At 66.8% G+C, this 56,069-nt stretch carries 44 protein-coding genes and 1 pseudogene; 23 read left to right on the top strand and 22 right to left on the bottom strand.

Annotation, left to right across the window (positions count from 1 at the left end; all coding sequences use genetic code 11):
- The 8 genes and pseudogenes from ALA01S_RS33990 to ALA01S_RS14765 form a co-directional block, all read left to right on the top strand.
- Positions 1 to 2,155, top strand: a 2,155-nt coding sequence (locus ALA01S_RS33990) for a hypothetical protein (RefSeq protein WP_169805933.1), incomplete at its 5' end; no start/stop codon positions are given.
- Positions 2,156 to 2,162: 7 nt separating this feature from the next.
- A complete protein-coding gene (locus ALA01S_RS14790; RefSeq protein ID WP_084267581.1) occupies positions 2,163 to 3,536 on the top strand; it encodes an Lcl C-terminal domain-containing protein in 1,374 nt (457 codons plus the stop codon).
- 134 nt (positions 3,537 to 3,670) lie between these two features.
- Positions 3,671 to 5,140: a TolC family protein gene (locus ALA01S_RS14785; RefSeq protein WP_169805932.1), complete on the top strand. Its 1,470-nt coding sequence runs from the start codon at positions 3,671 to 3,673 to the stop codon at positions 5,138 to 5,140.
- 34 nt (positions 5,141 to 5,174) lie between these two features.
- The gene (locus tag ALA01S_RS14780; RefSeq protein WP_066337649.1) at positions 5,175 to 7,310 is read left to right on the top strand and encodes a biotin/lipoyl-binding protein; all 2,136 of its coding nucleotides are present in this window, start codon (positions 5,175 to 5,177) and stop codon (positions 7,308 to 7,310) included.
- Positions 7,311 to 7,492: 182 nt separating this feature from the next.
- Positions 7,493 to 8,539: pseudogene (locus tag ALA01S_RS35550) on the top strand (preprotein translocase subunit SecA); the annotation flags it as partial.
- A complete protein-coding gene (locus ALA01S_RS35545) occupies positions 8,516 to 9,295 on the top strand; it encodes a preprotein translocase subunit SecA (RefSeq protein WP_444979083.1) in 780 nt (259 codons plus the stop codon). The pseudogene ALA01S_RS35550 and the gene ALA01S_RS35545, both read left to right, overlap by 24 nt.
- Positions 9,296 to 9,393: 98 nt before the next feature.
- On the top strand, positions 9,394 to 10,188 hold the full coding sequence (locus tag ALA01S_RS14770; RefSeq protein WP_169805931.1) for an efflux RND transporter periplasmic adaptor subunit: 795 nt from the start codon (positions 9,394 to 9,396) through the stop codon (positions 10,186 to 10,188).
- 176 nt (positions 10,189 to 10,364) lie between these two features.
- Positions 10,365 to 12,101 (top strand): efflux RND transporter periplasmic adaptor subunit, encoded by a 1,737-nt coding sequence (locus ALA01S_RS14765; RefSeq protein ID WP_157119024.1) that lies wholly within the window; start codon positions 10,365 to 10,367, stop codon positions 12,099 to 12,101.
- 347 nt (positions 12,102 to 12,448) lie between these two features.
- Here the strand turns inward: ALA01S_RS14765 and ALA01S_RS14760 are convergent, their stop codons facing one another.
- Positions 12,449 to 13,192, bottom strand: coding sequence for a FadR/GntR family transcriptional regulator (locus ALA01S_RS14760; protein ID WP_066337642.1), 744 nt, complete (start codon positions 13,190 to 13,192; stop codon positions 12,449 to 12,451).
- Between the two features lie 98 nt (positions 13,193 to 13,290).
- Here ALA01S_RS14760 and ALA01S_RS14755 point away from each other — a divergent pair, with 98 nt between their 5' ends.
- From ALA01S_RS14755 to ALA01S_RS14735, 5 genes are all read left to right on the top strand, one after another.
- The gene (locus ALA01S_RS14755) at positions 13,291 to 14,061 is read left to right on the top strand and encodes an SDR family oxidoreductase (RefSeq protein WP_066337640.1); all 771 of its coding nucleotides are present in this window, start codon (positions 13,291 to 13,293) and stop codon (positions 14,059 to 14,061) included.
- Positions 14,062 to 14,105: 44 nt separating this feature from the next.
- Positions 14,106 to 15,353, top strand: coding sequence for an enolase C-terminal domain-like protein (locus ALA01S_RS14750; protein ID WP_066337639.1), 1,248 nt, complete (start codon positions 14,106 to 14,108; stop codon positions 15,351 to 15,353).
- 195 nt (positions 15,354 to 15,548) lie between these two features.
- Positions 15,549 to 16,568, top strand: a complete 1,020-nt coding sequence (locus tag ALA01S_RS14745; RefSeq protein WP_066337657.1) for a TRAP transporter substrate-binding protein — start codon at positions 15,549 to 15,551, stop codon at positions 16,566 to 16,568.
- 64 nt (positions 16,569 to 16,632) lie between these two features.
- Positions 16,633 to 17,598 carry a Bug family tripartite tricarboxylate transporter substrate binding protein gene (locus ALA01S_RS14740; RefSeq protein ID WP_066337637.1) on the top strand — a complete coding sequence of 322 codons (966 nt, stop codon included), beginning with the start codon at positions 16,633 to 16,635 and terminating at the stop codon, positions 17,596 to 17,598.
- 27 nt (positions 17,599 to 17,625) lie between these two features.
- Positions 17,626 to 18,687: an L-idonate 5-dehydrogenase gene (locus ALA01S_RS14735; RefSeq protein ID WP_066337636.1), complete on the top strand. Its 1,062-nt coding sequence runs from the start codon at positions 17,626 to 17,628 to the stop codon at positions 18,685 to 18,687.
- A 106-nt stretch (positions 18,688 to 18,793) separates the two neighbouring features.
- Here the strand turns inward: ALA01S_RS14735 and ALA01S_RS14730 are convergent, their stop codons facing one another.
- The 5 genes from ALA01S_RS14730 to ALA01S_RS14710 all read right to left on the bottom strand — a co-directional run bounded on the left by ALA01S_RS14730 (position 18,794) and on the right by ALA01S_RS14710 (position 24,281).
- The gene (locus ALA01S_RS14730; protein WP_066337635.1) at positions 18,794 to 19,504 is read right to left on the bottom strand and encodes a transcriptional regulator NanR; all 711 of its coding nucleotides are present in this window, start codon (positions 19,502 to 19,504) and stop codon (positions 18,794 to 18,796) included.
- Positions 19,505 to 19,641: 137 nt separating this feature from the next.
- The gene (locus ALA01S_RS14725) at positions 19,642 to 20,664 is read right to left on the bottom strand and encodes a TRAP transporter substrate-binding protein (RefSeq protein WP_066337634.1); all 1,023 of its coding nucleotides are present in this window, start codon (positions 20,662 to 20,664) and stop codon (positions 19,642 to 19,644) included.
- 82 nt (positions 20,665 to 20,746) lie between these two features.
- Positions 20,747 to 22,129: a 3-oxo-isoapionate kinase OiaK gene (oiaK, locus tag ALA01S_RS14720; protein WP_066337630.1), complete on the bottom strand. Its 1,383-nt coding sequence runs from the start codon at positions 22,127 to 22,129 to the stop codon at positions 20,747 to 20,749.
- Complete coding sequence (locus ALA01S_RS14715) at positions 22,126 to 23,370, bottom strand: ribulose-bisphosphate carboxylase large subunit family protein (RefSeq protein WP_066337629.1); 1,245 nt, start codon at positions 23,368 to 23,370, stop codon at positions 22,126 to 22,128. Before ALA01S_RS14715 ends, oiaK begins: the two co-directional genes overlap by 4 nt.
- Positions 23,371 to 23,450: 80 nt before the next feature.
- Positions 23,451 to 24,281 carry a phosphogluconate dehydrogenase C-terminal domain-containing protein gene (locus tag ALA01S_RS14710; RefSeq protein ID WP_066337628.1) on the bottom strand — a complete coding sequence of 277 codons (831 nt, stop codon included), beginning with the start codon at positions 24,279 to 24,281 and terminating at the stop codon, positions 23,451 to 23,453.
- 225 nt (positions 24,282 to 24,506) lie between these two features.
- Here ALA01S_RS14710 and ALA01S_RS14705 point away from each other — a divergent pair, with 225 nt between their 5' ends.
- From ALA01S_RS14705 to ALA01S_RS14700, 3 genes are all read left to right on the top strand, one after another.
- Complete coding sequence (locus ALA01S_RS14705) at positions 24,507 to 25,217, top strand: HAD family hydrolase (protein WP_238455808.1); 711 nt, start codon at positions 24,507 to 24,509, stop codon at positions 25,215 to 25,217.
- Positions 25,214 to 25,546 carry a hypothetical protein gene (locus ALA01S_RS33035; RefSeq protein ID WP_157119023.1) on the top strand — a complete coding sequence of 111 codons (333 nt, stop codon included), beginning with the start codon at positions 25,214 to 25,216 and terminating at the stop codon, positions 25,544 to 25,546. The genes ALA01S_RS14705 and ALA01S_RS33035 overlap by 4 nt, the downstream gene beginning before the upstream one ends.
- A 180-nt stretch (positions 25,547 to 25,726) precedes the next feature.
- Positions 25,727 to 27,040, top strand: coding sequence for a hypothetical protein (locus ALA01S_RS14700; protein WP_157119022.1), 1,314 nt, complete (start codon positions 25,727 to 25,729; stop codon positions 27,038 to 27,040).
- 547 nt (positions 27,041 to 27,587) lie between these two features.
- Here ALA01S_RS14700 and ALA01S_RS14695 read toward each other — a convergent pair.
- The gene (locus tag ALA01S_RS14695; protein WP_066337623.1) at positions 27,588 to 27,851 is read right to left on the bottom strand and encodes an SWIB/MDM2 domain-containing protein; all 264 of its coding nucleotides are present in this window, start codon (positions 27,849 to 27,851) and stop codon (positions 27,588 to 27,590) included.
- Here ALA01S_RS14695 and ALA01S_RS35210 point away from each other — a divergent pair.
- The 3 genes from ALA01S_RS35210 to ALA01S_RS14685 all read left to right on the top strand — a co-directional run bounded on the left by ALA01S_RS35210 (position 27,814) and on the right by ALA01S_RS14685 (position 30,288).
- Positions 27,814 to 27,939, top strand: a complete 126-nt coding sequence (locus ALA01S_RS35210) for a hypothetical protein (protein WP_259375521.1) — start codon at positions 27,814 to 27,816, stop codon at positions 27,937 to 27,939. The genes ALA01S_RS14695 and ALA01S_RS35210 overlap by 38 nt on opposite strands.
- Positions 27,940 to 28,143: 204 nt before the next feature.
- A complete protein-coding gene (locus tag ALA01S_RS33985; protein ID WP_084267578.1) occupies positions 28,144 to 28,461 on the top strand; it encodes a helix-turn-helix domain-containing protein in 318 nt (105 codons plus the stop codon).
- 237 nt (positions 28,462 to 28,698) lie between these two features.
- Entirely contained in the window at positions 28,699 to 30,288 is a 1,590-nt protein-coding gene (locus tag ALA01S_RS14685) for a helix-turn-helix domain-containing protein (protein WP_157119020.1), read from the top strand.
- 19 nt (positions 30,289 to 30,307) lie between these two features.
- On the opposite strand, the gene ALA01S_RS14680 is transcribed toward ALA01S_RS14685, so the two are convergent.
- From ALA01S_RS14680 to ALA01S_RS14655, 7 genes are all read right to left on the bottom strand, one after another.
- Positions 30,308 to 31,588, bottom strand: a complete 1,281-nt coding sequence (locus ALA01S_RS14680) for a dihydrolipoamide acetyltransferase family protein (RefSeq protein WP_066337618.1) — start codon at positions 31,586 to 31,588, stop codon at positions 30,308 to 30,310.
- Positions 31,589 to 31,590: 2 nt separating this feature from the next.
- Entirely contained in the window at positions 31,591 to 32,604 is a 1,014-nt protein-coding gene (locus ALA01S_RS14675; RefSeq protein ID WP_066337617.1) for an alpha-ketoacid dehydrogenase subunit beta, read from the bottom strand.
- Between the two features lies 1 nt (position 32,605).
- A complete protein-coding gene (locus tag ALA01S_RS14670) occupies positions 32,606 to 33,880 on the bottom strand; it encodes a 3-methyl-2-oxobutanoate dehydrogenase (2-methylpropanoyl-transferring) subunit alpha (RefSeq protein WP_066337615.1) in 1,275 nt (424 codons plus the stop codon).
- A 114-nt stretch (positions 33,881 to 33,994) separates the two neighbouring features.
- The gene (locus ALA01S_RS33030; protein WP_157119019.1) at positions 33,995 to 34,159 is read right to left on the bottom strand and encodes a hypothetical protein; all 165 of its coding nucleotides are present in this window, start codon (positions 34,157 to 34,159) and stop codon (positions 33,995 to 33,997) included.
- A gap of 269 nt (positions 34,160 to 34,428) precedes the next feature.
- Complete coding sequence (locus tag ALA01S_RS14665; RefSeq protein WP_066337614.1) at positions 34,429 to 34,887, bottom strand: DMT family transporter; 459 nt, start codon at positions 34,885 to 34,887, stop codon at positions 34,429 to 34,431.
- Positions 34,888 to 35,006: 119 nt separating this feature from the next.
- Entirely contained in the window at positions 35,007 to 35,744 is a 738-nt protein-coding gene (locus ALA01S_RS14660) for a helix-turn-helix domain-containing protein (protein ID WP_373862996.1), read from the bottom strand.
- 115 nt (positions 35,745 to 35,859) lie between these two features.
- Complete coding sequence (locus ALA01S_RS14655; RefSeq protein WP_066337612.1) at positions 35,860 to 36,756, bottom strand: transglutaminase-like domain-containing protein; 897 nt, start codon at positions 36,754 to 36,756, stop codon at positions 35,860 to 35,862.
- A gap of 659 nt (positions 36,757 to 37,415) precedes the next feature.
- On the opposite strand from ALA01S_RS14655, the gene ALA01S_RS14650 reads away from it, so the two are divergent.
- On the top strand, positions 37,416 to 37,883 hold the full coding sequence (locus ALA01S_RS14650; protein WP_157119017.1) for a hypothetical protein: 468 nt from the start codon (positions 37,416 to 37,418) through the stop codon (positions 37,881 to 37,883).
- 112 nt (positions 37,884 to 37,995) lie between these two features.
- Here ALA01S_RS14650 and ALA01S_RS31870 read toward each other — a convergent pair whose 3' ends face one another.
- From ALA01S_RS31870 to ALA01S_RS14615, 8 genes are all read right to left on the bottom strand, one after another.
- Positions 37,996 to 38,133 (bottom strand): cold-shock protein, encoded by a 138-nt coding sequence (locus ALA01S_RS31870; protein ID WP_084267577.1) that lies wholly within the window; start codon positions 38,131 to 38,133, stop codon positions 37,996 to 37,998.
- Positions 38,134 to 38,175: 42 nt separating this feature from the next.
- Positions 38,176 to 38,385: a transcription antiterminator/RNA stability regulator CspE gene (gene cspE, locus ALA01S_RS14645; protein ID WP_066337608.1), complete on the bottom strand. Its 210-nt coding sequence runs from the start codon at positions 38,383 to 38,385 to the stop codon at positions 38,176 to 38,178.
- Between the two features lie 121 nt (positions 38,386 to 38,506).
- The gene (infA, locus tag ALA01S_RS14640; protein WP_066337606.1) at positions 38,507 to 38,767 is read right to left on the bottom strand and encodes a translation initiation factor IF-1; all 261 of its coding nucleotides are present in this window, start codon (positions 38,765 to 38,767) and stop codon (positions 38,507 to 38,509) included.
- 873 nt (positions 38,768 to 39,640) lie between these two features.
- Positions 39,641 to 43,486 (bottom strand): PAS domain S-box protein, encoded by a 3,846-nt coding sequence (locus ALA01S_RS14635; RefSeq protein WP_066337604.1) that lies wholly within the window; start codon positions 43,484 to 43,486, stop codon positions 39,641 to 39,643.
- A gap of 134 nt (positions 43,487 to 43,620) precedes the next feature.
- Positions 43,621 to 47,397 (bottom strand): response regulator, encoded by a 3,777-nt coding sequence (locus ALA01S_RS14630; protein WP_238455809.1) that lies wholly within the window; start codon positions 47,395 to 47,397, stop codon positions 43,621 to 43,623.
- Between the two features lie 264 nt (positions 47,398 to 47,661).
- Positions 47,662 to 47,991 (bottom strand): toxin-antitoxin system HicB family antitoxin, encoded by a 330-nt coding sequence (locus tag ALA01S_RS14625; RefSeq protein WP_066337601.1) that lies wholly within the window; start codon positions 47,989 to 47,991, stop codon positions 47,662 to 47,664.
- Positions 47,992 to 48,125: 134 nt separating this feature from the next.
- Positions 48,126 to 49,250, bottom strand: coding sequence for an ATP-binding protein (locus ALA01S_RS14620; RefSeq protein ID WP_218011476.1), 1,125 nt, complete (start codon positions 49,248 to 49,250; stop codon positions 48,126 to 48,128).
- Complete coding sequence (locus tag ALA01S_RS14615; protein ID WP_066337600.1) at positions 49,247 to 50,380, bottom strand: FIST signal transduction protein; 1,134 nt, start codon at positions 50,378 to 50,380, stop codon at positions 49,247 to 49,249. The genes ALA01S_RS14620 and ALA01S_RS14615 overlap by 4 nt, the downstream gene beginning before the upstream one ends.
- 394 nt (positions 50,381 to 50,774) lie before the next feature.
- Between ALA01S_RS14615 and ALA01S_RS14610 the strand changes: the two genes are divergently transcribed.
- From ALA01S_RS14610 to nosR, 3 genes are all read left to right on the top strand, one after another.
- Complete coding sequence (locus tag ALA01S_RS14610) at positions 50,775 to 53,657, top strand: EAL domain-containing protein (protein ID WP_169805928.1); 2,883 nt, start codon at positions 50,775 to 50,777, stop codon at positions 53,655 to 53,657.
- A gap of 63 nt (positions 53,658 to 53,720) precedes the next feature.
- A complete protein-coding gene (locus ALA01S_RS14605) occupies positions 53,721 to 54,746 on the top strand; it encodes an HDOD domain-containing protein (RefSeq protein ID WP_169805927.1) in 1,026 nt (341 codons plus the stop codon).
- Positions 54,743 to 56,068, top strand: a complete 1,326-nt coding sequence (gene nosR, locus ALA01S_RS14600) for a response regulator c-di-GMP phosphodiesterase, NosR family (protein ID WP_084267574.1) — start codon at positions 54,743 to 54,745, stop codon at positions 56,066 to 56,068. The genes ALA01S_RS14605 and nosR overlap by 4 nt, the downstream gene beginning before the upstream one ends.
- Position 56,069 lies beyond the last annotated feature (1 nt).

The following is a 56,069-nucleotide window of genomic DNA, read 5'->3' as shown; positions in this document are numbered from 1 at the left end:
CGCCGGCGTGGCCGGCACGGCGGTGAGCGCCGCCGGCAGCGGCAACGTGCTGCTGAAGACGCTGGGCAAGGACGCGGACGTCATCGTTGGGGCCGGGATCGTGAGCGGCACGGGCCATGTGACGGTGCTGGGCTCACGCTCGGTGAGCTTCACCGGCACGGGCGGGCTGCGCACGGGTGGTGCAGGAACGGTGGACCTGGAAGCGGGCAGCGGCTCCATCACCATGGTGGACCAGACCGCGGTGGCCACGGCCAGCGGTGCAATCCGCTTGCTGGCGGCGCAGAACGTGACGCTGGGCAAGCTCAGCACCGCCGGCAATGTCGGCGTGACGGCCACGGCGGGCAGCATCCTCGACGCGGGCGACAGCGCCGTGGACGTGCGCGCCCAGGGTCTGAGCCTGGTGGCGGGGCAGCGAATCGGCCAAGGCCGACCGCTGGCCACCACCGTGGCCACGCTGGCGGCCCAGGCCGGCAGCGGCGGCATCGACGTGGTCGAGACGGATGGCGTGACGGTCAGCACCGTGGCGGTCGGGTACCAGCAGGTGCAGGCCGATGGCGGCGTGCTGGCACGTTCGCTGGGCGCCCTTGCGGGCCTGAAGACCAGTGCCAATGGGGGTGTCAAGCTCACCGCCCTGGCGGGCGACATCCGGCTCGAACCCGGCACCGGCGGCGCCGATGCCGTGAGCACCAAGGGGTCCGGCGGCATCACGCTGGTGGCGCAGCAGGGCACGATCAACATCAACGCCACGCTGCGCTCCGAGCAGGGCGCACTGACCCTCCAGAGCCGTCGCAGCGTCGAGTGGGGAGCCCAGGGCCAGGTGCTCAACGGCACGCAGGCTGCGGGCAGCACCTTGACCCTGCGACCGGTGGATCCGGCGCAAGCCATCGTCATCGGCCGCTCCGCGCCCACCCAGCCGGTGCCGGATGACAACACGTGGTACGTCGACAACGCCGCGCTCACGCGCATGCGCGCCGGCTACGACCGCATCGTCATCGGCGGCGCGGAGCACACGGGCTCCGTGACGGTGGACGGACGCTCCAGCACGGTCAGCTTCCTCAACGCCGTGGAGATCCGCGCCGCCGCCGGCGCGACCGTGACGCTGCAGGGCAGCATCCAGGGCAAGTCGCTGCTCGTGAACGGCGCGGCGCCGGTGGTGCTCAGCGACGTGCAGATCGGCATGAGCGAGGCCCAGGGCATCGTGCTTGGAGGTCAGGCACGGCTGAGCGGCCAGGTCGTGTTGAGCGCGTCGTCGGTGGCTTTCCGGGGCGGCAACGGCTCCGTCCAGGCTGCGAAGCCGGGCACGACGCTGACCTTGCGGCCCACCAGCGACCAGACGGCCGTGCTCGTCGGCACGGGCAGCGGGGCACTGGTCGACGCGGCATCGCTGCAGGCGCTGGCCAGTGGCTTCGCAGGCGTGGAGATCGGCTACGCCAGCCGGCAGGCCGACTTGCGCGTCGAAGGCCTGCTCAGCATCGCCGACGCCCTCACGCTGCAGGGCCGCAAGGTCGTGATGAGCGCCACCAGCGTGTTGACCAGCACGGCCGACGTGAAGCTCAGCAGCACCGATGGCGTGAGCGTCGGCCGTATCCTGGCCGCCAACCACACCGTGACCGTGTTGGCGGACAAGAGCACGGCGCGCATCCTCTCGGCCACCGCCGCGAACACCGTCAACGTCACGGCGCAGACCGTGGTGGTCTCGGGCTTCGGCCCGGTGCAGGGCGAAGCCGGCAACCCGTTGCGGGTCAACAGCAGCCAGGTCAGCGTGCTCGCGCCCAGCGGCGTGGTGCTGCGCCAGACCCAGTCCGACGGCACCGTGCAGGTCGTGGTGCTCGATGACGGCACGGTCCACGTCCAGCTCATCAACGTCAACACGAGCGTCATCGTGTCCGGCCAGTCCGCCGCCCGGGCTGCGCCGATGGCAGCCAAGTCCGCCGCCGTGCTGGCTGCGCCGGGCTGGGGCATCGCTTCACGGCTGTCCTCGCCGACGTCGACCGACGTCACGTGGCAGGCCGCCCCGGCAGGCACCGCGGCGCTGGGCAGCGAGCTCGGCCAAGCCTTCCTGCTGGGTGGCGTGGCCACGCAGCCGGTTTCCGCCGGTGTGCTCAGCACCGGCGCCGGCCGCTTTGACTACTGGGTGGAAGACATCTCCTTCTGATTGAGTCATGAACACTGAACAACGTCCAATTTCCTGGGGCTGCACCCTGATCCCCGGTGTGCTCGTTTCATCGCTGGTGGCCGCCTGTGGCGGCGGTGGCGGGGCGAGCCCTTCGCCGGTGGGAGGTGTCATCAACGGGCTGAGTCCGGGCACCACGCTGACCCTGGGTGTCGCCGGCAGCACAGAGACTTTCAGCACGGCGTCGTACGCGGCGCTGAGCTTCAAGTTCCAGCAGCTCTTCGCAAGTGGTTCCAGCTACTCGGTGAGCGTCGAGAAGCATCCGCAGGGCCAGATGTGTGCCGTCACGGCCGGGGCGGCCGGCACGGTCGAGGGACCGGTGAGCAGCGTGAAGGTGGACTGCCACGACACGCTGCTCAACGACACCGGCATTCTTGCCGCGGCCAATGGCACGGTGCTGGCGCCCGATGGCGCCACCGGCCGCGATGCCCAGGCCGCGCGGCTGACCAAGATAGGCGCCGGGGAGCTGGGGTTCGACTTCACCCGGATCTGCAGCTCCGGCCATCCTCTGGACGCCTCCAACGCCTGCCCGGCCAGCCCCGCTTACCCCACCAACGTCTGGACCTGCACCCGCGACAACGTCACGGGCCTGATGTGGTTGAAGGACAGCCGCGGGATGGCCGACAGCGCGCCCACGGCCGGGCTGTGCGGCCACATCGGCTGGCGCCAGCCGACGGTGCATGAGCTGATGTCCATCGTTCACGCAGGCAAGAGCAGCGGTGCCGCCGTGGACCTGGCCTACTTTCCGGCCACGCCCGCGACCGTGTTCCAGTCCAGCGACGCCTACCTGGACGTAGACGGCAAGTCCTGGAGCGTGGACTTCGGCAACCAGGGCTCGGCCGGCAAGGATGTGAGCGCGCCGGGCAGCGCGCGGGTGCGCTGGGTGGCGGGCGCATCGCTGATCAACGACGCCGACCCGTCGCTGCAGCCCTACACCCGAAGCGCCGCGGGCAGCGACTTCGTCATCGTTGACACGCGGCGTGAATTAATGTGGCTTATCCCGAATCAACCAACGCTCAGCTCGTGGACGGAGGCCGTGTCCGGCGTACAGTCGGTGAATGCCAGCCTGCCGGGCGGCTACGGTGACTGGCGGCTGCCCAACCGCAACGAGATGGATTCGCTTGCGGTACGCAGCCTCACGAAGCCGGCCATGGATGCCGGCTTCTACGGCGGCGACGCCAACCGTTCCACGTTCTCGCAGATGTTCTGGACCGGTTCGCCTTATGTGTCGCAAGCCCAAGGCACCGGCCCGGCCATGGCCTGGGGCGCGGACTTCTCGTATGGCGATGTGAGTCCGATGCTTCAGTCCTTCAAGGCCCGTGTGATTTATGTCCGCAACCGCGTCTTCAACACAACACCATAGCTCTGGAGTAGATGGGCAATGAGTTTGTTACGCCGGCACCTTTGCATGCGCAACGGCGTCGACATTGCCGCAAGCTGCTGGCCGTGGCCGGCTTGTGGCTTGCGTGCGTCTGTGCAACGGCTGCCGATGCAGGCGTGGACACCGGGGTGCCCTGGGCACAGCCAGCCGGTTCGGAGCTTTCGCTCGACCTGACGCAGTTCGTGCAGTGGACGGTCCTGCGCAACGCCAGCGCCAACGCGGCGCGGCTGCAGGCCGAGGCATCGGAGAAGCTGACGCAGGCCGAGCGTGCCCTCTACGACCCGACGGCCTTCAGCCGCCTGCGCCGCGACGTCTACGACCATCCTCGCACCTACGAGGAGCGCACGCAAAGCCTCACCAACGTCGACAAGGAAAGCGCGCTGGAGCAGATCAACGCGACGGACGTGGGCGTGCGCGGCAAGCTGCCCAGCGGGGCGACCTTTGAGCTCTCCCACGACCTGCACCGGCGTGCCAGCAACCTGCTCGCCACCCGCGACGACCGGGAGTACCGCGGCACGCTCACGCTGGCCGTCAAGCAGCCGCTGCTGCGCGGCGCGGGGCGCCAGATGACGGAGGTCGCGATCCGCGTGGCGGAGAAGGAACAGCAGATCGAGCAGCAGCGCTTCGTCAAGCAGCTGCTCGACACCGTGGGCGAAGCGGCAAGCACTTACTGGCAGCTCTACCGCGCGCAGCAGATGCTGGCCATGCGCCAGCGGGCGGTGCGCTCGGCCATGGAGCTGCGCGACATCGCCCAGCGCCTGGTGGACCGCGGGTTTGCGCCCCGCGTGGATCTGCTCGAAGCCGATGTGGCCATTGGCAGCCGCGAAACGGAAGTCGCGCGCGCGCAGCAGCAACTGGTCGAGTCCAACGCCCGCGTGCGCAATCTCTTGAACATGAGCGCCGTGGAACGGCCGCAACTGCGCTTCACGCCCGTGCAGCCGTCGCGGCCGCAAGCCCCGGCCGCGACGGCCGACCTCGACCTGCCGCCGCAGCTTGCCGACACCTGGCCGGCCTACCGCATTGCGATGCTGCGCCTGGAACAGGAGCAGATCCGGCTGGATTACACCAAGGACCTGCAGCGCCCGGACCTGAGCCTGGAGCTCGGCTACAGCCGCAACAGCCTGAGCGGCGGTTTCCGCCCGGGGCTGGAAACGTCGCTGCACAACCGGCATCCGGGCTGGTATGTGGGTGCCGCGCTGGAGATGCCCGTCGGCAACGACGGCGCTCGTGAGAAGAGCGGTGCGCAGATGCTCAAGCGCGATGCGGCGCGGCTGCAAGCCGAAGCCGAGGCCACCACGCTGGGCAACGAATGGATGTCGCGCGCGGCACAGCTCAAGGCCATCTCGCAGGAACGCCAGCAACTGCAGCAGGAGGTGCAGGGCCGGGAAAAGCTCCTGGACGCCGAGCGCATGCACTACGAGCGCGGTCGGGCCCGGCTGCGCGTGCTGGTCGAAACCGGAGACCGGCTTGAAGACAGCCGGCTTCGGCTGCTGGATGCGGACGTGAGGTTGCAACTGGCCGAGCTGTCGGTGCGTGCCTTGACCGGCCGGCTGCTGGATTCCTTCGGCGTGCGGGTTCCTGAATGAAGCCCCACGCCATTTCGCCGCAAGGGCACCGGCCATGAGCCGCACGTTCAGCGAATCCTGGCATCGCGTGGCCGATGCCAGGCTGAGCCTTTTGCCCACGGTGGCCGTGCACAAGCAGCGCTTTCGCGGCCAGCACTGGTACGTGCTGCGCGACACTTACACGCAGCGCTTCTTCCGCATCACGCCGCAGGCCTACGCCTTCGTGTCGCGCCTCACGCCGCAGCGCACGGTGGAAGAGGTGTGGCAGTCATGCCTGCGCGACATGCCCACCGAGGCACCGGGCCAGGAGGAAGTGATGCAGTTGCTGTCGCAGCTGCACCAGTCCAATTTGCTGTTCCACGACACGCTGTCGGACAGCCAGGTCATCTTCGAGCGCTACAGGGGCCAGCGCCGCCGCGAGCTGCAGGGCAAGGTGCTGGGCTTCCTGTCCATCCGCATCCCGTTGTGGGACCCCAACCGGTGGCTGGACCGACAGACCGCGTTCACGCACTGGCTGGTGAGCTGGCAGATGGGCGCGCTGTTGCTGCTGGTGTGCGGCGCGGGCACTGCCGTGGCGCTGTCGGAGTCGCACCGGCTGTGGAACCAGGCCGAGGGCATGTTCGCGGCCAGCAACCTGGGATGGCTGTACCTGTGCATCGCGCTGATGAAGGTGCTGCACGAGCTGGGCCACGCGCATGTGGTCAAGCGCTTCGGCGGCGAAGTGCATGCCTTCGGCATCATGTTGCTCATGGGCGTGCCGCTGCCGTATGTGGACGCCACGGGAAGCTGGTCGTTTCGCGACCGGCGCGCGCGCGCGCTGGTGAGCGCCGCCGGCGTGATCGTGGAGCTGGTGCTGGCGGCGCTGGGCGTGATGGTCTGGGCCTGGTCCGGCCCCGGGCTGGTCAACAGCCTGGCCTTCAACGTGATGGTCATCGGCTCGATTTCGAGCCTGGTCTTCAACGGCAACCCGCTGCTGCGCTTCGATGCGTACTACGTGCTGTCGGACCTGCTCGACATTCCCAACCTTTACCAGCGCTCAGGCCAGATGTGGAGCCATCTGGCCAACCGCTGGCTGCTGGGCACGCAAGGGCTGGAGCCGCCGGCGCGGGACCGGCGCGAGTGGTGGTGGCTGGTGCTCTACGGGGCGGTGAGCTTCTGCTACCGGGTGCTGGTGTTCATCTCCATGCTGCTGGTGCTGGCGGACAACTGGCCGGCGGTGGCCGTGGTGTTTGCGCTGATCACGCTCGTGCTGGCCTTCATCCTGCCGGGGTGGCGCTGGGTCTGCCATCTGCGCAGCCCGGCGCTGATGCGCAACCGGCGCCGCGCGGTGTCGCTGGCGCTGGTGCTGGTGCCGGTAGCCGTCATCGGCGCGTTTCCCTGGGCCGATGCGTTGCGGGCGCCGGGCATGGTCGAAACGGTGGAGTACACGCGCGTGTCCGCCAACGCGCCGGGGCGGCTGGACACGATAGAGGTGTCCCACGGTGCGCCGGTGAAGGCCGGCCAGGTGCTGCTGCGCATGAGCAATCCCGAGCTGGAGCTGGAAATCGTCGAGGCCCAGGCACGTGCCAGTGAATCCGAAGTGCTGCGCAACCAGGCCCTGGAGAAGGCGCCGGCCGAGGTCGGCGCGTTGGACAAGCGGCTGGCCGTGGCCCAGGAGCGGCTGGCCCAACTGCAGGCGCGCCAGGCCGAGTTGACGGTGCGGGCACGGCACGACGGCACTTGGGCGGCCGAGACCCTGCACGAGCGGCTGCACAACTGGCTGGGCCGTGGCCATGGGCTGGGCGAGCTCAGCAACCCGGGCAGCATGCGCTTCTCGGCCGTGGTGTCGCAGGAGCAGGCCAAGGAACTGTTCGAGCGTGACCTGCGCGGCGCAGAGCTGCGGCTCAACGGCCAGGCTGAACTGGTGATTCACCCTAGCCATCTGGTGCTGGTGCCTTACCAGCGTGACAAGCTGCCGTCGCCGGCATTGGGCTGGCACGGCGGCGGCAGCGTGGCGGTCAAGCCCGACGATCCGGAGGGGCTGCAGGCGCTGGATCCCTACTACGAGCTGCAGGCCTATTTCGAGCCGGCACAGGCCCAGGTGATGCAGGGGATGACGGGCTGGCTGCGTGTGCCGCTGCCCTCGCGTCCGTTGTTCGAGCAGGCGCGCCGGGCCTTGCTCCAAATGATGCAGAAGCGCTACAGGCTGTGAGCACGACGACCTCTGCCGCACAGGCCGACTTCCGTTGGTCGCCACCGCGCAGCGACAAGCAGCCGACGGGGGCCCGCTGGCGCGACTGGCTGCGCTGGGGTGAGCAGCGGATTGGCGGCTTCCAGCGCCGTCTGCAGCGCGACGCGGCCGAGGTGCTGGCGCTGCAGCAGGCCTGGGCCGACATGGACGACGCGGCGCTCGACGCCCGGCTGGCGCAGCAGCGCAGTGCGTTCCGGCTTGACCAGTTGCGTGGCGACGCGGCCAGGCGACTGCGCATCGAAGCGCTGGCCGCCATCTCTCTCGCCGCGCAGCGCACGCTCCAGCGCCTGCCCTACCGGGTGCAGTTGCTGGCCGCGCTGGCCATGCACGAAGGCCTGCTCGTGCAGATGAACGCGGGCGAGGGCAAGACGCTGACCGTGGCGCTGGTGGGCGTGCTGCGCGGCTGGCGCGGCCTGCCTTGCCACGTGATCACGTCCAACGACTATCTGGCCAAGCGGGACGTGGAGCTGATGGATCCGCTGTACCGGCGCTGCGGCGTCAGCGCGGCCGCGGCGGTGCATGGGCTGTCGCCGCAGCAGTTGCGTGACGTTTACGCCGCGGACCTGGTGTATGCCACCAGCAAGCAACTGCTGGCGGACCACCTGTTCGACCAGATCGCCTTGGACGGCGCATCGGACGCCATGCGCCGGCGCCTGCGCGAGTTGCGGCCGCAGCAGGGTTGCGTGCGCCAGCGTGGCCTGTACTCGGCCATTGTGGACGAGGCCGACAGCGTGCTCATCGATGAGGCCAACACGCCGCTGATCATCTCGGCGCCGCAGCCCAACGAGTTGCTGATGGAGGCGGTTCTGGCTGCGCGTGACGTGGCCGAGGAGCTGGAGGCCGAGCGCGACTACCGGCTCGATGCGCAGTTGCGGGAGATCGATTTCACCTCGCAAGGGCGTGAGCGGCTGGAAGCCGCCACGCGGCGGCTGCCCGCGGTGTGGCATGCGCCGCAACGGCGTGACGACCTGATCCGCCAGGCCCTGTCGGCGCGCGACCTGTTCCTGCGTGACCGGCATTACATCGTGCAGGACGGGAAAGTGCAGATCCTGGACGAGAACACCGGGCGTGTCATGCCGGGCCGCACGTGGAGCTTCGGCTTGCACCAGGCGATAGAGGCGCGCGAGGGCGTGCAGATTTCGCAGCCGTCCAAGACGCTGGCGCGCATGAGCTTCCAGGAATTCTTTAGCCTCTACCATCATTTGGCCGGTGCCAGCGGCACGCTGCAGGGCGTGCGCTCCGAAATGTGGTGGACCTATGGACTGTTGACCTTCGTGGTGCCCACGCGGCTGCCCAGCCGCCTGCGTGTGCCGCCGCTGCGGCATTTCGCCGATGCGCAAGCCAAATGGACGGCGGTGCTCGAGTGCGTGGAGCAGTTGCACCGGCGCGGCATGCCGGTGCTGGTGGGCACGCGCCGTCTGGGCGACAGCGAAATGCTGCAGCAAAGGCTGGCCGAGCGTGGGTTGGCGTGCGAGGTGCTCAACGCCAAGCAGCACGAGCGCGAGGCCGACATCATTGCCTTGGCTGGAGAGCCGGGGCGCATCACGGTGGCGACGAACATGGCCGGTCGCGGCACCGACATCCTGCTGGGTGCGGGCGTGGCCGAGCAGGGCGGCCTGCAGGTGCTCATGGTGGAGCCGCACGAGTCCGAGCGGGTGGATTGGCAGCTTTTCGGCCGGGCAGGGCGCCAGGGTCAGCCCGGTTTCGCACAAGCCTTCGTCGGCTTGGAGGACGACCTGTTGCAGCGCCACCTGCCGTTCTGGCTGGTGCCGCTGCGCGATCTGCTGGCACGCAGCCCGCGCTGGCGTGGTGCGCTGGCGCACGTGCTGGTCCGGTGGGCGCAGCGGCGCGCGCAGCGGCAGGCCTTCCAGCAGCGGCGCTATTTGCGCTTGCGCGAGCAACAGCTTCGCAAGCAGCTCGCCTTTGCCAGTGACGGCGCCGGGTGAGCGTTGGAATTCAGGGCCGGCGGCACGGGCCGAACCGGCTTCAGGAGAGACGGGCAGTGAAAACGGTTGTTCGAGATGGTTGCAGGCGCATGGCCGCCATGGCGTTGCTCAGCGCGGCTGCGACCGGCGTGTGGGCTCAGGATGCGGATTTCGTGGGCATCGTCTACCCCTTGCGCGATCTGACGCTGAGCGTGCACGTGGGTGGCGTGGTCGACCAGGTGCTGGTGACGGTGGGCCAGCGGGTCAAGCCCGGCCAGGCGCTGTTGCGCCAGGACGCACGGCTGCAGCAGGTGGAGCAGGAGCGGCGGCGCATCATCGTCAAGGACACGTCGGAGCAGGCGGCTGTCGAGCAGCGGCGCTCCATCCTGGACGGCCTGGTCAAGGACGCCTCGGATTTGTACGAGGCTGCCGGCACCGTCAGCCGCGAAGAGGTGATGAAGCTGCGCATGGAGCTGGAGGCCACCGGCGGACGGGCCGAGCAATTGCGCGAGTCCAAGAAGCGCGAGGGTGCGGAGTTGGAGCTGGCGCGGCGCGAGCAGGCGCTGCGCGTGCTCAACGCGCCTATCGCGGGCGTGATCACCATGATCAAGGTCCATCCCGGCGAATGGGCTGCACCAGGAGACGGTGTGGTGCGCCTGGTGGACGAGAGCGTGTGCGAGTTGCGTGTGAACGTCAGCCAGGCCGCCGCGCGCAAGCTCAGCGAGGGCGCACGCTTGTCGGTGCGGCTGGACGATCCCGCGGTCAAGGAACCGCAGGCCGGCCGGGTGAGCTTCGTGTCGCCGGTGGTTGATGCGGCCAGCTCGCTGGTCGAGGTGCGGGTGCACATACCCAATCCCGAGCGGCGCATCCGCCCTGGCGTGAAGGCCAGGCTCCGGGTGGAGAGCGTGTCGTGAGCGCGGATCTCAAGGAGCCTGAGGCGCCGGTGGCGGCACCCCCGCCGCCGCGCATCGACCCTGCGCAACTGATAGACACCCTGCGCACATTGCGCCATGCGAAGCACGATGACGCCTACTGGCAGCGCCTGTGCGCCTGTTTGAGCCTGCTTTGCCGGGCACGCGCGGCGGTGGTGTTGCGCGCGGCGCAGGAGGGTGGTGCCTGGCGGCTGCTGGGCACCAATGCCGCGCCTGACAGCGCGCTGGTCGCAGGTGCGAGCGCGCGCCTGGCCGAGCTCGCGCCGCGGGCGCTGGCGCAGGGCCATGCCTATGCGCCGCAGGCGGACGGCCAGATCACGGTTGCCGTGCGCCTGCTGGGTCCGAGCGGGCCGACGCTGGCGCTGCTGGAGGTGCCGGGACGCGAGCGCACGGCCATCAACGAAATACTGGTTCGTGCGCAACTGGTGGCGGATTTGCCGGCGTCGATGCCGGCGCCATCGCCCACGCCGCATGCACCTGGCACCGCCGCTGGCGCGCAGGCGGGCGCGGGCCGTGACGCACCGGCGCAGCCTGGCCTGCTTGAGCTGCTGGATCTGGTGGCGCGCGTGATGCAGGAGAGCGATTTCGGTGCTGCAACGCTCAGCCTGGTCAACTCGGTGGCGGCCGTACTGGGCTGCGAGCAGGTGGTGCTGGGCTGGTACGAAGACGGCGAGGCGCACGTGCAGGCGATCAGCCACATCGACCGCTTTGAGCGCAAGGCCGACAACGTGCAGCTGATCGAATCCGCACTCGAAGAGGCCGTGGACCAGCACGTGGACATCCTGTACCCCGTGCCGGCCGGCAGTTCCACCGTGACGCTGGCGCACGAGCGCCTGAGCCGCCAGACCGGGTTCAACCGGCTGGCAACCCTGGTGTGCCGCGACGGGACTGCCGAGCGCGATTCGCCGCTGGCATTGACGCTGGCGCGCCGGGAGGGCGGTTTCGACAAGGAGCAACTGCACCAGGTCGTCGTGGCGCTGCACTTGCTCAAGCCCTGGCTGACGGTGTTGCGTGGGCATTCGAAATGGTGGGGCGCACGATGGTATGCGCATCTGCGCAGGCGGCTTCTGGCCTGGCTGAGCCCGGAGCACCCGGGCCGCAAGCTGCTGGTGGTGGCGGCCGTGGCGGCGTTGGGGGTCATCTGCTTAGGCACATGGCCCTACCGGATCGAGGCGCCAGGTGAGCTGACCACGGACAGCGTCCAGGTGCTGAGCGCGCCGTTTGACGGATTTCTACGCCAAGTGCAGGGCAATCTCGGCGATACCGTGAACCAGGGCACGGTGCTGGCTCAACTGGACACCCGGGAGCTGTCGCTGCAGGCGTCCGACTTGCAATCGGAGGTGCGGCGCTACGAGGCCGAGGCCGATCGTGCCCGCGCGCTGGCCCAGACCGCCGAGACTCAGATTGCCTTGGCCCGTGCCACGCAAGCACAGGCACGCATGGAGCGCGTGCAGTTTCAGCTGCAGCAGGCGCAGCTTGCCGCGCCTTTCACGGGCGTCTTGGTGGAGGGCGAGCGCAAGGAACTTTCCGGTTCGCCGGTGCGTCAGGGCGACAAGCTGTTCCGGCTGGCTCGCATCGAAGGCCTGTATGCGGTGATCCATGTGTCGGAGCGGGACGTGCGCGAACTGCCGCCGCAGGCTCGTGGACGGTTGCGGCTGCTGAGCCAGCCCGACCACGACATTGGCTTCCGGGTGGAGAAGTTGGTGCCACTGGCGCAAGCCAAAGGAGGCCAGGGCGGGCAGTTCACACTGAAAGTCTTGCTGGATGAGTCCGCTGCGGCTTGGTGGCGGCCGGGAATGACGGGGCTGGCCCTGATCGAGACGGGTGAGCGCCGCATCATTTGGATCTGGACGCACAAGCTGCTCGACATGCTGCACATGACGTTTTGGTGGTGAGCACCGCGGGTGCGGCCGATGTGCATGGACCCGTGTTGTGAAATCAGCACGACAAGACAACATACTAGAAAGATCAACCAACCCAAGCTGATCGCTGAGCTTCACTTTCTAACGTCCCTTTTTCTTCCCTTTAATCACCGCGTCCGTCGCAGGTCGGGACGAGTGACCTTCCAGAGAAGGACCTCGTATGTTGTCTTGTTGGACAAAAGGGTCCGGTTCAGTTCAACAGACTGCGTGCTCTTCTGATTGCCATTGGGTCGCAGCAACCCCCAAGGCATTGATCGCGGAAGTACCGCTGTACTGCTCGTGGCCGGCCGTTGCGCATCGTGCCAATGGCGCGCCCAGGCTCAGGAAACCTGGTCCGAAGCGTGCTGCTCGATCTGGAGTTGCTCCAGCAGGTCGGCCTCGGCCTGCTCGATCAACCTGAGCGAGGCGAGCTCCGCCGCCTTCTCGTCAGCTTCCTCGATGGCCTGGCACAACGCTTCGTGCATGGGCAGCGTGAAGGCCGGGCCGCCGGGCTTTTCCGAGCTGATCCTGAAGCTCGCCTTCAGGATGGCGTTCATCGCTTCCTGCATCTGGCGCACGAACTGGTTGCCGGCCGCGGACAACACCGTGGCGTGGAAGGCGAGGTCGGCCGTCACGTAATCTCCATCGCCAGCGACCGCCCGCTCCATGGCCGCGTAGGCCGAACGCAGCGCCTGGCGTTCCTGCCCGGTGGCCCGCCGTGCCGCCAGCCGGGCGGCCGCCGGCTCGACGATGCGGCGCAGTTCCATGAGGTCGCGCGTCATGGCCGGATCCACGACGGTGGACTGCGCACGCCAGGCAATGACGTCCGGGTCGAACAGGTTCCAGTGGCGCGGATCGAGCACCACCGTGCCCACCTTGCGCCGCACGTCGAGCATGCCTTTGGCGGAGAGCGACTTCACGGCTTCCCTGATGACGATGCGGCTGAAGGCAAAGCGCTCGCACAGCTCGCCTTCAGGCGGCAGCACAACACCAGGCTTGTAGCGGCCTGAGCAGATGTCACGGCCCAACTGCTCCAGGACCTGCTCCTGAAAAGTGGCTCGGGGTGCCGGGGACTTGGTCGTCATTGCATTATTTTATATCACGTATGACCTTTACCCGGGACAACCCTGAAGGCGTTAAACATCATACGTGATACAAATTAGGTAAGTCCTGAGGAAATGCAATGAGCACCACGTTGTTCGATCTCAACGGGCGCACCGCCCTGGTCACCGGTTCAGCCCGCGGCATTGGCTATTGCCTGGCCGAGGGGCTGGGGGCCGCCGGCGCAGCGGTGATCGTCAATGGCCGCCAGGCCGCCGCGGTGGAAGACGCCGTGGCCAGGCTGCGCGACAGGGGCATCAACGCCCATGGCAGCGTGTTCGACGTGGCTGACGAGGCGGCCGTTGCTGCGGCATTCCAGGCATTTGACCGCCAGGGGCTGGAGATCGATGTGCTGGTCAACAACGCCGGCATCCAGCACCGCCAGCCCATGCTGGAACTCGACGTCAAGGACTGGCAGCGCGTCATCGACACCAACCTCACGGCGGCCTTCCTGGTCGGACGCGAGGCGGCGCGGCGCATGGTGGCGCGCGGGCGGGGCGGCAAGATCGTCAACATCGGCTCGCTCACCAGCGAGGCGGCGCGCGCGACGGTGGCGCCCTACACGGTGGCCAAGGGCGGCATCAAGATGCTCTCGCGCGCCATGGCCGCGGAGTGGGCGCAGTTCAACATCCAGGCCAACTCCATCGGCCCGGGCTACATCCTGACGGACATGAACACGGCGCTGGTCAACAACCCGCAGTTCGACGCATGGGTCAAGGCCAGCAACCCGTCTCAGCGCTGGGGCAAGCCCGAGGAACTGGTGGGCACCGCGGTCTACCTCGCCTCTGCGGCATCGGACTACGTCAACGGCCAGATCATCTACGTCGATGGCGGCTGGCTGGCCGTGCTCTGAGCCCCTGCAGTCCCTTACGTTCCACGACGACATCCACTGCCCCCATGGCTACTCTCATCACCGACGTCAAGGCCATCGCCACCGCCCCCGAGGGCATCAACCTGCTCGTGGTCAAGGTCGAGACCAACCAGCCCGGCCTCTACGGACTGGGCTGCGCCACCTTCGCCTACCGGCACCTTGCGGTGCAATGCCTGGTCGAGCAGTACCTGCGCCCGCTGCTGATCGGCCGCGATGCCGAGGCCATCGAGGAGCTGTGGCAGCTCATGCACCAGAACGCCTACTGGCGCAACGGGCCCATCGAGAACAACGCCATCTCCGGCATCGACATGGCGCTGTGGGACATCAAGGGCAAGCAGGCCGGGATGCCCCTCTATCAGCTCTTCGGGGGCAAGGTGCGCGAGGGCGTGCCCATCTACCGCCATGCCGACGGGCGCGACCTGGCCGAGTTGTGCGACAACATCCAGCGCTACCGCGAGCAAGGCATCACGCACGTGCGCTGCCAGAGCGGCGGCTACGGCGGTGGCGGCTATGGCCGCGCGCCTTCAGGCGCCCCGGCGGGCGCGCCGGATGGCGTCTACCTGGACAGCCGGCGCTACATGCGCGAGACGATCAAGCTGTTCGAGGGCATCCGCGGCCGGGTGGGCTTCGACGTGCACCTGTGCCACGACGTGCACGAGCGGCTCAGGCCCATCGAGGCCATCCAGTTTGCGCAGGCGCTGGAACCCTTCGAGCTGTTCTTCCTGGAGGATGCCATTCCGCTGGAGGAGGGCGAGTGGCTGCGCCGACTGCGCGAGAAGACCAGCATCCCGCTGGCCCAGGGCGAGCTGTTCAACCATCCCTTCGAATGGCGCGGCCTCATTGCCGAGCGGCTCATCGACTACATCCGCGTGCACCTGAGCCAGGTCGGCGGCATCACGCCCGGGCGCAAGCTGCAGCTCTTTGCCGAACAGTACGGCGTGCGCACGGCCTGGCACGGTCCCGGCGACATGTCGCCGCTGGCGCACGCGGCCAACATCCACATCGACCTGGCCGCACGCAATTTCGGCGTGCAGGAGTGGTCGGGCACCGAGCCGCCGAATTTCGTGATCCAGGAGCTGCGCGGCCCCAAGGCGGCGTTGCTCGACGTGTTCCCGGGCCTGCCCGCGTTCAGGGACGGCTACGTCTATGCCAACGACAAGCCGGGGCTTGGCGTCGATCTCGACGAGGCCCAGGCCGCCAAGTACCCGTGCGAGAGCGGCGTGACAACCTGGACGCAGACGCGGCTGGTCGACGGCACGCTGCAGACGCCATGACCGGCTTGCCAAGCATCCGCATGCCGTTGCACCGCAGGTTCCTGGCCGATGGCGGCATGGCTGCCGGGCCGTGATCTGAAGGCGCTGCCGCAGCGCTTCTCCATCTTCACTTTCCTGTCTTTGTCGCGATCCACCGGCTCCAGGGTGGCCGGTCGCGCTGCCCGACTTCGCCCGTACTTCTCAAGGATGCAGGCCATGAAGCACATCTTTCGATCGGTCGTCCTCGCCCTGGCCACGGGCTCGCTGCTGAGCCTCACCGGCGGTGCCACGGCCCAAGAGGTGAAGGAGCGCAACATCAAGCTCGCCTTTGCCAACACCGACGACTCGGCGCACGGCGCCGGTGCCAGGAAGTTCGCCCAGGTGGTGGCGCAAAAGAGCGGCGGCAAGCTCAAGATCAAGCTCTATCCGGGCGGCACGCTCGGTGGCGAGGCGGTGGTGGCCTCCTCGATGCAGGGCGGCACCATCGAGATGTCGATGATGGGCCCGGGCCTGCTCACCGGCATGGACAAGGAGTTCGGCATCTTCGACACGCCGTTCCTGTTCGACGACTTCAAGGAGGTCGATGCGGCGCTGGACGGCCCGGTGGGCCGCAAGCTGCTGGACAAGTTGCCGGCCAAGGGGCTCGTGGGCCTGTCCTACTGGGACCACGGCTTTCGCATCGTCACCAACAGCAAGCGCCCCATCACCAAGGTCGAGGACATCGCGGGGCTGAAGATCCGCGTGCAGCAGATCCCCGTCTTCATCGACACCTTCAATACCCTGGGTGCCAACGCCGTGCCCATGCCGTTCCCCGAGCTCTACAGCGCGCTAGAGACCAAGGCCGTAGACGGCCAGGAGAACCCGTTCGTCACGGCCGAAGTCACCAAGCTCTACGAGGTGCAGAAGTACGCCACCGCCACGCGGCACGCCTACTCGCCGCTGTTGGTGATGGCGAGCAAGAAGTTCTGGGACCAGCTCTCCAGGGACGAGCAGAAGCTCCTGCTGGACGCGGCTGAAGAAGTGAAGCCCTACCAGCGCCAGGTGTCGCGCGACATGGACGCCAAGGCCGTGGACGCGCTCAAGGCCAAGGGCGTGGCCGTGGTGGAGCTCTCGGCGCAGGAGCGTGCGCGCATGCGCGACAAGCTCAAGCCCGTCATCGAAAAGCACAAGCAGGGCCTGGGCGAGACGGGCAGGGACATGACGGCCGAGATCGAGCGCATCCGCACCGCCAAGTGAGCGCCGAGGCGCTGGAAAAACGAGCAACACCACAAGCCGGCCCCGTCCGGCATAGGAGACTTCGATGACGGAAACCCGCAGGAACATCACGTTGGGCGCTGTGCTGGCGCTGGCAACAGCCTTGAGCCCGGCCTGGGCGGCCGACTACCCCACGCGGCCGATCGAGCTGGTCGTGCCCTCGTCGGCCGGGGGTGGGACCGACGTGATGGCGCGCAACTTCGCCGACGCGGCACGCAAGTACCTGCCGCAGCCCTTCGTCGTGACCAACAAGCCCGGCGTCAGCGGCGGGCTGGCCATGGGCGAGGTGCAGCGTGCGGCACCCGACGGGTACAAGGTCGTGGTGCTGATTTCGGAGCTGGCCATCATCCCGCACCTGGGCATGGTGAAGTTCGGCGTCCAGGACTTCATCCCCATTGCCCGGCTCAACGCCGACCCGGGCACGATCACCGTGCGTGCCGACGCACCGTGGCACACGGTGGAAGAGTTCCTCGCCCATGCGCGCAAGAACCCGGGCGCCGTGGCGATGGGCAATGCCGGCAGCGGCTCCATCTGGCACCTGGCGGCGGCAGCGGTGGAGCAGAAGACCGGCGTGCGCTTCAACCACGTGCCGTTCCAGGGCGCCGCACCCAGCGTCGTCGCATTGCTGGGCGGCCATGTGGACGCCATTGCCGTCAGCCCGGCCGAGATCGGCCCCCACGTGGCCAGCGGCAAGCTCAAGGTGCTGGGCGTGATGGCCGAGCAGCGCCTGGGAGGCCAGTACGCCAACGTGCCCACGTTCAAGGAGCAGGGCGTGGATCTGGCGCTGGGCACTTGGCGCGGCCTGGGCGTGCCGCTGGGAACGCCACCCGAGGTAGTGGCGGTGCTGCGCGAGACCACGCGCAAGGCGGTGGCCGAGCCGGCGTTCAAGGACGCCATGGCCAAGACCAACCTGATCGTGTCCTACATGGATGGCGAACCCTTCAAGGCCTTCATGGCCGACCAGTCGGCGTACTTCAAGAAGCTGCTCACCACGGTGACGATCACCAAGTAAGTCTCATCAATCCAAAGAGATAGCCCCATGAGAATGCGCTGCATGTGCCTGGTCCTCCACGCCCCGGAAGACCTGCGGCTGGACGAACAGATGACGGACGAGCTCGCAGCGGGCCAGGTGCTCGTGCGCGTGGGCATGGGCGGCATCTGCGGCTCGGACCTGCACTACTTCCGCCATGGCGGCTTCGGCGCCATCCGGATCAAGGAGCCTATGGTGCTGGGCCACGAGGTGGCGGGCACCGTGGCGGCGGTGGCGAGCGACGTCACGTCGTTCAAGGTTGGCGACCGCGTGGCGGTGAACCCGAGCCGGCCCTGCGGCGCGTGCAGGTTCTGCCTGGAGGGGCTGCCCAACCAGTGCCTGGACATGCGCTACTACGGCAGTGCCATGCGCATGCCGCACAGCCAGGGCGCCTTCCGCGATGCACTGGTGTGCAACGCCAGCCAGTGCCATGCCGTGGCGCCCGGCGTGCCCATGGCCGAGGCCGCAGTGGCGGAGCCGTTCTCGGTCGCCTTGCATGCCGTGGGCCGGGCCGGCTCGCTGCTGGGCAAGCGCGTGCTGGTGTCGGGGTGCGGGCCGATCGGCGTGCTGGCCATCGCCGCCGCCAGGCTGCACGGCGCGGCGGAAGTCGTGGCCACCGACGTGGTGGACGAAGCGCTGGCCATCGCGCGCCGCATGGGCGCGGACCACACCATCAACGCAGCCTCGGACCAGGATTGGGTGGCGCGCAATGCCGCCGACAAGGGCAGCTTCGACGTGATGTTCGAGTGCTCGGGCAACGAGCGCGCCCTGCGCGATGGCCTGGAGGTCATGCGCCCGCGCGGCGTGGTGGTGCAGCTGGGCCTGGGCGGCGACGTCAGCGTGCCGCAGAACCTCATCGTGGCCAAGGAACTCTCGCTCACGGGCTCGTTCCGCTTCCACGCCGAGTTCGCGCTGGCGGTGAAGCTGATCAACGACCGCCGCATCGATCTCTCGCCCATCATCACCCGGGCTTTCCCGATGCAGGACGCCGTGTCGGCTTTCGAGCTCGCCGCCGACCGCAAGCGCGCGATGAAGGTGCTCATCGATTTCGGCCTGGGTGCCGAGGCTTGACGTGGCAAGCGACAGCCAGGCTGTCAAGGCAGGCTCGACATTCAGGTTGAACACTCAACCTTATTTGACATAATCGTTATTGACGGGGAAATCCAGCCCGCTCAAGTCAAGCCTGTTTCGTCAAGCGTTGGTACAGGACGCTGGAGCGTGTGAGGTGCGCACGCATGGCTTCAGCGGCTGCGTCGGGATCATGCGCTGCAATGGCATCGACGATGCGCTCATGCTCGGCCAGCGTCAGTTCCTCCGCGCCCGGTGCCCGCACCATGGTCTGGTAGTACTCGCTGGCCCAGCGGAACAGCGCCTCGACGATGGTCGGGTAGATCGGGTTGCCGCTGATGCCGGCCACCTCGCGATGGAAGGCCATGTCGCGTTCGATGAACAGCTCCAGGTTGACCATGGAGGCGCGATGCTGGGCCACCGCCAGCCGCAGCCGGGCCACCTGCTCCTCGGTGGCCCGCTCCGCAGCCATCCGCGCGGTGCCGGTCTCCAGGAACAGGCGGGCGTCCTTGAGATACTCCAGGGTCTGCGGCTGTGTGCGCAGCAGGTGCATGGCGCCCCCGGCGACCTGCGCCAGCAGCCGCTCCGCCGTGGGCACCACCACGCGCGCGCGCTCGCCGTGCGCGATCTCGACAATGCCGGAGCGCTCCAGCGCCTGCAGTGCCTCGCGCACCGCGGGACGGCCCACGCCGTACTCCTCCATCAATTCACGCTCTGACGGCAACTGCGCACCCGGGGCGATCTCGCCGGAGCGAATGCGCTCCATCAGCCGTTCGAGCACGTGTTCGTAGAGCTTCTTGCGCTGGATCGTTTCAGCCATCACATGGTCCCGGCAGTCTTTCTGGGCGGCGCCCAATGGTGTGATGACGATACCATCGACCGGCCGGCCCGCTTGCGGCGTGCCGGATTCGGCCCAGGCGGCACGTCAGGCACTGGCACCGGCGCGCCAGTCCGGCCTTACTTCATCGCGGAACGCACTTTGTCGATCTCGGCCTGCGCCTGTTGGACCAGGTCTTCGCCGATTTCCCTGGTGTACTTGTCGGTCACGGGCTTGAGCTGCTGCTTCATTTGCGCCACGGCTTCCGGCGGCACCTCGTTGATGAGCATGCCGCGCGCCTTGAGCTCGGCGACGGTCTTGGCATCCTCCTCGCGATTGAGCTTGCGCTGGTAGTCGCGGGCTTCCGCGCAGGAGTCCTTGAAGATGGTGCGCTCGGCCGGGCTGAGCTTTTCCCACAGCTTGGCGCCCACCATCACGGCGTAGGGCGAGTAGCCGTGCTTGGTCACGCTCAGGTACTTCTGCACCTCGTTGATCTTGTTGGTCGACACGATCACGAAGGGGTTCTCCTGCCCATCGATGGCCTTGGTCTCCAGTGCCGCGTACACCTCCGGCCAGGCCATGGGCACGGAATTGGCACCCAGCGTGTTGAACATGTCGACGTACACCGGGTTCTGCATGGTGCGCAGCTTGATGCCCTTGAAGTCGTCGAGCTTCGTGATCGGCCGCCTGTTGTTCGTCACGTGACGGAAGCCGTTTTCCCAGAAGCACAGGCCGACGACGCCCTTGGTCGCCAGCTTGTCGAAGAGCCGCGTGCCCACCGGCCCGTCCACGACGGCATCGACCTCCTTCTCGTTGGCGAACATGAAGGGCAGGTCGAACAGCGCGAAGTCCTTGACGAGGCCCACCAGCGGCGCCGAGGACACGCCCACCATGTCCTGCACGCCGCCTTGCGTGGCCGAGATCATCTGCGTCTCCGAGCCCAGCTGCGTGGACGGGTAGTTCTTGATCTTGATCTTGCCGCCGCTCTTCTCGGCCACCAGCTGGGCAAACCTGTTCGCGCCCTTGCCCAGCGGATGCGTCTCGTGGACGCTGTAGCCGAACTTGATGTTGCGCTCGCTCACCTGGGCCTGTGCGCCGGTCGCGACGGACGCCAGCACAGCCAGGGCGGCAACGGCCGCGGAATGACGAACTGCTGCTTTCATGCTTGTCTCCTCTGTTGGTGTGATCGAAGCCCGATCCGGGATTCATGGGCGCGCGGGCGTCGCGCCTGGTGCATGGGCGGCGTCAGGGTGCGGGCCGGCCGGCGCGCACGGCGCCGAAGAACGCCTGCGCGCCGATCTGCCCGCCCTTGAGGACGATCTCCAGGCCGTCGCGGCGCGGGTTGGCGGACCAGGCCCGGCACAGCGGCGCGCCGGGCGCCATGCCGGCCACGACGCTGAGGGCGGCGATGTCCAGCGCGCTGGCCACCTCGCCCGAGCTGTCGCCGCCGGCCACGACGACGCGACGCAGCTCGACGCTGCCGAGCAGCCGGCGCATCACCTGCGCCAGCCCCTCCCCGACCCGGCGCGCGGCGGTTGGGCGGTCCAGGCCCGCCTCGGCCGCCAGCGCATCGAAGCCGGTGACCGCGGGATCGTCAGGCCCCTCGGCGCTGTACACCAGCGCACTGGTGCCGGCCCGCAGCGCCGCCGTGGCGCTGCGCACGCAGCGCTCGACTTCCGCCTGCGCGGTGTCGCTGCGCAGCACGGCGGGCAAGTGAAGCCGCTCGGTGAGGAAGCCGTTGGCCCGTGCCCAGCGGATTTGCGCCGCCGTGACCGGCGAGCAACTGCCACTGACCGCGGCGATCGTGGACACCGGCTCGGCCGTGGGCAGGCCAGGCGCCGTGGCAGGCAGCCAGCCCAGTGAGCGCCAATGCGCTGCCAAGGCGTACTGCAGCCCGGAGGACGACGCCGTGAACACGCCATCCCCCCGCTGCTCCCACACCAGGCGGCCGGCCTCCTGCAGGGTCTGCTCGTCCACCACGTCCAGGAACACCGCCGGCACATCGTCGCCACACAGCTCAACCACCCGCGCAGTGCCCTCCCCGGCCTTGAGCTGCACCAGGTCGATCAGCTCGATGCGGCGCCCCGTCTGCGCCGCCAGGTGCCGCCGCAGGTCCGCCTCGCCCATGGGCGTGACCGGGTGCCGTGACATCGTGGGGTGCCTGTCAAGGCGCCAGGCCGCGCCGTCGGCGGCGGCAAAGAGGTTGCCGAACGCCTGGTAGCGCTTGAGCCGCGGCGCGCCGACCACCATGGGCACCCAACGGCCCGGCATGCAGCGCTGTCCCAGGTCGATCGCACGGCCGATGGAGCCGATGGCCGGCGAGGAATCGAAGGTCGAGCAGACCTTGTAGTGCAGCACCGGGGCGCCCAAGCCCGCCAGGCTCTCAAACGCTTGCGGCAGGTGCTGCTGCATCCACTGCGGGCTGCGGCCCCGCGACGAGCCGGCCAGGCCGACGCAGCGCACGTGCGGGAACCGCTGCAGCATCGCGGGCGTGGGCGGCTGCAGGAACAGCACGGTGGGCACGCCGGCCGCCGTCATGGCCTCCATCGCGTCGGTGGAGCCGGTGAAGTCGTCGCCGTAGTAGGCCAGCAGCAGGCCCTGCGGCGCGCCCTCGCGTGCGGCGCTCATTTCCAGAATCCCAGCGCCGAGCGCAGTGCCGCATCACGCTCGGCCTGCAGCTCCAGCGGCACGCCGGCCCTGGCCGCATCCCAGGCCGCGCGCAGGGCCTGCACGCCTGCGGCCACGCCCTGCGGGTGGCCGAAGATGCCGCCGCCCACGGTATGGATGAGGTCCGCCCCGCCCAGCGCCGCATGGGTGGCCGCGGCCTGCAGCCCGGTCTGCCCGGAGCTGAACACCGGCATCGCGGTCATCGGCGCTTGCGGCATGACAGGCGCCAGCACCGCGCGCGCCGCCTCGATGACGCTGTCGTCGCTCTCGCTGAACTTGTTGCGCAGCCCGTTGACGTGCAGGTGGTCGGCCCCGGCCAGGCGCCAGAACTTCTGCCAAGGCGCGTAATCCCAGCCCAGCGCCGGCGAGCGCGTGAGGGAGCCCCAACCCGCACGGTGCGCGTGGATGGGCAATTGCGCATGCCGGCGCAGCTCATGCAGGCCGACCAGGCCCACGGCATTCAGGCACACCATGACGCAGGTGCCCCCTTGCGCCAGCACCAGGTCGTGGCGCCGGCGCATCTGGTCCAGGTCGCCGGTCAGGTTGAAGGCGACCATCGCCTTGCGGCCGGTGCGCTCGGCCGCCTCGTTGACCACGCGCATCACGGCGCGCACGCGCTCGTCAAACGGGCAGTGCGGGCCGTCGCCCTGGAGCTCGTCGTCCTTGATGAAGTCGATGCCGCCTTGCACCAGCTCGCGCACCTGCTGGGCCGTTTCCTGCGGCGACAGGCCGACGCTGGGCTTGATGATGGTGCCGATCAGCGGGCCGCCGGCGACGCCGGAAAGTTGCCTCGTGCCCTGGATGCCGAAGGCCGGCCCCGGATAGGCCGCGGCGAAGGACGGCGGCAGCCGCAGGTCGGTGATGCGCAGCCCGGTGACGCAGCGCAGCTCGAAGAGGTTGCCCGCGACGGTAGCCATCAGCATGGGCAGCGACGCGCCCAAGTTCTCGATGGGCCACGACAGCTCCAGGCGGCAGCGGGTGTAGTAGGCAGCCTGCACCGGGGTGGGCAGGCTAGGTGCGCTCACGCGCTCCAGCACCTCCAGCCGCTCGACCCGCGCGCCGGAGCGCGCCTTGAGCTCGGGCGTCTCGTTGGGCAGTGCCACGAAGGTGCCGCTGGACTGCTCGCCCGCGATCACTTCCGCCGCGCGGGCCGGGTCGTCCCCGGTTTCCAGCCAATAGCTGGCGTAGATCCGTTCGCTCACCGCGAACTCCTCTTCATCTGTGCATCCGTCATCCGGCGCGCAGGCGCGGCCGGGCCTCGTCTGGGCGCTTGCGCCGCGCCTCAGGTGATGCGGCGGATGCTGTCGGCGATCTCCTCGCGGTCGAAGACCTTGAGCCAGTCGTCGCGCATCAGGCGCGGCTTGCCAAAGGTGATGGCCTTGTTGCAGGCGTCCGAGAAGGCGCCCGGAATCTCATTGAAGATCACCGCGCCCAGGATGTTCATGTGGCCCAGCAGGAAGTCGCGCGCGCAATCGTGCGGCACACCACGACGCACCACTTCGTCCATGGCGTCGCGCATCACCTGCAGCAGCGTTGCGCACACGGTCTCCGACAGCCCGGGCTCCAGCAGCGCCATCTGCTCCACGGTCAGGCGGTACGAGTTCTTGATCGGCTGGTAGATGGCCTTGGCAACCGCTTCGCCCAAATCGAAGGCCGATTCGGGGCCCTGCATCAGCGCGCTGGTGATGGACTGCCGGGCCGCCCCGCCGCCAAAGTAATCTCGCCGCGCGGCTTCTTCGGTCTCGTCGTTGTAGATCGTCGGGTGGCACGGATGGGCGACGAAGTAGGTCAGGTCCTTGCGGTCGGGCAAATGGCCGGCGAAAGGTGCGGCCGCATCCAGCAGCATGACCATCGTCCCGGCGCGCAGCTTGGGCGAGATGTCGTGCGAGATCTTCCCAATGAGGGTATCGGGCACCGCCAGGATCACGACGTCGGCATTGTCCAAGGCCTCATCGACCTCCACGCAGGTCAGGCCCACTTCGTCTTTCAGGCGCTGGCGGCCCACGACGCTGGGCTCCACATGGCGCACGACAAAGTCGGACTTGAGCAGGTTCTTTGACAGGCGCACCCCCATCTTGCCGCCGGCACCGAACAACGCGATCTTTTCCTTCATCACTACCTCTCCAGGTCTGGGTCTCGAACAGCGGAAGCACTCGGCCAACACCTCGAAAAGCGGTGTCTTACGAGCTGGTATGATGAGCATACCTAGTCGGTAGATTTTGATGTCTCATGGTTTCTCCCAGCTCCGGCCAAAGTGCTGCTCTTGCTGCAGCGGCCCTGGGCCGCCAACCGTGAGGCCTGTGCGGCCCCGGCAGGGCGCCGGGCCCCATAAACCGTCTTGGACGCGGCCCAATGGCAGTCGTGGGATGCTCGCGACGATGGCCAACAGCTCTGGAGTGCGATGAAAACGACAGCTTCGCGGTTTGATGCGGTCATCTTCGACTGCGACGGCACACTGGTCGACAGCGAGCCCCTTGGGCTGGCCGCCATCGCTCAGGAGGCCCTCGCGCTGGGCGTGGAGCCGGTGCACCTGGCTGACCTGGACACGATGAAGGGCCAGAGCATGGCCACCACGTTGGCCACGATCGCGCAGCGCTGGGGCCGTGAACTGCCGGCAGACTTCGAGACGACCGTCCGCGCCACGATGGCGGAGTCATTCAAGACGCAGCTTCAGCCCATGCCTGGCGCATTGGCACTGCTGCAGCGGCTCACCGTCCCTTATTGCGTGGCCACCAACGGTCCGCGCGCCAAGACGGAGCTCACCCTGTCCGTCACGGGACTGTTGCCGCTGCTGCAGGGACGGATCTTCAGCGCCTACGAAATCGGCGCCTTCAAGCCCAATCCGGCCTTGTTTCTGCATGCGGCACGCGCCATCGGCGTGGCGCCTGAGCGCTGTGTCGTGGTGGAAGACAGCATGTTTGGCATGCGCGCCGGTTTGGCGGCCGGCATGCGTGTTTGCGCCCTGGGTTCACCAGAGCTGTTGCCTGCGGAACTGCAGGCACAGGTGCGGCATCTTGCCGCGTTGGAGGAACTGCTGGACGAGCTTTGAACGAAGACAAGCTGGGCGCACAAGGCATTTCTCTGCAGGCACGGCCACTGCGTGACGGCCGGTGCGTGCGTGCCTATCCAGGCTTTCCGATTGGCACGCGCGCCGATCTGCCCATGGCGCAATGCCACGCTACTCAGGCGTGCATGCGCGGCGCTGACAATGCGCAGGTCGCCCAGTTCCAGCACGGCCACGTTCACACCCAGCCCTGCAGCCCTGCGGCGCGCAACGTGACGGCCAATCTGTTGCTTACGAAACTTTCTTCACCAAAAACACCCCGACGTCGTCGACAAGGCGTGTCTGCATTCGTTTACTCATCCAAAGAGCCGTAACGACTGCTGCAGCATTGCGTGGCATCGTTCAGTACGCGCTACGAACCACGACGTTCTGCGCGATCCTTATCGACCCTGAGCAAAGAAGGCGCGTTTTGAAGCGCCCGCCAGGTCCACTGTGCCCAAGCCCAGGTGACACGCTCCGCGCGTGCCTGCCTAGGCGAGCCGTTGATTGACCGGATGAAATTCTCAAACCAAAGGAAATTTTTGGCCATTGCCCTTGCATGCTCCGTCTTTCTTGGAGCATGCGGTGGAGGAGAAGACCTCCAAAGCGAAACTGTTGCGCCGATGGAAACCGCCACCTCGCCCACCGATGCGCAAAGAGAGATCGCGCTGGGTTTGGCGACGGCCTCGTCAAATACTGCCGACTCCACTGAAGATTATTCGATCCGTTTCGGACCGGACGATTTCGTGGGCGACGATGTCCCGGTGCTGGATCCGCTGACTTTCGTCAATGAGCAAGCCAACGACAGCAACGCTTTGCTGTCCTCCAATCTGGCAGCCGGCGTCGTGACCAAATGGAATCCCGGCCATTACATCGAATATGGCTCGAACGCTGGTGATTTCGTCATCGACGCCGGCTTGAATGAAACGGCCGGCATGCCTCATGTAAAAGGCATCATGGTGCGGGCCAACTGGCGGCAGTTGGAAAAGAGCAAGGGCGTCTATGACTTCTCTCGCATCGACCGCTACTTGAACAAGGCCAAGGCCAAGGGCAAACGGCTGTTCCTGACGCTGGGAACCAAGACTTTCGACGGCGACAAGGCCGTGCCTGACTACTTGCGCACGGCGCAGTACAGCGGTGGCGCCTTTCGCATCGGCACCATCAAGGGCACCTATGGCGAGAATGCCTCCCTGCACGATGACGATGTTCGCAACCGCTTGATAGCCTTGGTCCAGGCCCTGGGCAAACGCTACAACAAGGACAACAGCTTCGAAGGCATCACCTTCACCGAAACGGCCTTCGGCATGATGGTCAAGCCTTTGTCGGACGCGCAGAAAAAGCAGTTCTTCTCCAACCTGGCCAAAGTGGACACGGCTGCACGCGCCGCTTTTCCCAACAGCGTGGTGCTGCAGTTCATCAATTACCCAGCCAATCTGGTGCCGCCTCTGTTCCAAAACATGAAGGACAAGGGCGTGGGCATGGGCGGACCTGACGTTTTCATCAATGATCCGGACCTGGAGAGATCCGCCTACGTCTTCAACGACAAGGCCAAAGGCGTGATTCCCATCGGCATGAAGGTGGAGTCCGACAGCTATGAAGCTGTACGCCACGGCGGTCCCTATGTGCAGGTGGACGTGCGAAAAATCTACACCTTTGCACGTGACCAACTGCACAGCAATTACGTCTTCTGGTACCGCCATACTTCCAAACATAACCCCTGGCAGGACGTACTGAGAATGTTCAAGGGCGAAGCTTTCCCCCAAGGCGGGGCTGGTGGCCTGAACGCTGGTTGCCCGTCGAAATTTGCGTCCTGTGCACCCAAGCTGTAACGGCCGTCCTGGCTGAAAGGGGCGCTGGTGTCGCTTGCGATACCGGTGCCCCCAACGGCAGCCCTGACGCGCTGATGTCAGTGACGGTTGCCTTGTCTGTGACCCTGGAGGGCCGGCTGAGCCGGCCCTCTTCTTTCTGCAGCCGATCCGTTGCAAAGCTGCTTGGCAACATGCTGAGCGAGCCACGCCTTGTCGCATGTCCTCCTATGTGGATCAAGCCGCAAGTCGCTGCAGCGGCCCACTCACTGCCTGGGACACGGCAACTGCGGGGCACTTCACTCATTTGTCCTTGTGGCACCGGCGCGCTCGTTGCTTGAGAAACTTAAGCGCTGCTGTCTCGCTGCCCAGGCCAGCACTCTTGTGACAGAACCAACCTATTGAGCAGGATCGTTCACGGGTCAATTCCCATCTGGTTTGCCGTCTCGCCGCACGGCGTGGCAGCGGCTCGGTTGACAAAACCAACTACTCGCCAGTTATTTGTAAAAAAGCCCTGCACTGCAGGGCTTTCTCATGAGTCACGACCGAAGTCTGTCGACGCAAGTTGCGCTTAAGCCAAATGCTTGCCGACCAGGCCAGTCATCTCAAACATCGTCACCTCGTCCTTGCCCATGACCGCCTTCAAGGTCTGGTCGCACAAGATATTGCGCTTGTTCGCCGGGTTCTGCAGGTTGTGCTGCTTGATGTAGTCCCAGATGCGCTTGGTGACTTCGGTGCGGGGAAGTGGCTCGGTGCCCACGATGACTGCCAGGACAGGACTGGGCTTCAAAGCTTTCATGAAAGCGCTGTTCTTCTGGGTTTCAGTTTTTGACATGGACAAGCTCTCCTATGCAGTGATGAGCCGCAATGGTGCCTTGAAAGAGTCGCGTGCGATGGCTGGTGTGGTCTGGCTCCCGCATTGAGCGCTTGGCCCAATAGTCGAGCGAAACATCTGGTTGTTGATGACCGAGTCCGCACAGTCCGTTTGAGCACCTTGGCCTCCAGACTTATGTGTTCTCCAATGAGCTTGAAGCCAGTCTCGAAATGCCTGAGCATCAATTCAAGGTTGGAAGCCAACTGTTCAATTATATTTGAACAACTTACGCGACTGTGTTCAACTAAAATACATGTCACGTGCCCCAAAACTGTCCCGCGATCTGTCTCCGGCAATCACGAATGCACTCACGACGCTGGGAGCCAACTTGCGCCTGGCACGAGAACGCCGCGGGATGACGATCCGCGACCTGGCTGCCGAGCTCAACGCATCGCCGCCGACCATCATCAATCTCGAACGTGGCGAGGCTTCGGTATCCATGGCCGTCTACGCCGCCGCCCTTCTCTTTTATGAACGGCTGGAATGGCTGCCTGACCTGGTAGATCCTCAGTTTGATCGGGAAGCGCTGCGCATCGAACTTGCCGGTATCCGGCCCAGGCACCGACGATAAGCACGCCGCCTGCTGGGCCCGAATGTAATAAAGCACGCGTGTTGCATGCGCGAGTAAAGTAGAAGATCAAAACTCGCTCGACAGCAGGCCGGACTCTTGTTCACAAGGCCATGAACGATGGCTGAACAACCTGCTTGATCCTGAACTCGGGAGGAACACTTGGCAAAGCCTGATTGGCAAACGAAACGTCGTGACAGCAGCCGTGGGCCGAGCCGTGCAAGGGGCTCTCGTGATCCCATGCGTGACGACGTCGTCTTGCATATAGGGTCCAACGGCCGGTCCGACGGACCGCGGCAAAACAGTTTCAAGCCCCAGTCGCCCCAGCAAGGCGTCAACGGTGCCTTGCGTGCCGCAAATTTGCGGCTGTTGCTGGACAAGGCGCCGGTGCGCGAGGCGCTGGCCCTCGTGGCAGAGGTTCCTCTGGAACGCCTGGAGGCCATGTCCCGAGGTGCTCTTTGCGCGGACGAGACGGCTTTTCATGTTGAGCGGGCGTTGAACCTGCCGGGCAAGTGGCTGGATGGCCTCAACAAGGAAGTGCCTGAGGGCACCCTGGAGTTGCTGAGACACCCAGAGAAAGCTGGCCTGCATGAGGACGATGTCGATGGCGACGCTGCGTCCATGCCAGCAGTGGCGGCATCCGACCCGTTGCGGTCAGCCGGCGTGATATCGGCCGTGCTCCAACCGACGTCACGCATGGCCGGGAACCCCGTTCAAGACGCTTCGGCGCAGCTCGGCCAAGCTGTTCCCATCGGATCATCAGATTCCGCCGAGGCAGCGCAGGCGACACTGTCCCTTGTAGCGGACAAGGCCCCAACCAACGTTCCTGTTGAAGACATGAAAGCCACCAGGACCCGTTCCATGCAAGCAGCAAAGGCCGCATCCACGACCACGCCCTCAGTGACTGTGGCCCAGTCCACCCCGAAAGCGGACCACGCGACGCCGTCGCCTGAGCTGCGCCAGCGCAATTTGAGCCTCCTGCTGCAGGGCAAGGGCGCCAAGAGTGCCCTGGCACGCGTCATCGGCATCAGTCAGCCCTACATGTCCACCATTGCCAATGGCGGCAAGGTCCTGGACCAGGACTTCTGCCGGAACATCGCGCAGGCGCTGGACATGCCTGGCGATTGGTTCGAGGCGCCTCGCACGGTAGCGGATGTCCCGGCCGTGACGCTGCAGCGCCTGACACCCTTGCCGCGTGGCAAGGGTGCTGGCGCTGAGACCACCCCAACCCCTGACACGGCGCCAGCCCAGATCACTGCTGTGGGTACAGGCAAAGAGGCCACGCCCTTGGCAGACCCGGTATCGGCCCAGCTTAATGAGACGGCGAGGGCCGCAACCGGCACCACTGAAGAAGAGGCCGTGACCGTCAGCGTGCCCCGTGAAGAGACCGTGCTTAGAAAAACGCGCCCTCGCCGTCAAGCTGAGCGCCAAGGCGATCACGAGCAACGCAGCGAGGCCAGTGACCTGCCCGGAAATACGGCTCGCACTGCTGTCGCCACCCCGGTGCAAGCCGACCTGCTCTCACAAGTCGAGCCGGCCGTCCAGCCGCCAAAGCAAGGAACGCTGCCGGTGGTGCATGCAGATGCCATGGCGGCTCACACCACGGCCTTGGCCCATGTGCCAGTGAACGCTGCGCTATCGGTCAGCGCTCCTCAGCCGCTGCAAACGGCGCGCGATTTGGCGCCCGTGTCCGCGCCGCCGTTGATCCTCGAAGGCGGCTTGGCGCCCATCACCGAGGCGCTCATCAAGATCCTGGCGTTAAAGGACCGGCAAGGTGCGCTTTCGGAAGACAAGGCCTTTGAGCTGCTGGGCACAGTGCGCTTGCTCTGAAACAGCAGTGCTGGCGGCGTCATTCGACAAACAGTGTTGCCGGCAATTCCAAGAAGCCGCGGATCGCTTGCACGAAGCGCGCAGCGTCCACGCCGTCGACGACACGGTGGTCGAATGACGACGACAGGTTCATCGTCAGCCGCGGCACGACGAGCCCGCCGCGCAATGCCGGCCGTTCAACGATGCGGTTGACGCCGACGATCGCAACCTCCGGATGGTTGATGATTGGCGTAGAAACGATGCCGCCGAGTGCGCCAAGGCTGGTCAGCGTGATCGTCGAGCCGGTGAGCTCGTCGCGCGTCACGCGCCCGGCGCGTGCTGCCTCAGCCAGGCGCAGGACCTCACGCGCAATCGCCCACAGGTCGAGCGCCTCGGCCTGGCGTAACACGGGCACCATCAGTCCGTGCTCGGTCTGGGTCGCGACGCCCAGATGCACCGCACCGTGGCGCGTGACGACACCGGCTTGATCATCGAAGCGCGCGTTGACCAGCGGAAACTCGCCGCAGGCCAGCACCATCGCGCGTGCAATGAACGCGAGCAGCGTCAGGCGCGGCCGCCGGCCCTCCCATTTCGCATTCAGCGCAGCGCGCAGCGCCTCCACCTCCGTGACGTCGATCTCCTCGACATAGCTGAAGTGCGGAATACGCCGCTTGGCCTCCTGCATCTTCATTGCGATGCGCCGGCGCAGCCCAATGACCGGTACCGCTTCGGTCTCGTCGCGTACGGCGTCAGCCGTGCTTGGCGCCGCAGCCGGTACCTGTGGTGGCTGAGCGCCATGGCTCGCAAGGTACGTGTCGAGGTCGGCATGGACAATCCGGCCGGCGGTACCGCTTGGCCGCACGTCCTTGAGCTCGATGCCGAGGTCCCAGGCGCGGCGGCGCACCGCGGGCGACGCGATGGGACGCTCGCCGGGGTGTGCCGGAGCCGGCACTGCGCCGGAAGCGGCCGGCTCAAGTCGATGCCCGGACGAAGGCGGGTGCGCTTGCACCTCGGCCGGCTCAACGGCTGGCGGGCCGCCGGCATCACGCGATTGGTCAACCGCGGCGGTTTCGCCGCCTGCCGTGTCGTCGAAGCGCACCAGCGTCGAGCCCACTGCAAGCAATTGTCCAACCTCACCGCCGAGCGCGACGACGCGGCCTGCGGCCGGCGACGGGATCTCGATCGCGGCCTTGTCGGTCATCAGTGTCACAAGGGCCTGGTCCTCGGCGACCTCCTGGCCCGGCTTCACGTGCCACTCGACGACCTCGACCTCGGCGATGCCCTCGCCAACGTCCGGCACCTTGACGATGCGTGCACCCATGCTCAGTCCTCCATCACGCGACGCAGCGCGGCAGCCACGCGTTGCGGGCCTGGGAAATAGGCCCACTCGAGCGCATGCGGGTAGGGCGTGTCCCAGCCGGTGACGCGCTCGATCGGCGCTTCGAGGTGGTAGAAGCAGTGCTCCTGTACCAGTGCGACGAGCTCCGCGCCGAACCCGCTGGTGCGCGTCGCCTCGTGGACGACGACGCAGCGCCGCGTCTTCTTCACCGACTCGACGATGGCCGCCAGATCAAGCGGCCAGAGGCTGCGCAGGTCGACGATCTCGGCATCGACGCCACACTCCAGCACCGCAGCCTCCGCAACGAAGACCATCGTGCCGTAAGCAAGCACAGTGACGTCGCGTCCGGCGCGCAACACCGCAGCCGACTCCAGCGGCACGGTGTAATGGCCCTCGGGCACCTCGCTCGCCGGATGCTTGGACCACGGCACGACCGGCCGGTCGGCGTGGCCGTCGAAGGGGCCGTTGTAGAGCCGCTTGGGCTCCAGGAAAATGACCGGGTCGTCGCACTCGACAGCCGCAATCAACAGTCCCTTTGCGTCGTAGGGCGTCGATGGCATCACGGTGCGAATGCCGCATACATGCGTGAACAGCGCCTCCGGACTCTGACTGTGCGTCTGGCCGCCATAGATGCCGCCGCCGCAAGGCATGCGAATGGTGACGGGTGCCGTGAAATCGCCTGCCGAGCGGTAGCGCAGCCGCGCCGCCTCGGACACGATCTGGTCCGAAGCTGGGTAGAAATAGTCGGCGAACTGCACCTCGACGATGGGCCGCAGCCCGTAGGCACCCATGCCGACCGCGACACCGACCAGTCCGCCCTCGGAAATCGGTGCATCGAAGACACGCGAGGCGCCGTACTTGGCCTGCAGCCCCTCGGTGCAGCGGAACACCCCGCCGAAATACCCCACGTCTTCCCCGAAGATCACGACATTCGGATCACGCTCGAGCATCACGTCCATCGCCGAGCGCAGCGCCTGGATCATCGTCATCCGAGCCATCTCAGCCCTCCTTGCCTGCACGGCGCGCGGCTTCGGCCTCGCGGGCCTGGCGCAACTGGTCGCGCAGGTGTGACGGCATGGCCGCATAGACGTCGTCGAACATCGACTCCAGTGGAGGGATGTGGCCGTCCAGCAGCGTCCCATGGGCTTCCGCCTCCTTCTGCGCCGCAGCGACCTCGGCTTCAAGCGCCTTGCGCGTGCGTTCATGCTCGTCGTCGCTCCAGGCGCCGAGGGCAATCAGGTGGCGCTTGAGCCGTTCGATGGGATCGCCCAGCGGAAAATGCTCCCAGTCATCGGCGGGCCGGTAGCGCGACGGGTCATCGGAAGTCGAATGCGCGCCGGCGCGGTAGGTCACCCACTCGATCAGCGTCGGCCCAAGGTTGCTTCGTGCCCGCTCGGCGGCCCAGCGTGATGCCGCGAGCACGGCCAGGAAGTCGTTGCCGTCGACGCGCAGGCTGGCGATGCCGCAGCCAACCCCGCGCGCTGCGAACGTCGTCGCCTCGCCGCCAGCGATGGCCTGAAACGTGGAAATCGCCCACTGATTGTTGACGACGTTGAGGATGACCGGGGCGCGGTAGACATGGGCGAAAGTCAGTGCCGTGTGAAAGTCGGCTTCGGCGGTCGCACCGTCGCCAATCCATCCGGAGGCGATTTTCGTGTCACCCTTGATGGCCGACGCCATGGCCCAGCCCACCGCCTGGATGAACTGCGTCGCCAGGTTGCCCGAGATCGTGAAAAAGCCAGCGCGCTTGTACGAGTACATCACCGGCAGCTGGCGACCCTTCATCGGGTCACGCTCATTGCTCATCAGCTGGCACATCAGCTCGGCCTTGCGAATGTCATCGCGCGCCAGCAGCAGCCCCTGCTGGCGATAGGTGGGAAAGCACATGTCGCCCGGCTCCAGCGCAAGCGCGTGCGCAGTTGCGATGGCTTCCTCGCCGAGGCACTGCATGTAGAACGAGATCTTCTTCTGCCGTTGGGCCGTCAACATCTTCGCGTCGAAGGCCCGGGTGCGCAGCATCGCAGCAAGGCCACGCCTGAGCAGTGCGGTGTCGGCAGACGGCGCCCACGGGCCGACTGCACGGCCTTCATCGTCAAGCACGCGCACCAGCGCGTAGCTCAGATCAGCGGTGTCGGCTGGCGCGACATCGATCGGTGGCCGGCGCGCGGCGCCGGCCGGGAACAGGTGCAGGTAGGAGAAGTCGGTGTGCTGCCCGGGTCGCCCGCTGGGCTCCGGGACATGCAGGCGCAGCGGCTCACGGGGGCTGTTTGACATCCACAGGCTCCTCGGCGCGATGGTGTCGCGCAGACATGCCCAACAGCGTAGCGGAACCAGGACGCCACCGGGCGATGGCTCGCACACCACTTCTGCCCGTGCCGCGCCATCCAGTCAGGCGCCCTGCCTCACCCATTGCGCAACCGCTTCAGCCAGCGCTCGCTCCTGCGCTCCATCGCGGCAACCGGCGGTCGGGTCGGCCAGATGCTCTTCCAGCGACCAGCCCGCGGGCCGGCTGGCTTCCCACCAAGCCTTGGCCGCGGTCACCAGCGCCAGCATCTGTGGCGATGATTCGCAGGCAGCGTCGTCACTGGCCTGGGATGCCGGGCCGCCGGATGACTTGGGCCGCGCTGGACCAGAACCGAACGCGAACTGAAGCATCATCCCCACGGGACTGGGTCTTTGCATGAGCGCCCTCCTCTCAACGAGTTCGACGTAGCCAATGTAGCGTGCATGCGGCGCTGGGCACTGTGGCATGCGATGGCCGACGGCCACCATTTTGATCCGCCATGGGCGGCCATCGCACGATTCACGCGGTTGGCTGTGCGCTAGGCGCGGACCAGGACGACGCCAAGGATCAGGCATCCGGCGCCTGCCATCCGAACCAGGCTCGCTGGGTGCTGAGGCATTCCGAACAGGCCGAAATGGTCGAAGGCCATGGAGCCCAGCATCTGGCCCACGACGATCAGCGCCAACACCGTGGCTGCGCCCAACCGCGGCACCATGAGGATGGCCGTCCCGATGAAGATGGCGCCGAAGACGCCGCCGGTCCACGCCATCCATGAGCCGGTGCCAGAACCGATGTTCGGCAGTGACAGACGGGGCCCGGGCGCCATCGTGGCCACCAGCAGCATGGCCACCATGCCGACGAAGTAGCTGACGAAGCCCGCCCACCAGGGCGAGCCCAGCTGTGTTCGAAGGTTGGCGTTGAGGATTTGCTGCAAGGCGACGCTGATGCCTGCGCCGATGACAAGGAGCGAAGAAATGAGCGTTGACGTAGGCGACATCCGTTTTTCCCTGGTTGAGCTCGATTGCGCATGCCCCCGGCGCAAAGACCTGGACCGTGCACGCGCAGCGGCACGATAGGGTGCTTGCTCACCCTGATATAGAACGGATGTGACCGGGCTCAGCCCGCGCGGTACCGGCCCGGTGTCACGCCAAAAAAGCGCCGAAAGCACCGACCCAGGTGGCTCTGGTCGGAGAACCCGGTCTCCGCGGCAACAACCGCGATGGGCTGACCCGCCCTCAACAGCCGCCGCGCGGCGTTGAGCTGCATGAGCATGCGAAACGTGGCCGGCGGGATGCTGTGCAGCCGCGTGAAGCGTCGTGAATAGCCTTCCCGGCTCAGGCCGGCAGCGCGGGCGGCCTGCCAGACCGGGCCAGGACGTACATCGCAGAGGCCTTCGCCGGCGTTCGTAGCGGAGGGCTCTGGAGTGGCAATCTGGTGAGCGTCCACCAGCCACAGCAAGCTCGACTCGTCGAGGCCTGGGTCGGAACGCCACCTCCGGGACAGGTCTGCCATCAAGTTGTCCACGGCGTAGCACCCCGGTGCCAGATAGAGGTTGATGCAAACCACGTCCGAGGACTCAGACAGCGACCGGTGAGGCGTGCCGGCCGGGATGAGCGTTGCCTGCCCCGCCCTCGCGCAACGCACGGTCTCGCCGATGAGGAAGCGGCGCTGGCCGGCGACGACGAACACCAACTGGTCCTCGTCGTGCAAGTGAGGTGGCAAGGCCACTTCCCTACCCTGCACGGTACCGATCTCCACGAGGCCGCCGCCGGCCGGCCGCCGGTACGTCCACAGGCCAGCGCTTTCAAGGGGGCTGCACCGCTTGTTGTGGTTGGACAAGCGATGCATCAGCACGCTCAAGGCAATGCCAGAAAAGGTGCGCCGGGAAGCATTTCCGGCTTCAGCCCATTCCAGATCACCTGAAATCCTACTCTCGATCGAGGCCAGCGCGAGTGAGCCTACAACTGAATCATGCCTGGGCGACGGCTTGGGGTGACCCGTCGTCGGTAGACAGTGCTTCAAGGCAATGAATGGGCATGACACAGCCGTCCCGCGGATCTGCCAGCGCCTCGATATGCAGCCGCGGCACCGCCGGTGGTGACTGGACGGCACCGAAGATCGTGGCAAAGGCGGCATCGGCCGCATCCCGTCCGGTGCCCATGCGAACGAACCCCATCGGGATACCGGTACCCGAAGGGTCAAAGATGTACCAGCGTCCACCGAGGTAGACCTCGACATAGGCGTGGAAGTCGCTCGGCCCGAGCCGAGGGTCGGCGCCGTAGTCGATGCCCGTTGCAAAGCGGGCTGGAAGGTTGAGCGCCCGACACAGGGCGATCATCAGGTGCGCGAAGTCACGGCATACGCCCACCCGGTCGTTGAGCGTGTCCAAGGCCGAGGTACCCGAATGGGTGCTGCTTTGCTTGAACGTGACACGGTGCTGCACCCAGTCCCGTATGGCCTGTACTCGGCAATAGCCCGGCTGCAGGTGGCCGAACTCGCTGGCGGCCAGCCGCAGCAGTTGGTCAGACTGGCAGTAACGGCTCGGATAGAGGTAGGGCAGTACCGCCAAGGGCAGTTGGGACACCGGCATCTCGGTGATCGTGTCCGTGCGCTGAGCATGGTGGCAGATGTCGACGCTGGCCTGGTAGCTAACCTGCAGCGGACCTGCACCGGCATGCAGCCGCAGGAAACGGCTGCCATGGACGCGCTCCATCTGCACCTCGAACGGCAGCCAGGGCTGGATAGACAAGCGCTCGTGGCGCACGGTCTGGCTGCGGGTATGGGCCGCTTGGATGTTGAAGATGAAATCGCACGAGGGCGACAGAACGTTGTAGCGGAGTTCGATAGCGAACTGGAGCCTGACCATGACGATCCTTGAAGATGGCTGGCGGTTGCGTGGGCGAAGATTCAGCCGACGCAGGCTTCGGGACCAACGCTGCGGCATCCCTTGCCGATGGACGGTGTAGTCAGCGGCGTGCGATCCGCAGACACACGGCTGCGGCGGAAACACCGCCCAACGTTCACTTTCGAGCGCCTTTCAGCGGCATTCGTGGCACACGCGCCGTTGTCGGTTCCCGCATCAGTTCCGCTTGGGACGAGGCTCGGTGAGTGTGAGCAGGATGTCGGTGTACCGGGCGCAATTCAGCCACAGCGCTTCGTCCTGGACTTGGTCGCGGTCGGCGATATGTGGGCAATTCGATCTCGACAATGCCGGGACTCTCTATGTGACGCTACAGCCGTGGCCAGGCATCCTGGCGCCAGCACGCCTTGATGGACGAGGGCAAGACGGGTGCCGGAAAGCGACTTTGGCAACACCACCACCTTCGCTCCGAAAGTTGCAGAGCGACCGGTGCGCACGGCGTTGCGGCGTGGCCTGCTGCAGGCGACTTGGATGGCAAGCTTTGAATGATGGGCTTGACCAAGCATCTGCTCAAATCTGAAGGTTGCGCTGTCAATCAATGCAACGCTCAAAGCCCTTCAGCCTGGCCAAAGGCTCGTGGCATGGCACATTACACGAACATGCAAATGAACCATACGCTGCAGTTGCCCGAGTCGCTGACTGCCATTTTCACCCGCTTCGCCAATAGCTGTAGCAGCTCTGGCATGCGGTTTTCTGACTTTCCAGGCCGCTGGATTGCCTTTCAGGCCACCGAGTTGGAGCGCGGCGTAGAACGTGCCCTGCTTGATATCGAACCACCAAAGGACAACGTTCTGCAGGCCATGGACAAGTTCGACGCCGACGCAACGGCAGCCGCTGGTGCGGGCGTTGAAGTCATCACCGTCAGCATGTATCTAGCGCAGCAATCGATGGTGGTGTGCACGGTAGACGAGACGCATGAATCTGCGCCGTCGAATCCCATGCTGTCGATTTCCGTGAGCAGCAACGAGCAGTCGTTGGGTGTCTCTGGATATGTCGAGCTTGACAGCCAAGGCTTACCGGTACGAATTGGCCAACTGTTGCCGGTGTTCAGCATCAGCAAGGACATGTCTTAACAAGACCCGGCCAGGACCACCTCAAGATGGTGCCTGGCCACCCAACATGACTGTGGACGTTGCGCGGTCCACGTGCATCCGACAGGAACTGTGAGGATGCCGCGTCGCTGCGTCAGCGTGCCTTGCAGCCACCAGCGCAGACCATCTCGCTGAAGTGGGCAAACAAGTCGCTGCCACCGTTGTCGGGCTTGATAAGACCGAAGCCCTTGGGTTCATCGAACCATTTGACGGTGCCGGCTTGTGTAGTCATGTGGTCAAGGTTGCCGGCGAGAATTGGGACGCCGGTGCTGCGTTACAGCGTCCGAATGGTGGAAGCCTGCGGCCCTTTCTTGCCTTGCGTGACCTGGAATTCCACGCGCTGGTTCTCAGCCAGGGTCTTGAAGCCAGTGCCCTGGATTTCGCTCACGTGGGCAAACAGGTCCTTGCCGCCGTTGTCAGGCGTGATAAAGCCAAAGCCCTTGGTTTCGTTGAACCATTTGACGGTGCCGGTTTCGGTAGTCATGTCGTCGTTCCTTGTCGTGACGGTAGTGGAAAAAGTAGCTATGCCCCAGCTCAGGCTGGTGCGGTGGAGCAGCTTCTTGGCGAAGAAGCCGCGTCGTGAGGTGTGGCTGCGTGCGGAGTTATCAACGCCTGCGCTGCTGAGCCGAAGGCGGCGGTCCCCGGCGCTCCAGGTGCCGGAACGTAATGCGGCCCTTGCTCAGGTCGTAGGGCGACAATTCAAGCGAGACGTTGTCGCCGGCCAGGATGCGGATGTGGTGCTTCTTCATGCGCCCGGCGGTGTAGGCCACCAGCTCGTGCCCGTTCTCCAGCTTCACGCGAAAGCGCGAATCGGGCAGAACTTCGCCAACGACGCCGTGCATCTCGATCAATTCTTCCTTGGCCATGAGGTCACTTTCGATGTCTGTAAGGGGTGGAAAACGGGGCTCGATCAGGCCGGAGCCTGGTCGGCAGCAGTGCGCCCGATCCAGTCCAGTCCTTGAGCGGTGGCGTAGTGCAGCGCGGCCTCACCGGAACCGAATTCCGGCGTGAAGCGCAGGACGCGGTCATGCGTAGCGCTGCCTCGTCCGCTGCGAATGGAGACGGAGGCGGCGAAGCGGCCCTGCCCGAGAGATCGGGTCAGAGGGGAGACAAGGTACTTGCCTACCCGGATGGATATGTCGATGTAGTGCTTTCGGTGGCACGGCCTTCATAGACGGCCGGCCGGGTCTGGCTAATGTGGCGTGCGAGGCGCACGTGCCTGTGTGGCGGATGAACTCGGTCCAGGCGCTGGTTGGCAGGGGTATTCGCTGCGAACCAGAGGTAGCCAGAACATCAAGATCGCCTAAGCAATCAGCAGCCCTGGGAAAGGAGAGAGATCAACTCGTGATCCAGGCGCTTACGTTGAGAAAACGAACTCGTAGGAAGTCATCGTTTCATCGAATACAAGCGCATGTCTAATATACCACTTCAGGCGCCAAGCCGCATTGCACGTATCTTTCACATGTGCTCCAAAGCACGCGTCCGTCGAAACGCTGCCGGTGTGAAGGACTTTAGTTCAGTGCTCAGCGCACTGACCATGAAGGGCGACCGGGAATGCATCCTGGGTACGGGCTGCACTGCCTACTTGGCCAAGCCCTTTGACCACAAGGAGCTCATGGCCACGGTTCACGGCTGCTGGGACCTGCTTGTGGCCAAGGGTGGCGTGCTTGGTTGGGGGCAGCAAGCAAAGGCGCCCGCACGGCGACAGCCACGGCTTGACCAACAGTGCAGGTCTGTGCTCAGGCGCTGTGCCAGTTCGACCCGGGCGGTGGCTGCAGCGCCTGATGCACCTGCCTTGCCGTGTCGCCACGCCCGCTTTCGAGCCACTTCAGCAACGTCGCGTACAGCACCTGCGGCTCCACCGGCTTGGTGACGAAGTCGTCCATGCCCGCGGCCAGGCAAGCTTGCCGGTCTTCGCCGAAGGCGTTGGCCGTCATGGCCAGGATGGGCAATGCCTGCAGGCTCGTCATCGCGCGCAGCGCGCGCGTGGCCTGCAACCCGTCCATCACCGGCATCTGCATGTCCATGAGCACCAGGTCGTAGCAGCCACGGACAGCCTTCTCCACAGCCGCCTGGCCGTGCTCGGCGAAATCGACGTCCAGCCCCACGTTACGCAGCAGCGCCAGCGCCACCTCGCGGTTCACGGGGTGATCCTCCGCCACCAGCACCCGTGCGCCGGCGTGGCGCTGGCGCAGTGCGACGTCAGGGCGTGCAGGCGCGGCCTCGGCCGTTGGAGCGCCGGCACCTCGCCCCAGCCAGGCCGTGAACCAGAACACGCTGCCCCCGCCCGGACGGGGCCGTGCACCGGCGCTGCCACCCATGAGCTCGGCAAGGCGCCGCGTGATGGCCAGACCCAGCCCCGTGCCACCGTGCTCGCGCGTGGTCGAGGCGTCCGCTTGCTCGAAAGCCTCGAAAAGCCGCGCCACCTCCTGAGGATTGACACCGACGCCGGTGTCCTCAACCTCGAAGCGCACCAGCAACTTCGCGTCGCGCTGCTGCTCCAGCCGTGAGCGCAGCGTGATGCTTCCCGACTCGGTGAACTTGACCGCATTGCCCGCGTAGTTGAGCAGCGCCTGGCGCACGCGCGTGTCGTCGCCCAGCAGCCACGCCGGCACGTCACCCATGTCCACCTCCACGGCCAGCGCCTTGGCCGCGGCACTGGCGCCGATCATGGAGCGAACCTGCTCCAGCAGGGCTGGCAACGAGAAATCGCGCTGCTCCAGCTCCAGCTTGCCGGCCTCGATACGGGAGAGGTCCAGGATGTCGTTGATGATGGACAGCAGGTGCCGCGCCGCGCCCTCGATCCTGGCCAGTTGCGCAGCCTGCTGCGCCGTGGCGCCTTCGCCAGCGAGCAGGTGTGTCAGGCCCAGGATGGCGTTCATGGGCGTGCGGATTTCGTGGCTCATGTTGGCCACGAAAGCACTTTTGGCCCGGTTGGCGGCTTCCGCCTGCTGCGTGCGCTGCCGCAGCGCCTCTTCCAGCGCCTTGCGCTCGCTGAGGTCCGTGACCACGCCCAGCAAGCCCAGGGGCGCACCGTACGCGTCGCGCAGCACGCTCACGCTGAGCAGCCCGGGAAACCGCGTGCCGTCCGCGCGCACGTAGATCCACTCGCTGCGCTCGGCGCCGGGTGAGCCTTGGAGGCGGGCGGCGTCGTCAGGCCAGAGCACCTGCAGCACCTCCGGCGGGAAGTCGGCCAGGTGCGAGTGCAGGTACTGCGCGTCATAGAGATCGACGACCGGGGTGCCCAGTACCGCTTCGGCGCTCCTCTGAAACATGGCTTGGGCAGCCGGATTGAACGAGGTGACGCGACCGGCCAGGTCAGTGGCGACGATGGCGCTGGCCGCACTGGCCAGGATGGCGCGCTCACGCCCGGCTGCGAGCTGCAGCTCGTCCGTGCGCTGCAGCACCTGCTGCTCCAGCGTGGCGTTGAGCTCCTGCACGCGCAACTGCGCCACCTTCTGCGCCGTGATGTCGAGGTTCACGCCCACCATGCGCTGTGCCCGGCCCTGCTCGTCGCGCAGCACCACGGCCCGGCCCAGCACCCAGCACGTCGCTCCGTCGGCGCGCACCAGGCGCATCTCGGTGTCGAATGGGTGTGTGCCGTCCAGGGCCTGCCCCACGGCACGCTCGACACCGGATCGGTCCTCGGGATGCAACATGGCCATGAACAAGTCCGCTCGCGCCGCGCCGTCCTCGCGCACCGGCAGCCCGACCAGCTCGAACATCTGCGGCGTCCACCAGGACTCGCCCGTGACCACGTTCCAGTCCCACACGCCCAGGCGCCCGCTGGCCAGGGCCGCCTCCAGCCGCAGCTGGGTCTGTGCCAGCTGCGCCGCAGCCTGCCGGGCCTGGGCTTCGCTGCTGTGGAGCTGCTGCTCGGCCTGCACCTGCGCTGTGATCACTTCCGCTGTCAGCAGCACGCCCGCGATGCGGCCTTGGCCGTCACGCCACGGGCACATGGACCAGCGCAGCCAGCCCTGGCGGCCATCGGCGCCGACGAAGGCGTCGCGCTCCTGCACGACGTTCTCGCCTTGAAGTGCGCGCGCATGCAGGGCTGGCCAGTGCGCGGGCTGTCCTTGCCACACCTCGTAGTGCGAGCTGCCGATCACCGGGGTGTCTGGCGGCAGGCCGTAGTCGCAGAGGAACCGGCGCGAGACGGCCAGGTAGCGCATGCCCGTGTCGAACATGGCAATGGCTGCCGGGGCGTTTTCCACGAAGAGCGACAGGATGCGCTCGCGCTCGGCCAGCGCCGCCTGCGCCGCGCGCAGCGGCGTCACGTCCAGCGTCACGGCCACGCCGCCGACGATGCGGCCCTGCGCGTCGCGCACGGGAGCTGCGCTGTTGAGGCACCAGCGCCGCGGCCCGCCGCCGACGGGCTGGTACTCGACAAGGTCGCCACGCACGACCTGGCCCTGGCGAAGCGCCCGGGCCAGGGCCCAGTCCCTGGCGGCGATGCGCTCGCCGCTGTCGCCCCAGTACGCTTCCCACTGCCCGTACTCTTCCCAGTGATGGGTCGCGGGCAGCATGCCCCACAGCGCCCGGTTCGCCGCGTTGTGGCGCACGAGCCGGCCTTCGGCGTCCGCCAGCCCTACGCCCACGGGCAGGGCATCGAGCACCGCCTGCAGGTGGGCTTCGCTGGCCGCCAGCGCCCGCTCGGCACGCGCCCTTTCCACCGCTGCCCACACGCGCTCGCACAGCTGCTGCACCAGCTCGATCTCGACGTCCTGCCACGGCCGTGCCTGGCAGTGGTTGACGAACAGCGTCGCCACCAGCCGGCCGTGCTTGAGCAGCGGCACGCTCAGGCAGGCATAGGTGCGGATCGCCTCGTAGGCCGCCAGCACCTCGGGCGCGTTGGTGCGCGCATCCTGCCGCACGTCGGCCACGCTGATGCTGCGGCCGGCCTTCATCGCCGCAGCGACGAACTCGCCGAAATCCTCCAGTCGCCACTCGCCCACCACCGAGGTCAGGCGCCCGTCGTTCCAGTCGCGATGCACGCGCACCACCGTATGCGACGGCGTTTGTTCCACTTCCGCATAGCCCACTTGCGCCACGCCCAGGTGCGTGCCCAGCGCCGCGGACGCCGCGTCCACGATGGCCTGCGGGTCGGTGAGGTCGCGCAGCCGCTCGTTGAGCGCCAACAGGAAGCGGCTGCGCCGCTCCTGCTCCTCCAAGACGGCCTGGCCATGCACGAGGTCGTCGATGTCCGTGGCCGAGCCGGTCCAGGCCAGCACGTGGCCGGCGGCGTCGCGCCGGGGCACGGCGCGCACCAGGTGCCAGCGCCACGCGCCATCGTGGCGCCGCACGCGGCTGCGCGCGAGGAACTCGGCTCCAGTGGCCACCGACAGCGGCCAGCCGGCATGGCTGGTGGCGAGGTCGTCCGGGTGGATGGCCGCTCGCCAGCCCTCGCCGGCAAGCTGCTCGCGACTCAGGCCCGTAAAGCGCACCCACGCCATGCTGGACCAGGTGTTGGCCCCGGTCTCATCGGTCTCGAACACCATGCTGGGCAGCAGCTCGGCCATGGCGCGAAAGCGCTCCTCGCCATCGCTCGCAGCCGAGCCCGCCTGGTCCACAAGCCCTTGGGTCATAACCGCATCGTTGCTGTTGCCAGCAGGATCCGGCACAGGGGTGCGTCATTCAGCGGCTTCATGGATTTGCTCAGCAGCTTGGCGAAGAAACAAGGGATGAACTCACGATTCGTGCCTGGCAGGCTCTCGCACCATCACGCCGCCGGCGGCCGGTACCCGGAGATTGCGGAAGAGCTTGGGGAAGCTTCTGCGTGCATAGGCGGCAGCCATTTCGCCAGCATCGCGTACAACGTTTCCGGCACCACCGGCTTGGTCATGAAATCGTTCATGACGGCGGCCAGGCAGGCCTTGCGGTCATCCGCAAAGGCGTTGGCCGTCAAGGCGATGATGGGCACGCGCTGCCTGTGCTCCTTGCGAATGGCTATCGTGGCGGCGAGGCCGTCCATGCGGGGCATTTGCATGTCCATCAGGATCACGTCGAACTCCTGCGCCAGCGCCATCTCGACGGCGCGCTCGCCGTCCTCGGCCACGATGACTTCCAGGCCGGCAGCGCGCAGCAGCATGGCCACCAGCTCCTGGTTGACCGCGTTGTCCTCGGCCAGCAGGATCCGTGCGCCGGCGTGTCGGCTCCTGAGGGCCTGCAGCATCTGCCGGCCCGGCATGTACGGGACGGCGAGCGCCGTGCCCGATGCCGGCTGCAGCAGGTGCACCAGCGCATCGTGCAGCGCCGACGCCGTGACGGGCTTGAGCAGCACGGCATGGAATCCCGCCTCCCTGGCTTGTTCGTGCAGACAAGGCTCGTCCTGCGCCGTGACCAGGATGCTGGGAGGCACCGGGCCCGGGAGCGCCTGCTGCAGCTGTGCCAGCGTGGCGATGCCGTCCATGGCCGGCATGCGCCAGTCGATGAGCAGCAGGTCGAAGAAGCCGCCGCCAGCGCGGGCGTCGTGCACCAAGCCCACCGCGGCCTGGCCGCTTTCCGTGGCCGTGGCCTTGAGCCCCAGCCCCCAGAGTTGCTCGACGAGCGCAGAGCGGGCCTCGGGCAGGTCGTCCACGATCAAGGCTCGCAGCCCCTGCAGCCGGATGGGCGTGAGCGTCCTGGCCGGGCCCGCAGCGCATCCCACCCGGGCCGTGAACCAGAAGGTGCTGCCCTGGCCCGGGCTGCTTTGCACGCCCACCTCGCCCCCCATGAGCTGCGCGATGTGGCGCGTGAGCGCCAACCCCAGCCCGCTGCCGCCATGGCGGCGCGTGGTGGAGGCGTCGGCCTGTTCGAAGGCGCTGAACAGCGCCCCCAGCCGCGCGGGCGCGATGCCTTCGCCGGTGTCGCTGACCTCGAAGCGCAGCAGCATCTGCGCGGCACCGTCCTGCAGCAGCTCGATGCGAAGGCGCACCCAGCCGCTCGCGGTGAACTTCACCGCGTTGGACAGCAGGTTGAGCAGCGCCTGCGACAGCCGCGTCGAGTCCCCGCGCAGGTGCTGCGGCACCCCGTGGGTGTCGAGCACCAACTCCAGCTGCTTGGCTGCCGCGGCCTCGCGCACCAGGCTGATGACGCGCGACAGCAGCACGTCGAGGTCGAACTCGGCGTCCTCCAGCACCATCTTGCCGGCCTCGATCTTGGAGAGGTCCAGGATGTCGTTGAGCAGCCGCAGCAGGTGCTGCGCCGCCTGCTCCACCGTCTGCAGCCGCTGCAGCTGCTGCCCCGGCGCGGCGTCGCGCATGAGCAGGTGGGTGAAGCCGATGATGGCGTTCATCGGCGTGCGGATCTCGTGGCTCATGTTGGACAGGAATGCGCTCTTGGCCCGTGTGGCAGCCTCGGCCGCATCGCGCATGGCCACCAGCTGCAGCGTGCGCGACTGCACGCGCTGCTCCAGTGTGGTGTTGAGCCGGGCGAGCTCGGTCTGTGCTTCGCGGGCCGCCGTCACGTCCGTCACCGCTTCGGCCACGGCCAGCGGACGGCCTTGCGCATCGCGGCGCAGCGCCTTGCGCGCGACCACGGCCAGCACCCGGCCGTCGCGCGTGGTGTGGTGCAGCTCACCCGTCCACTCGCCCTCGCGCTCCAGCACCCCCTCCAACGCTGGCAACGGCACGGGAAAGACCGTGCGCAGCAGCTCGTGCGCGTTGCGCCCCACGGCCTCGTCGGTGCGCCAGCCGTAAAGCCGCTCGCAGCCCTTGGACCAGTGGCGGATCGTGCCGTCGAAGTCGCGCACCAGCACCGGAGCCAGGTCCAGCGTCGCGTTGAGCTCGGCCACTGCCCGCTCGGCCTGGCGCCACGCGGTAGCGTCGATGCACAGGCCGCTCATGCGCAAGCCCTTGCCGTCGCTGTCCTCACCGATACCGCCAGAGGCGTCAATCCAGCGTTCCTGCCCGTCGCCCAGCACGATGCGGTAGGACACCGACAGCGCACGGCGCTCTTGCACCGCGGCCGTCACGGCGGCCAGCGCGCGCTGGCGATCGTCGGGATGCACCACCGATTGCCATGCCTCCATACCGGCGTGGTCCCGCTGCGGATCGAGGCCGAACAAAAGGAACAGCTCGTCGGACCAGTGGAAGCTCCCCATGGCGAGATCCCATTCCCACAAGCCGGCCCGGGCCGCGCGCTGCGCCAGGCCCAGCCGCTCATGCGCCCGCAGCAGCGCGGCTCCAGACTGCTTGCTCTCGGTGATGTCCTGCATCGTCCCGTGAAGAGCCAGCGTTTCGCCAGTGTCGTCACGCACCACGCCGCTCCTGGCGTGCAGCCACAGCAGCCGGCCATGGCCATCGCGTGCGGGCAACTCCAGGTCGAACCCAGTGCCCGTGCTCGCGGCCTGCCGTGCCGCCGCCTGCAGCCGCTGCCATGCTTCGGCGGCAAACGCCGCTTCCAGCGGCCAGCCGGAAGGCTCAGCGTCCTGGCCCAGGAGACGGCACAGCGAACCGGAGGCCTGGAAACTCCCGGTGACAGGGTCCCATGACCAGGTTCCCAGGCGGGCCAAGCGGTGGGCCTCGTCCAGCTGTGCATCCCGGTGCTGCACGAGGGCATCGCGCTGCTGCAGCAGGTCGGCCGCGCGAGCGAGGGCCGCCGCCACGTCGGCTGCCTCCCGGACGCTCACGACAGGCGGCTCGGGCACATCGCCGCGCCCCAGTGCAGTGGCGGGCACGGTCAGCGCCTCCACCGAGCGCGCGATGCGTTTACCCACGCGGCGGGCCAGTACCCAGCTCAACAACAGCAGGACGGCGGCGCCGGCCGTCAGTACGGATAGCGTGCGCATCAGGCCCGACAGCAGCGCCTGGCGCGGCATGCCGATGGCCACGCACCACTTCGTGGTGGGGGAGCAGCTGAAGAAGGTCGTCACCGGGATGCCTTCCTGGGTGGTGGACTCCGTCGTGCCGGCCTCGGCTAGCTTGAAGGCCTGCAGCAGCTGTGCGGAAGCCTTGTGTCCGACGAACTGCTCAGGCTTGCGTGAGCGTGCGGCGAGCGTACCGGTGCGGTCGAAAACGCCGGCAATCCAGTCCGGCGGCAGCCGCTGCGCCTCGAACACGGTATTGAACTGCTCCGCTGCAATGCCCACGCCCAGTGAGTACACGACACGTTCATGAACGCGCACCGGCACGTCGATGCCGATGACGGGCCGCTTAAGTACCCCACCGAGCACGACGCCCGTGACCAGAGGTTGGCCCGTGTCGAAGACAGGACGCACGCGCTGTGGGTCGGCACGCATGGGCAGCGGCTGGCCAAACTCGGTAGCGGTATTGACCAACTGCTGGCCGGAGGCGTCGCTGACCAGGACATTGGTCACGAACCCGGACGCCACAACGGCTTCCTTGGCCTGACGGTGAAACGCGGCGAAGTCACCGGCGGCCAGTGACGGTGAGACGGCCAGCACCTGGCCGATGGACTGCGCCCTGAGGATCTGGCTGTCCACCGCCTGGGTGAGCGCGCGTGCGGTCTGCACCGTGTCGCGCTCCAGGTTGGCACGCCCGCCGCGGTACTCATGCACGAACAGCAACGTCGCCGCCAGCACGCAAGGCAGCAAGCAGGCCAGCACCAGCCACATTAGCAGCGAACGAATCCCGGGCAGCTGAATCGGACTCGGCGCATGCCTGTCGGCAGCCTTGTTCGGTGATGCGGGCTTTAGCACCGTGTTCGGCCGGATTGGGCGGCTGGCCGCCGTGGGCAACCGGCGCTTGGAGCCGTCGCAGGCGCTGCGCGTGCGCGACAGGGCCAAGCCCTGTCACCGGGCGATTGCGACGACACCGTCGAATCACCCACGGGCCAGCACCCCAGCCACGTACTGGTTGAGGCTCACGCCCTGCGCGGCAGCCTGCCGCGCCAGCCGCGCGTGCAGGCTGCGTGGCACGCGCACCAGGAACTTGCCGCTGTAGCAGTGCAGCGGCAGCACCTCGCGCGGCGCCGGCACAGCCCGGCCGGCTGCCCGGGCGGCCTCGACCCAGGCCGCAACCGCCTGCTGCGCGGCGGCTGCGGCCTCGGCTTCCGTGGCGCCTGAAGCGCTGCAGCCGGGAAGATCAGGGGCTTGTGCAATGAAGCCCTGGCACTCGCTGCTCCAGAAGATCTCCAGCGGATAGCGGTTCATGCCTTCCCCTCAAGGTTTGACCGGACTTTCAACATGTAGCAGGCACGATACCGCAGGCAGTATCGTCGAACTGCCGGCTACAGACGCCCGTGCGTGATAGGCCAGTGGGCTCTTTGCGCGCCGCGCCGACGCAGCTAATCTGCGGCCCGCTCGGCTTCGGGTGCTTCGTGCCGTACGGGCAGACAGACCCGGAAGCGTGTGCCTTCACCCAGCCGGCTGTCTACGTCGATGCGGCCGCCGTGGCGACGCACGATGCCGTAGGACACCGACAGGCCCAGCCCCGTGCCCTTGCCGACCGGCTTGGTGGTGAAGAAGGGATCGAAGATGCGTCCCAGATGCTCTGGCGCGATGCTGCAGCCGTTGTCGGCGACCTCGACAAAGACTTCGTCCGCGCTCAGGCACCCGGTCGTGACGACGATGCGGCCGTGCGTCTCGCGCCCGGTCAGCGCATGCGCGGCGTTGACCAACAGATTCATGAACACCTGGTTCAGCTGCGAGGCCAGGCAATGCACCTGAGGGATCTCACCGTAGCGACGCTCCACATCGGCCACGTACTTGATCTCGTTGTGCACGATGTTGAGCGTTGAATCGAGTCCCTTGTGCAGATCGGCCCAGACCCATTCCTGCTCTGCGGCATGCGAGAAATCCTTCAGATCCTGGACGATCTGGCGCACGCGCTGCACGCCCGCGCCGGATTCGCGCAACAGCTCGGGCACGTCCTCGCGCAGGTAGTCGTAGTCGTGCTCCTGCATCAACGTCCGCAGGGCTGTTGCCTTCGACGGTGGCAAGGCGCCCAGGCGGGCCTCGAACGCGGCGACGATGGCCAGCAGCGATTGCGCATAAGTCTGCAGGCTCGTGAGATTGGAGCCAACGTAGCCGATCGGGTTGTTGATCTCATGCGCCACGCCGGCGGCGAGCTGGCCGATAGAGGCCATTTTCTCGGCTTGCACGAGCTGGCTTTGCGTCTGCGCGAGGCGGCGGATCAGCGCCTGTTGCTCGTCGGCGTGCCGCTGGCGCTCGGCCAGTTCGGCTCGAAGGCGATCGTTGCGATCGTTGAGCTCGCGCGACATCAAGTCGAGCGAGCGCTCGATCATCGTGCGGTCGGCGTCAGCATCCTCGTAGGCTCGGCTGATGGCCATGAGCAGGTTCCCCAGCCCTGAAGGGGTCGCATCGGTCGAGCCAAAGGCGCGTCTGAGCTGACGCTGCAGCAGCTTGTGCAGGCGCAGCGAGTTGACTTCGGTAGGCTGAATGGCACTCATGCTTCGGCGAAGGTAGTGATCGTCATCGTCTGGTTGTGCAGCTCGCAACTGCCCACGCTGCCCTGTGGGCACAGCTCTCCATACGAGTAGAAGCCGGCGAGCACTGCGTGCGGCAGGACTTCGCGCACGGCTTCCAGTTCCTCTTCGATTCGCTGGCGCAACACCAGGCGGCGCGCCACGCAACTGACCAAGAGTGCCAGCTTGGGTTCGACACCATTGAGCCGGTGCACGCTGGCGCCGGCCGCTCCGGCCGCACCATCGATCAGCCGATCGAAGTTGGCTTTCATCAGTCGGGCCTGCGTGCCTTCGGGAATGTCACCGGCGAAGGTCAGGCTGCCTGCGGCTTCGTCAACGCCCAGCACGGCACGGACCAGGCCGGGCCCGCCGTCAGGGTCTTCGAGCAGCAGCGGGAAGTGCAGGGCCGAGCCCGGCAGCCCCCGTGAATGCTCGCCCAAGTAGGTCTTGTACAGCGCCAGCGCCGACTCGCCGTCGAGCTCGAACAGCAGGTTGCCCACAGACCGCGTGACACGCCGCACGGGCCCAAAGCTGTCCCAACCGCCGAGCGAGCCATAGCCTATGCGCAGCGCATCGCCATACAAGCCGACGGCAACCACGAGGGCGGTGCTGGCCTTTGCGTCGCGAAAGACCATCGTTTTGGCGAACCGGTCGCCATCGGCCGCCAGTCCTCCGCTGGCGCACACGTCGGCGGGCAGTTCCGCGCGCACTGCATGAGCAAAGGCATCACCTTTGACCAACAGGCCATCGCAGAACACCAGCATGTGGCGCAAGCCCGGCCGCACCAGCGCCGAGACGACTTGGCGCGCGGCTTCGACGCCATCGCTGCCGGGCTCGACGCTCGCCTCAACGCTTTCCACGGTGCAAGACTCGAAGTGCACCGCGGTAGCCACCAGCGTGTCGTCGTGGACGATGGTTCCAGCCACCTCGCCCGCAGTCGAGCAACCTACGCAGGTGGCTTGCGGGAACGCCGCGCGCAGCGCGTCCGTGGGCTCGTTGCGCTGCAGCAAGGCGCCGCCGCCAAAGAGCAATACCAACTGCGCCGGCGATTCATCCGCAGGCAGAACGGGCGTCCAACCAGCGGCAGGAGTCCATAGGTATTGGTCGATGTGCATGAAGCCTCCGTTGCACTAGGGCCCGACGACCGGCGTCGGGAGACTGCGCTTGTATCGGCCGGTTCGAAGTGGAATCGAGCCTTTGCTTCCCGCTCCTGTGGCGAACGTCACGACCGGCGCCACGAGCGCCTCAACCCACGGCCGGATTGGTCGAAGAATCCGGCAGTGGGTCGGTGCTTCCGATGTGTGCTGAATCAGTGCAGACACCCGGCACCTGGAGCGACCGGCCGCGGCACCCAGCCATCGCCGCGGGCATTCCTCCCTGCGCCGGCTTTTTCGCTCCACCCACGCGCGCGGCGGTCTCCGGCACGCCCGGCAAGGCCAACCCATCCAAACTTGTTGTACCCCGATGCAAGCGCCTATCCCTCTGGAGACGACAGCCGACGGTGATGTCTTGTTGGGCGACGATGCGCGCGCGCTGATCGAGCATTCGCAGACTGCGCACTTCGTGATCCAGGAGGAACGCATCGTCTACGCCAATCCGACGTTCGCGGCGCTGATCGGCTGGCCGCGGGAGGATCTGATCGGCCAGCATCATCAAGTCGCCGCGCCGCCCGAGCATCTGGAGCGCACCCGCGAGATCGTCGCGCGCCGCTTGGCAGGCAAGGTCGGTCGCCCCGGACAAATGCCGATGGTACGCCGCGACGGCAGCCGTTTGGACGTGCGCGTCTTCGCCACCTTGGTGCCCTTTGGAGGACGGCCAGCGGTGCTGGTCACGTTGAACGACATCACCGAGCTCACCGGTGCGCTGCAGCGGGCGAGCTGGAATGCGCAGATGCTGGAGCGCACCGAAACACTGTGCCGCTCGGGGTCCTTCGAGATCACGCTGCCTGAGGGCCTGGTCAAGCTGTCCAGCGGATTGCAGCAGCTGTTGGGTCTGGCGGCCGACGCGCCCGCGTGCAGCATTGACGCGTTGGACTGGGTTCCGCCCGACGAGCGCGACCTCGTCGCGGGCATCTGGCGTGGCGCTGAGCTTGGTGAGCCGTTCGACTTCCAGCACCGTGTGCTCACGGCGCAGGGACAGCGCCTGACCGTGCTGCACCGCGGACGCGTCGAGCAGGACGAGGCTGGCAAGCGGCGCGGCATCGCGCTGCTGCAGGACATCACCGCTCAGCGAGAGGCCGAGCAGCGCATGCAGCAGCTGGCAACGCAGGACGATGTGACTGGCCTGCCCAACCGCGCCGCCTTCCTCGACAAGGTCGACGCCGCCATCGTCGCAGCGGGCTGGGACAAGCACATCGTCACGCTGCTTGCGATTGACGTGCCGCGCATCTCGGAACTTCGCGACAAGCTGGGCTTTTGTGCAGGGGACGCACTGGCCATGGCCCTGGCGGCGCGGTTGCAGCAGACTGCCAGCGAGGGTGAGGTCGTGGCGCGCCTGGGCAGCCATGAGTTCGCACTGATGCTCAAGCTGCCGGCCGACGCCACCGAGGCGCAGTCCATCGTGCTGGCGCGCGCAGAGCGAATGCGCCAGGTTCTGGAGACCACAGTTCGCCTCTCCACCACCGAGATCATCGCCCGCTGCATCATCGGCGTTGCGAGCTTTCCGGGAGATGCACAGCGACCCGTGGAGTTGCTTGAGCTTGCGCAGACCGCCCGTCTACGGGCGACGCAAGATGGTCCGGTCGTTCTCTACGAACCTGAGTCCAACGCACGTGCACTGCACGAAATGCGTGTCGAGGCGCTGCTGTGCAAGGCCATCGCAGACGACGAACTGGAGCTTCACTATCAGCCGCAGGTGGATCTGTCCAACGGGCACGTCGCTGGCGCGGAAGCCTTGCTGCGCTGGACCTCACCTGCCCTGGGCGTCGTCTCGCCGGGCGAATTCATCGCCGTGGCCGAGCGTGCCGGGCTTATCGCAGCGCTGGGTGATTGGGTCCTGCGTCGGGCCTGCCAGCAGATCGCCCAATGGCGTGCCGAGGGCGTGCCGCCGGTGCGCATCGGGGTCAATTTCTCGCCGCTGCAACTGCAGCGCCGTGATCTGGCGCAGCACATTCAGGCCATCCTCCTTGAGACCGGTGCCGTCCCGGCGTTACTTGGCGTCGAGGTGACCGAAGGCTCGGTGATGGCCGACGTGGGCCATGCGGCCGCCGTGCTGCGCGAGATCAAGGCACTGGGTGTTGAGATAGCGCTGGACGACTTCGGCACCGGCTATTCCAGCCTGAGCCGCCTGCGCAGCCTGCCGATCGACGTGGTCAAGATCGACCGCTTGTTCGTGCACGACGTGACGGCCGCATCCGAAGACGTGTCCGTCACGCGCGCCCTCATCACCATGGCCCAAGGGCTGCAGCTCAAGGTGCTGGCTGAAGGCGTGGAAAGCGAGGGTCAGCTCAGCCTGCTGGCGGCCAACCGCTGCGATCTGATTCAGGGCTTCGTCTTCAGCGCGGCGCTGCCGGCCGATGCCTTTGCCACGCTGTTGCGCGAAGGACGCCGCCTGCCCGACCGGTTTGTGACCAGGGTGCGCAGGACGCGCACGTTGCTGCTGGTCGATGACGATGTGCACATCCTGGCCTCGCTCAAGCGCCTGCTGCGCCGAGACGGCTACACGATCGTCACAGCTGCCAGCGGGGCCGAAGGGCTGCAGCGCCTGGCCGAATGCGAGGTGGACGTCATCGTGTCCGACCAGCGCATGCCCGCCATGACCGGCGTGGATTTCCTGCGGCGAGCCAAGGACTTGTACCCGTACACGATCCGCATGGTGCTGTCGGGCTACACCGAGCTGCAGTCGATCATTGACGCGATCAACGAAGGAGCCATCTACAAGTTCCTCACCAAGCCCTGGGACGATGGCCTGCTGCGGGGTCATGTGGCCGAGGCCTTTCGCCAGAAGGAGCTGGCCGACGAAAACCGGCGCCTGGCGCGTCAGGTGGAGTCGGCCAACGCGGACTACCAGGCATTGAACCAACGTCTTGAAGCGCTGCTGGCGCAGCAGCGCAGCGAAACCGAGTTGCTTGCCCTGGCGGCCTCCAGCGCGCGCGATGCGCTGGAGGCCCTTCCTGGGGCGGTGGTCGTCGTCGATGGCGACGGCACGCTGGCATTCGTCAACGCGGGGGCTCGGGAGTTGATACCCGGCGCCGCCGCCGAGCTCGGCGCGCGCGCCGTCGACGTCTTGCCGGACTGCATGACGCGCACGGACTGGGACACGGGCGGACCCGGCTCCATTATCGAGCTTGGCGGCAGGCGCCACCGCGCGCTGCGCCGCACGCTGCAGCGTGACGGCCAGATGCCAAGCCACATCCTGCTCTTGACCCCCGAGATCGCTGCGAAGGCCCACTGAATGATTGCACTTGTATCCGAAGGACAGGCGCCAGGCTCTGTCAGCCAACAAGCTCACGGTGACGTGCCTACGATCGAAGCCCCGCGGGCCACCGCCGCGCTGGCCCGCCTGTTCCGACGCTCGTTGGCCCAGGGCTCGGTGAACCCGCTTCTTCCGTTACTGCGGCACTACCACGGTGTGTTGGCTCCCCTGGCCATTGCTGAGTCAACACACGCGGCAAGCCAGGAAAGAGCGCCGCATGTGCCCATCACGTTGAGCGAACTGCAGCGTGCAGTCATAGCGCTACCGAGCTTGCCTCAGGCCGTGCAGGAGGCATTGGCCGCTCTGCAGGCAGAGGGGATCAGCGCCACGGCCATTGCCGAGCGCATCGAGCACGACCAGGCCATGGTCGCGCGCACGCTGCGGGCAGCCAACACCGCCTTCTATGGCGCGCCTGGGCGCGTGGCGACCATTCGTGCGGCCATTTCCATTCTGGGACTGCGAGCCGTGTCCGCGCTGCTGACAGCGGTGGCCGTCTCTGCCCGGTTTCCGGCACAGGCCAATATCCCGCTGAATTTCAAACAGTTCTGGCGTGGTGCCCTGACCACCGCGATCATCGCGCGCGAGCTGGCACCCGTGGTCCGGCTCGATGCCGATGTGGCGTTTACCGCCGCCTTGTTGCACGACGTGGGCGTGCTGGCGCTCGCGACGTCGTTTCCTGCCGCCTACGGTACCGTGCAGCAGTACGCGCACCAGGCCGATGTGCCGCTGTGGCAGGCCGAACGTGTGGTGCTCGGCGTCGATCACGGTGTCGCAGGCGAACTGCTCGCCCACCGTTGGCACCTGCCAGCCGTCATCACCAGCGCCATCGCCGCGCATCATGCGCCGCCTGCTTCGACCGGTTCGGGTACTGCGACGTTGACGGAGCTGGTGCATATCGCCGATGCGCTGGCGCATGGCGTCGTCCCGCAGGAGGACGCTCATGAGGCCGTCCCGGAGGTTAGCGTTGACACCTGGTCCCGCTTTAATGTCAGTGTCGAGCTCTGCCTGGATGTGTTGCGGTCCAGCGGCGCGGCGGCCGATGCCCTGTGCGAGGCGCTCGCATCATGAACGCCGTCGAATTACCGGTGACGCCTGCTGCAACCGCGGCCTGCGCCGCTGCGGAGCCCACCGTGCTGTGCGTCGACGATGAGCCCAACATTCTCTCGGCGCTCAAGCGCACGCTGCGCACCGGCGGCTGGCGTATTCTGACCGCTGGCAGTGGGGCCGAGGCGCTGCAGATGCTGGCCACGCAGGCGGTCGACATCGTCATCTCGGACATGCGCATGCCCGCGATGGATGGTGCTGCGCTACTGGAACAGGTGCACGCACACTGGCCCGAAACTGTTCGCCTGTTGCTCACCGGGCATGCCGATTCCGGTGCGGCCATCGCAGCCATCAACCGCGGGCGGATCTTTCGGTATCTGACCAAGCCCTGGGACGATGGCGAGCTGCACTCGACCGTGCGCCAGGGCTTGCAGATGCTTCAGCTTGAGCGCGAGCGCCGTCGGCTGGAAGCGCTGACGTCACGCCAAAACGCGGAGCTGCAACAAGCCAATGAAACGCTCGAGCAGCGTGTACAGGAGCGCACCGAGGCGCTGGCCAAGGCCAACGACACGCTCAAACGCAGCTATCTCACCGGCATCAAGGTGTTCTCGGGCCTGATCGAGATGCGCGGCGGGCGCTTGGCTGGGCACGGCAGGCGGGTTGCCGATTTGGCGCGCAAGCTCTCGCAAGCCATGGCTTGCCCCGACGACGAGGTGCAGCAGATCTTCGTGGCATCGCTGCTGCACGACATCGGTCTGATCGGACTGCCCGATGCGCTGTTGGCCAAACCTGCCGCAAAGTGCTCGGACAAGGAGTCCATGCAGTACCAGCGGCACACGGAACTGGGCGAACAGGCGCTGATGCCTATGGAGGAGATGCAGCAGGTGGCGGCGCTCATCCGGTCTCACCATGAACGATTCGACGGTAAGGGCTTTCCGGTCGGAAAAAGTGGCCAGTCCATTCCACTGGGTGCTCGCATCCTCGCGGTGGTCGACGCCTTCGACGAGATGCAAAACGGGCATTTGGTCGAGTCGCCATTGACACTGCAGGAGGCTCGTGCCTTGATCCGCCATGGCCGCGGCACTCAGTTCGACCCCGAGGTGGTGGATGTCTTCCTGCACATCACCGAGCCCGAACGGCGGCAGTCCAACCCCGAGGTGATACTGGGCTCGCAGCTGCTCGAACCCACGATGGTGCTGGCGCGCGACCTGGTGTCGCCTACCGGCGTGCTGATGCTGGCTGTAGGGCAGGTGCTCACCGCACCGCTGATACAGCGCATCCGCGAGTTCGATCAACGCACAGGCGGCAAGCTCATCGTCCATGTCAAACCCCGCGGGGGCCTATGAG

It is taken from the genome of Azohydromonas lata NBRC 102462 (assembly GCF_001571085.1).
In the GTDB taxonomy this organism is placed as follows: domain Bacteria; phylum Pseudomonadota; class Gammaproteobacteria; order Burkholderiales; family Burkholderiaceae_C; genus Azohydromonas; species Azohydromonas lata.
This window is presented reverse-complemented; position numbering and strand designations above follow the sequence as displayed.

Bases quoted from the DNA above. Each gene is read 5' to 3' on its own strand.
- ALA01S_RS14790 (WP_084267581.1), top strand. From the start codon at position 2,163: ATGAACACTGAACAACGTCCAATTTCCTGGGGCTGCACCCTGATCCCC.
- ALA01S_RS14780 (WP_066337649.1), top strand. From the start codon at position 5,175: ATGAGCCGCACGTTCAGCGAATCCTGGCATCGCGTGGCCGATGCCAGG.
- ALA01S_RS35545 (WP_444979083.1), top strand. From the start codon at position 8,516: ATGAGCTTCCAGGAATTCTTTAGCCTCTACCATCATTTGGCCGGTGCC.
- ALA01S_RS14770 (WP_169805931.1), top strand. From the start codon at position 9,394: ATGGCGTTGCTCAGCGCGGCTGCGACCGGCGTGTGGGCTCAGGATGCG.
- ALA01S_RS14760 (WP_066337642.1), bottom strand. From the start codon at position 13,192: ATGACGACCAAGTCCCCGGCACCCCGAGCCACTTTTCAGGAGCAGGTC.
- ALA01S_RS14755 (WP_066337640.1), top strand. From the start codon at position 13,291: ATGAGCACCACGTTGTTCGATCTCAACGGGCGCACCGCCCTGGTCACC.
- ALA01S_RS14750 (WP_066337639.1), top strand. From the start codon at position 14,106: ATGGCTACTCTCATCACCGACGTCAAGGCCATCGCCACCGCCCCCGAG.
- ALA01S_RS14745 (WP_066337657.1), top strand. From the start codon at position 15,549: ATGAAGCACATCTTTCGATCGGTCGTCCTCGCCCTGGCCACGGGCTCG.
- ALA01S_RS14740 (WP_066337637.1), top strand. From the start codon at position 16,633: ATGACGGAAACCCGCAGGAACATCACGTTGGGCGCTGTGCTGGCGCTG.
- ALA01S_RS14735 (WP_066337636.1), top strand. From the start codon at position 17,626: ATGAGAATGCGCTGCATGTGCCTGGTCCTCCACGCCCCGGAAGACCTG.
- ALA01S_RS14730 (WP_066337635.1), bottom strand. From the start codon at position 19,504: ATGGCTGAAACGATCCAGCGCAAGAAGCTCTACGAACACGTGCTCGAA.
- ALA01S_RS14725 (WP_066337634.1), bottom strand. From the start codon at position 20,664: ATGAAAGCAGCAGTTCGTCATTCCGCGGCCGTTGCCGCCCTGGCTGTG.
- oiaK (WP_066337630.1), bottom strand. From the start codon at position 22,129: ATGAGCGCCGCACGCGAGGGCGCGCCGCAGGGCCTGCTGCTGGCCTAC.
- ALA01S_RS14710 (WP_066337628.1), bottom strand. From the start codon at position 24,281: ATGAAGGAAAAGATCGCGTTGTTCGGTGCCGGCGGCAAGATGGGGGTG.
- ALA01S_RS14700 (WP_157119022.1), top strand. From the start codon at position 25,727: ATGAAATTCTCAAACCAAAGGAAATTTTTGGCCATTGCCCTTGCATGC.
- ALA01S_RS35210 (WP_259375521.1), top strand. From the start codon at position 27,814: ATGAAAGCGCTGTTCTTCTGGGTTTCAGTTTTTGACATGGACAAGCTC.
- ALA01S_RS14695 (WP_066337623.1), bottom strand. From the start codon at position 27,851: ATGTCAAAAACTGAAACCCAGAAGAACAGCGCTTTCATGAAAGCTTTG.
- ALA01S_RS33985 (WP_084267578.1), top strand. From the start codon at position 28,144: ATGTCACGTGCCCCAAAACTGTCCCGCGATCTGTCTCCGGCAATCACG.
- ALA01S_RS14685 (WP_157119020.1), top strand. From the start codon at position 28,699: ATGCGTGACGACGTCGTCTTGCATATAGGGTCCAACGGCCGGTCCGAC.
- ALA01S_RS14680 (WP_066337618.1), bottom strand. From the start codon at position 31,588: ATGGGTGCACGCATCGTCAAGGTGCCGGACGTTGGCGAGGGCATCGCC.
- ALA01S_RS14675 (WP_066337617.1), bottom strand. From the start codon at position 32,604: ATGGCTCGGATGACGATGATCCAGGCGCTGCGCTCGGCGATGGACGTG.
- ALA01S_RS14670 (WP_066337615.1), bottom strand. From the start codon at position 33,880: ATGTCAAACAGCCCCCGTGAGCCGCTGCGCCTGCATGTCCCGGAGCCC.
- ALA01S_RS33030 (WP_157119019.1), bottom strand. From the start codon at position 34,159: ATGCTGGCGCTGGTGACCGCGGCCAAGGCTTGGTGGGAAGCCAGCCGG.
- ALA01S_RS14665 (WP_066337614.1), bottom strand. From the start codon at position 34,887: ATGTCGCCTACGTCAACGCTCATTTCTTCGCTCCTTGTCATCGGCGCA.
- ALA01S_RS14655 (WP_066337612.1), bottom strand. From the start codon at position 36,756: ATGGTCAGGCTCCAGTTCGCTATCGAACTCCGCTACAACGTTCTGTCG.
- ALA01S_RS14650 (WP_157119017.1), top strand. From the start codon at position 37,416: ATGAACCATACGCTGCAGTTGCCCGAGTCGCTGACTGCCATTTTCACC.
- ALA01S_RS31870 (WP_084267577.1), bottom strand. From the start codon at position 38,133: ATGACTACACAAGCCGGCACCGTCAAATGGTTCGATGAACCCAAGGGC.
- cspE (WP_066337608.1), bottom strand. From the start codon at position 38,385: ATGACTACCGAAACCGGCACCGTCAAATGGTTCAACGAAACCAAGGGC.
- infA (WP_066337606.1), bottom strand. From the start codon at position 38,767: ATGGCCAAGGAAGAATTGATCGAGATGCACGGCGTCGTTGGCGAAGTT.
- ALA01S_RS14635 (WP_066337604.1), bottom strand. From the start codon at position 43,486: ATGACCCAAGGGCTTGTGGACCAGGCGGGCTCGGCTGCGAGCGATGGC.
- ALA01S_RS14625 (WP_066337601.1), bottom strand. From the start codon at position 47,991: ATGAACCGCTATCCGCTGGAGATCTTCTGGAGCAGCGAGTGCCAGGGC.
- ALA01S_RS14620 (WP_218011476.1), bottom strand. From the start codon at position 49,250: ATGAGTGCCATTCAGCCTACCGAAGTCAACTCGCTGCGCCTGCACAAG.
- ALA01S_RS14615 (WP_066337600.1), bottom strand. From the start codon at position 50,380: ATGCACATCGACCAATACCTATGGACTCCTGCCGCTGGTTGGACGCCC.
- nosR (WP_084267574.1), top strand. From the start codon at position 54,743: ATGAACGCCGTCGAATTACCGGTGACGCCTGCTGCAACCGCGGCCTGC.